Origin of the sequence: Streptacidiphilus sp. ASG 303 (genome assembly GCF_020991365.1) — a bacterium.
Taxonomy (GTDB): domain Bacteria; phylum Actinomycetota; class Actinomycetes; order Streptomycetales; family Streptomycetaceae; genus Peterkaempfera.
On record NZ_JAJLRA010000012.1, the window covers coordinates 1 to 57,671 of the forward strand.

At 75.6% G+C, this 57,671-nt stretch carries 47 protein-coding genes and 1 pseudogene (1 of these 48 running past the window's edge); 28 read left to right on the top strand and 20 right to left on the bottom strand.

The genetic code is table 11. The features are described 5' to 3' along the window. Positions 1-352: 352 nt before the first annotated feature. Together LO771_RS16985 and LO771_RS16990 are read right to left on the bottom strand one after the other, a co-directional pair. On the bottom strand, positions 353-1,135 hold the full coding sequence (locus LO771_RS16985) for a DUF4232 domain-containing protein (protein ID WP_230653289.1): 783 nt from the start codon (positions 1,133-1,135) through the stop codon (positions 353-355). A gap of 167 nt (positions 1,136-1,302) precedes the next feature. Continuing rightward, positions 1,303-2,697, bottom strand: coding sequence for a serine/threonine-protein kinase (locus LO771_RS16990; RefSeq protein WP_230653290.1), 1,395 nt, complete (start codon positions 2,695-2,697; stop codon positions 1,303-1,305). 44 nt (positions 2,698-2,741) lie between these two features. On the opposite strand from LO771_RS16990, the gene LO771_RS16995 reads away from it, so the two are divergent. From LO771_RS16995 to LO771_RS17010, 4 genes and pseudogenes are all read left to right on the top strand, one after another. Then, positions 2,742-3,326, top strand: a complete 585-nt coding sequence (locus tag LO771_RS16995; protein WP_230653292.1) for an RNA polymerase sigma factor — start codon at positions 2,742-2,744, stop codon at positions 3,324-3,326. A 343-nt stretch (positions 3,327-3,669) separates the two neighbouring features. Continuing rightward, on the top strand, positions 3,670-4,338 hold the full coding sequence (locus LO771_RS17000) for a DUF6518 family protein (protein WP_230653294.1): 669 nt from the start codon (positions 3,670-3,672) through the stop codon (positions 4,336-4,338). A gap of 152 nt (positions 4,339-4,490) precedes the next feature. Next, positions 4,491-4,694: pseudogene (locus LO771_RS30720) on the top strand (NAD(P)H-binding protein); the annotation flags it as partial. A gap of 232 nt (positions 4,695-4,926) precedes the next feature. Further along, positions 4,927-5,331 (top strand): hypothetical protein, encoded by a 405-nt coding sequence (locus tag LO771_RS17010; RefSeq protein WP_230653508.1) that lies wholly within the window; start codon positions 4,927-4,929, stop codon positions 5,329-5,331. A gap of 719 nt (positions 5,332-6,050) precedes the next feature. On the opposite strand, the gene LO771_RS31365 is transcribed toward LO771_RS17010, so the two are convergent. Beyond that, positions 6,051-6,725: a hypothetical protein gene (locus LO771_RS31365; protein WP_230653296.1), complete on the bottom strand. Its 675-nt coding sequence runs from the start codon at positions 6,723-6,725 to the stop codon at positions 6,051-6,053. A gap of 174 nt (positions 6,726-6,899) precedes the next feature. Between LO771_RS31365 and LO771_RS17020 the strand changes: the two genes are divergently transcribed. Both LO771_RS17020 and LO771_RS17025 read left to right on the top strand, forming a co-directional pair. Further along, complete coding sequence (locus LO771_RS17020; RefSeq protein ID WP_230653298.1) at positions 6,900-7,196, top strand: hypothetical protein; 297 nt, start codon at positions 6,900-6,902, stop codon at positions 7,194-7,196. Beyond that, positions 7,193-7,822: a hypothetical protein gene (locus tag LO771_RS17025; RefSeq protein ID WP_230653300.1), complete on the top strand. Its 630-nt coding sequence runs from the start codon at positions 7,193-7,195 to the stop codon at positions 7,820-7,822. The genes LO771_RS17020 and LO771_RS17025 overlap by 4 nt, the downstream gene beginning before the upstream one ends. 132 nt (positions 7,823-7,954) lie before the next feature. Here LO771_RS17025 and LO771_RS17030 read toward each other — a convergent pair whose 3' ends face one another. From LO771_RS17030 to LO771_RS17040, 3 genes are all read right to left on the bottom strand, one after another. Next, positions 7,955-12,361 carry an FtsK/SpoIIIE domain-containing protein gene (locus LO771_RS17030; protein ID WP_374228189.1) on the bottom strand — a complete coding sequence of 1,469 codons (4,407 nt, stop codon included), beginning with the start codon at positions 12,359-12,361 and terminating at the stop codon, positions 7,955-7,957. An 83-nt stretch (positions 12,362-12,444) separates the two neighbouring features. Next, positions 12,445-12,738, bottom strand: a complete 294-nt coding sequence (locus LO771_RS17035; RefSeq protein ID WP_230653303.1) for a WXG100 family type VII secretion target — start codon at positions 12,736-12,738, stop codon at positions 12,445-12,447. A 100-nt stretch (positions 12,739-12,838) separates the two neighbouring features. Beyond that, a complete protein-coding gene (locus LO771_RS17040; RefSeq protein ID WP_230653305.1) occupies positions 12,839-14,617 on the bottom strand; it encodes a hypothetical protein in 1,779 nt (592 codons plus the stop codon). Positions 14,618-14,829: 212 nt separating this feature from the next. On the opposite strand from LO771_RS17040, the gene LO771_RS17045 reads away from it, so the two are divergent. The 3 genes from LO771_RS17045 (at position 14,830) to LO771_RS17055 (ending at position 20,455) form a co-directional block, all read left to right on the top strand. Next, positions 14,830-16,257, top strand: a complete 1,428-nt coding sequence (locus LO771_RS17045; protein ID WP_230653307.1) for a hypothetical protein — start codon at positions 14,830-14,832, stop codon at positions 16,255-16,257. Between the two features lie 311 nt (positions 16,258-16,568). Continuing rightward, positions 16,569-17,792, top strand: coding sequence for a cation:proton antiporter (locus tag LO771_RS17050; protein WP_230653309.1), 1,224 nt, complete (start codon positions 16,569-16,571; stop codon positions 17,790-17,792). Positions 17,793-18,238: 446 nt separating this feature from the next. Continuing rightward, on the top strand, positions 18,239-20,455 hold the full coding sequence (locus LO771_RS17055) for a SpoIIE family protein phosphatase (RefSeq protein ID WP_230653311.1): 2,217 nt from the start codon (positions 18,239-18,241) through the stop codon (positions 20,453-20,455). 57 nt (positions 20,456-20,512) lie between these two features. Here LO771_RS17055 and LO771_RS17060 read toward each other — a convergent pair whose 3' ends face one another. Beyond that, the gene (locus LO771_RS17060; protein WP_230653313.1) at positions 20,513-21,715 is read right to left on the bottom strand and encodes a cytochrome P450; all 1,203 of its coding nucleotides are present in this window, start codon (positions 21,713-21,715) and stop codon (positions 20,513-20,515) included. Positions 21,716-22,387: 672 nt separating this feature from the next. Here LO771_RS17060 and LO771_RS17065 point away from each other — a divergent pair. The 4 genes from LO771_RS17065 (at position 22,388) to LO771_RS17080 (ending at position 25,424) form a co-directional block, all read left to right on the top strand. Beyond that, complete coding sequence (locus LO771_RS17065) at positions 22,388-22,615, top strand: hexameric tyrosine-coordinated heme protein (RefSeq protein WP_230653315.1); 228 nt, start codon at positions 22,388-22,390, stop codon at positions 22,613-22,615. Positions 22,616-22,911: 296 nt separating this feature from the next. Beyond that, positions 22,912-23,319: a cupin domain-containing protein gene (locus LO771_RS17070; RefSeq protein WP_230653317.1), complete on the top strand. Its 408-nt coding sequence runs from the start codon at positions 22,912-22,914 to the stop codon at positions 23,317-23,319. Between the two features lie 55 nt (positions 23,320-23,374). Further along, positions 23,375-24,409 (top strand): DUF4331 family protein, encoded by a 1,035-nt coding sequence (locus LO771_RS17075; protein WP_230653319.1) that lies wholly within the window; start codon positions 23,375-23,377, stop codon positions 24,407-24,409. Positions 24,410-25,001: 592 nt separating this feature from the next. Further along, complete coding sequence (locus tag LO771_RS17080) at positions 25,002-25,424, top strand: nuclear transport factor 2 family protein (protein ID WP_230653321.1); 423 nt, start codon at positions 25,002-25,004, stop codon at positions 25,422-25,424. Positions 25,425-25,496: 72 nt separating this feature from the next. Here LO771_RS17080 and LO771_RS17085 read toward each other — a convergent pair whose 3' ends face one another. Then, a complete protein-coding gene (locus LO771_RS17085; protein ID WP_230653323.1) occupies positions 25,497-26,363 on the bottom strand; it encodes an NAD(P)-dependent oxidoreductase in 867 nt (288 codons plus the stop codon). 74 nt (positions 26,364-26,437) lie between these two features. Further along, a complete protein-coding gene (locus LO771_RS17090; protein ID WP_230653325.1) occupies positions 26,438-27,361 on the bottom strand; it encodes an SDR family NAD(P)-dependent oxidoreductase in 924 nt (307 codons plus the stop codon). A 133-nt stretch (positions 27,362-27,494) separates the two neighbouring features. Here LO771_RS17090 and LO771_RS17095 point away from each other — a divergent pair, with 133 nt between their 5' ends. After that, positions 27,495-28,385, top strand: coding sequence for a helix-turn-helix domain-containing protein (locus LO771_RS17095; RefSeq protein ID WP_230653327.1), 891 nt, complete (start codon positions 27,495-27,497; stop codon positions 28,383-28,385). 284 nt (positions 28,386-28,669) lie between these two features. Here the strand turns inward: LO771_RS17095 and gap are convergent, their stop codons facing one another. From gap to LO771_RS17115, 3 genes are all read right to left on the bottom strand, one after another. Then, a complete protein-coding gene (gap, locus tag LO771_RS17100) occupies positions 28,670-29,668 on the bottom strand; it encodes a type I glyceraldehyde-3-phosphate dehydrogenase (protein ID WP_230653329.1) in 999 nt (332 codons plus the stop codon). 103 nt (positions 29,669-29,771) lie between these two features. Beyond that, positions 29,772-30,728 (bottom strand): GlxA family transcriptional regulator, encoded by a 957-nt coding sequence (locus LO771_RS17105; RefSeq protein ID WP_230653331.1) that lies wholly within the window; start codon positions 30,726-30,728, stop codon positions 29,772-29,774. Positions 30,729-31,164: 436 nt separating this feature from the next. After that, positions 31,165-31,905, bottom strand: a complete 741-nt coding sequence (locus LO771_RS17115) for an SDR family oxidoreductase (RefSeq protein WP_230653333.1) — start codon at positions 31,903-31,905, stop codon at positions 31,165-31,167. 451 nt (positions 31,906-32,356) lie between these two features. On the opposite strand from LO771_RS17115, the gene LO771_RS17120 reads away from it, so the two are divergent. The 5 genes from LO771_RS17120 (at position 32,357) to cpt (ending at position 36,941) form a co-directional block, all read left to right on the top strand. After that, positions 32,357-33,184, top strand: coding sequence for a helix-turn-helix transcriptional regulator (locus LO771_RS17120; RefSeq protein WP_230653335.1), 828 nt, complete (start codon positions 32,357-32,359; stop codon positions 33,182-33,184). 206 nt (positions 33,185-33,390) lie between these two features. Beyond that, entirely contained in the window at positions 33,391-33,705 is a 315-nt protein-coding gene (locus LO771_RS17125) for a hypothetical protein (RefSeq protein WP_230653337.1), read from the top strand. Positions 33,706-34,040: 335 nt separating this feature from the next. Continuing rightward, the gene (locus LO771_RS17130) at positions 34,041-35,027 is read left to right on the top strand and encodes a zinc-dependent alcohol dehydrogenase family protein (protein ID WP_230653339.1); all 987 of its coding nucleotides are present in this window, start codon (positions 34,041-34,043) and stop codon (positions 35,025-35,027) included. Between the two features lie 400 nt (positions 35,028-35,427). After that, positions 35,428-36,024 carry a TetR/AcrR family transcriptional regulator gene (locus LO771_RS17135; RefSeq protein ID WP_230653341.1) on the top strand — a complete coding sequence of 199 codons (597 nt, stop codon included), beginning with the start codon at positions 35,428-35,430 and terminating at the stop codon, positions 36,022-36,024. Positions 36,025-36,407: 383 nt separating this feature from the next. Next, entirely contained in the window at positions 36,408-36,941 is a 534-nt protein-coding gene (gene cpt / locus LO771_RS17140; RefSeq protein ID WP_230653343.1) for a chloramphenicol phosphotransferase CPT, read from the top strand. Positions 36,942-37,388: 447 nt separating this feature from the next. Here cpt and LO771_RS17145 read toward each other — a convergent pair whose 3' ends face one another. Further along, complete coding sequence (locus tag LO771_RS17145) at positions 37,389-37,553, bottom strand: hypothetical protein (RefSeq protein WP_230653345.1); 165 nt, start codon at positions 37,551-37,553, stop codon at positions 37,389-37,391. A gap of 357 nt (positions 37,554-37,910) precedes the next feature. Here LO771_RS17145 and LO771_RS17150 point away from each other — a divergent pair, with 357 nt between their 5' ends. Continuing rightward, a complete protein-coding gene (locus LO771_RS17150; RefSeq protein ID WP_230653346.1) occupies positions 37,911-38,264 on the top strand; it encodes a hypothetical protein in 354 nt (117 codons plus the stop codon). A gap of 454 nt (positions 38,265-38,718) precedes the next feature. Then, positions 38,719-39,630, top strand: a complete 912-nt coding sequence (locus LO771_RS17155; RefSeq protein WP_230653347.1) for a 2-dehydropantoate 2-reductase — start codon at positions 38,719-38,721, stop codon at positions 39,628-39,630. A gap of 136 nt (positions 39,631-39,766) precedes the next feature. Here the strand turns inward: LO771_RS17155 and LO771_RS17160 are convergent, their stop codons facing one another. Both LO771_RS17160 and LO771_RS17165 read right to left on the bottom strand, forming a co-directional pair. After that, a complete protein-coding gene (locus LO771_RS17160) occupies positions 39,767-41,704 on the bottom strand; it encodes an FHA domain-containing protein (RefSeq protein ID WP_230653349.1) in 1,938 nt (645 codons plus the stop codon). Between the two features lie 212 nt (positions 41,705-41,916). Continuing rightward, entirely contained in the window at positions 41,917-43,953 is a 2,037-nt protein-coding gene (locus LO771_RS17165; protein ID WP_230653351.1) for a serine/threonine-protein kinase, read from the bottom strand. Positions 43,954-44,542: 589 nt separating this feature from the next. Between LO771_RS17165 and LO771_RS17170 the strand changes: the two genes are divergently transcribed. The 3 genes from LO771_RS17170 (at position 44,543) to LO771_RS17180 (ending at position 47,502) form a co-directional block, all read left to right on the top strand. Then, entirely contained in the window at positions 44,543-45,334 is a 792-nt protein-coding gene (locus LO771_RS17170) for an inositol monophosphatase family protein (RefSeq protein WP_230653353.1), read from the top strand. A gap of 21 nt (positions 45,335-45,355) precedes the next feature. Beyond that, positions 45,356-46,336, top strand: a complete 981-nt coding sequence (locus tag LO771_RS17175) for an Lrp/AsnC family transcriptional regulator (RefSeq protein WP_230653355.1) — start codon at positions 45,356-45,358, stop codon at positions 46,334-46,336. Positions 46,337-46,515: 179 nt separating this feature from the next. Continuing rightward, on the top strand, positions 46,516-47,502 hold the full coding sequence (locus LO771_RS17180; protein ID WP_230653357.1) for a zinc-dependent alcohol dehydrogenase family protein: 987 nt from the start codon (positions 46,516-46,518) through the stop codon (positions 47,500-47,502). A 274-nt stretch (positions 47,503-47,776) separates the two neighbouring features. Here LO771_RS17180 and LO771_RS17185 read toward each other — a convergent pair whose 3' ends face one another. Continuing rightward, positions 47,777-48,418, bottom strand: coding sequence for a TetR/AcrR family transcriptional regulator (locus tag LO771_RS17185; protein WP_230653359.1), 642 nt, complete (start codon positions 48,416-48,418; stop codon positions 47,777-47,779). A 319-nt stretch (positions 48,419-48,737) separates the two neighbouring features. On the opposite strand from LO771_RS17185, the gene LO771_RS17190 reads away from it, so the two are divergent. The 3 genes from LO771_RS17190 (at position 48,738) to LO771_RS17200 (ending at position 50,955) form a co-directional block, all read left to right on the top strand. Beyond that, positions 48,738-49,427, top strand: a complete 690-nt coding sequence (locus tag LO771_RS17190) for an alpha/beta fold hydrolase (protein ID WP_230653361.1) — start codon at positions 48,738-48,740, stop codon at positions 49,425-49,427. A gap of 121 nt (positions 49,428-49,548) precedes the next feature. Then, positions 49,549-49,731: a hypothetical protein gene (locus LO771_RS17195; protein ID WP_230653363.1), complete on the top strand. Its 183-nt coding sequence runs from the start codon at positions 49,549-49,551 to the stop codon at positions 49,729-49,731. Positions 49,732-49,968: 237 nt separating this feature from the next. Continuing rightward, a complete protein-coding gene (locus tag LO771_RS17200; protein ID WP_230653364.1) occupies positions 49,969-50,955 on the top strand; it encodes an NADPH:quinone oxidoreductase family protein in 987 nt (328 codons plus the stop codon). A gap of 191 nt (positions 50,956-51,146) precedes the next feature. Here the strand turns inward: LO771_RS17200 and LO771_RS31370 are convergent, their stop codons facing one another. Together LO771_RS31370 and LO771_RS17210 are read right to left on the bottom strand one after the other, a co-directional pair. Then, on the bottom strand, positions 51,147-53,312 hold the full coding sequence (locus LO771_RS31370) for a SpoIIE family protein phosphatase (protein ID WP_230653366.1): 2,166 nt from the start codon (positions 53,310-53,312) through the stop codon (positions 51,147-51,149). 395 nt (positions 53,313-53,707) lie between these two features. Then, on the bottom strand, positions 53,708-54,286 hold the full coding sequence (locus tag LO771_RS17210; protein WP_230653368.1) for a TetR/AcrR family transcriptional regulator: 579 nt from the start codon (positions 54,284-54,286) through the stop codon (positions 53,708-53,710). Between the two features lie 169 nt (positions 54,287-54,455). Between LO771_RS17210 and LO771_RS17215 the strand changes: the two genes are divergently transcribed. Further along, positions 54,456-55,838 (top strand): NAD(P)/FAD-dependent oxidoreductase, encoded by a 1,383-nt coding sequence (locus LO771_RS17215; protein ID WP_230653370.1) that lies wholly within the window; start codon positions 54,456-54,458, stop codon positions 55,836-55,838. A 420-nt stretch (positions 55,839-56,258) separates the two neighbouring features. On the opposite strand, the gene LO771_RS17220 is transcribed toward LO771_RS17215, so the two are convergent. Both LO771_RS17220 and LO771_RS17225 read right to left on the bottom strand, forming a co-directional pair. After that, positions 56,259-57,323, bottom strand: a complete 1,065-nt coding sequence (locus LO771_RS17220) for a trans-acting enoyl reductase family protein (protein WP_230653372.1) — start codon at positions 57,321-57,323, stop codon at positions 56,259-56,261. Further along, on the bottom strand, positions 57,320-57,671 hold the 3' portion of the coding sequence (locus LO771_RS17225) for an SRPBCC domain-containing protein (protein WP_230653374.1). 122 nt of this gene lie beyond the right edge of the window; only the last 352 of its 474 coding nucleotides appear in the window; its start codon lies off the right edge, out of view; it ends in the stop codon at positions 57,320-57,322. The genes LO771_RS17220 and LO771_RS17225 overlap by 4 nt, the downstream gene beginning before the upstream one ends.

A 57,671-nucleotide genomic window follows, 5' to 3' on the forward strand; every position in this document is an offset into this window, starting at 1 on the left:
CATGGCCCACCGCGCCCACGCCCACACCGTCGCGGTCAACGCCTCCCACTCCGTGACCGTCTCCCACCCCGGCGCCGTCACCCGCCTCATCGAGCAGGCCGCCCACGCCACCACCCGCTGACCCCCCCGGCCCCACCCCCACCCCGGAAGGACACCGCGGCCCCCGCCCTCTGACCTCCCCGGCCCGCCGCACGGCCCCCGCACACCGCGCGGCGGACGGCCCCGGACCGCAGGCGCACCCCGCGCCCGCGGCCGGGGCCGCGGTGTTCGCGGGCCGTCCCCCGCCCGACCACCGCCCACCGTCGCCCGCCGCGCGGGTCCCGGCCCCGGGACCCGCGCGGCGGGCGCGGGCTCAGGCCCCGGTGCCGGGCCGCAGGACGCCGAGCCGCGGTACCGAGGCCTTGCCGGTGTTGGACACCGCTCCTCCCGGCCACCGCGCCGTGAGCGGAGCGGTCTCGTCGGGCGGGGTGACGTGCACGGCCGCGGGCACCACGGTGGTGACCCCCGTGAGGGCCGGGTTCGCGAACGTCATGGGCGCCCAGGCGCTCTGCCCGGGCCGCAGCCGGACGGTCACCGGCGTGGTGCCCGCCGCGCGCTCGGGATCCGGTGCCACCTGCTGTCCGGCGCCGTCCACGAACGCCGCGCCGGGGAAGCCGCGGACCGTGCAGGTCCGCCCTGAGGCGTTGGTCAGCACCAGGGCGAAGTTCTCCTGGCCGGCCCCCGGGCTGCCGGGCGTGACGGACGCCCTGAGGTCCTGCGTGCGGCAGCGCCCGTCCCCCGTGGGCGCGGAGGCGGCCGGGGACGCGCCCGGGGCCGTGGACGCGGCGGACGGTCCGCCGGCCGGGGACGAGGCCCGGCCGTCCCCGGGCCGGGCGGACCCCCGGACCGACGGGGCGTCCGACGGCGTACCGGCCGGTCCGGCCGTGCCCGTGCCCACCCCTGCGGGCGCCGCGGAGCCGGGGAGGGTGCGCGGGGCGGACGCCTCCGTGCCGGTGCCGCCGGTGCAGCCGGCCAGGGCCGCCAGGAGGGCGGCCGCACCGCCGCACGCGGCGCCCCTCCGCAGCGCCGTGCCCCTCCGCCGGCGGCCGCCGGCCTCCGCGCCCCGTCCGCCGGCCGTGTGCTCCTGGTGTTCCATGGTGCCTTGTGCCTTCCTGGTCCGTGCCCGCCCTCCTGCCGGAGGGGCGGGGTCGTCGGCGGGGCGCGCCCGTCGTCTGCGGGACCGCCGCCCGGTGGGACGGACGGTCCAGTCACGTGTCCGCCACTTGGTGGGACGGGGCCCGCCGCCGAAAGGTTCGCGAGGGCTCAGGAGGAGCCGGCGACCCGGAGGCCCTCCAGGATCCGGCCGGTCGCGTCCGGACCGCCGTCCCGCCGGATCTGCACGTAGACGAGCGGGGAGGCGCCGCCGTCCCGCCGCGCCAGGGTGATCTCCTCGACCGGGCCGCCCCCGCAGCCCGTCCACGTCCGGATGCGCCCCTCCCACACCGCGCCCCGGTACGGGCGGCTGCCGGCCGGGACGCAGCCCGGGTGCGCCAGCCGGTCCACCGCGGCGGGCAGCGCGTCCTTCTCGCTGAGGCCGACGAACACGCCCGCGGCCCCCGACCGCAGGTCGGGCCAGCTCCCGAGGTCGGTGGCGACGGTGAGGCCCGGCTCGGCGTCCTCGTCCAGACCCAGTGCCCGGGGCGCCCACCCCGAGCCGACCGTCTCGCGGGCCCACCGCGCGGGCAGCTCCAGCCGGATCCGTCCCGTGGCGTCGCCCACGCCCGCCAGGGCCGACGCGTGCCGGGTGTCCGGGAGGGACCGCGCCGTGGCCACGGTGCCCCCCGCGGCCGCCAGCGTCACGGCGGCACCCGCGGCGAGGAGCCGCCCGCGGCGCGCGCGGAGGCGCGGCGCGGACCGCTCCCCGTCGGCCTCCGCGACCAGCCGTCCCACCTCCCGGGCGAAGCCGTCGGCGGTCGGCCAGCGCCGCCCGCGGTCGGGCTCCAGGGCGCGCAGGACCGCGCGCTCGACGCCGCGGGGCAGGTCCGGGCGCAGCCTGCGTGGGGGGACCACCTGTCCCGGCGGCCCCGGCACCGCCCCGGTCACCAGGTGGTACAGCAGTGCGCCGAGGCCGTACACGTCGGCCCGCTCGTCGATGCCGCCCTCGGGGCGGGCCTGCTCGGGGGCCGTGTAGCCGGGGGAGCCGACGGCCTGGGTGAGGCCCGACGCGTGCGCCAGGCTCTTGGCCAGGCCCAGGTCGGCCACCAGGATCCGCTCCCCGCCGCCGGGCGTGCTCGCGACCAGGACGTTGGAGGGCTTGACGTCCCGGTGGAGGATGCCCGCCCGGTGGAGGTCGGCGACCCCGCGTGCGGCCCCGGCCGCCATCCCCAGCGCCTCCGCGACGGGCAGGGGGCCGGGGGTGATCCGGTCCTCCAGCGTTCCCCGGTCGGTGTACTCCATGACGAAGTACGGGCGCCGGTCGGGAAGCTCCCCCACGTCGAACACCCGGACCACGGAGTCCGACGAGACGCGGCGCAGGAAGCGGGCCTCGGCCAGGAAGCGTTCCCGGAAGTCCATCCGGTGGGCCCAGTTGTCGGCCATGACCTTGACCGCCACCCGGGCGTCGAGGGCGTCGTCGTGCGCGAGCCACACGGTGGCGAAGGCCCCCGAGCCCAGGCGCCCGTCCAAGCGGTACCTGCCGATCTGCCGGACTGGGAGCATGGGACCATGATGCCCCAGCCGAGGAAGGGGAGAGGAGCCCGCCCGTGCCCGCCGATCCCGAGACGGAGTCGCTCGCCGCGAGGGCTGCCGCCGGCGACTCAGCCGCCCTCGACGCCCTGCTGGAGCGGATACGGCCCGAGGCCCTGCGCCGCTGCGGCCGCTTCCTGCCCTGCCGGGAGGACGCCGAGGAGGCGGCCCAGGACGTCCTGATCCAGGTGGCCCGCGGGATCCGGTCGTTCGAGGGGCGCAGCCTGTTCAGCACCTGGCTCTACACGGTCGTCGCCAACTGCGCCCGGCAGAAGTACCGGGACCTGAGGCGGCGCGCGTCCGAGACGCCCCTGGACGGCGAGGAGCTCCACCGGCCCGACCCCCGCACCACCAGCGTCGTCGCGGGCTCCCGCATCGACCTGCTGGAGGCCCTGGAACGCCTGGAGCGCCAGAGCCCGCACCTCGTCGCGCCGCTGGTCTACCGGGACGTGTGCCAGATGGACTACGCCGAGGTCGCCGAGCGGACGGGGCTGCCCCTGGGGACCGTCAAGTCCCGGCTGCACGCCGCCCGGCGCACGGTCCGGCCCTGGCTGGCGGAGTCCTCCGGGCCTGCGGGAGGGGCTCCGCCGGTTTCGGGCTGACGCCGTCCGGTCTGCGGCGCCCGGGTTCCGCGGACCGTCCCCGCGGGCACGGATCGAACCCGGAAGTGCAGCCGGCCACCACGCCTGCGGCCGCCGGGCGGTACGGTCCTGCCCAGCCGCGACCGCGGGCTGTCGGGGCTGCGTGGACACCACCCCGCCCGCGGCCACCGCTTTCCGGTGCCTCCCGGGTCCGGGGCCGAGGCCGACGGAGCCGGACGGGTCCGTGCGCTCCGGGAACCGCCGGTGCGGCGCCGCTCCGCCGTCACAACACGTGCGGCGTGCCTTCCGTGGACCATCTCCGGTCGACGGCTCCGTGCAGCCTGATCAGTGAGGGCCAGATCCCATGACACGCACCGCACCCCCGCCCGTCGCCGCTGCCGACGGCGCGGGAAAGTCCTCCGCCGGCATGGCGGCGTGGGCTTCCGCGACAGCGGCCGCGCTCACCGGAGGAATCCTCCTCGGCATCCTCACCAACCTCGCTCAGGGCTGGCTGCCGAACCCCTGGAACCAGCTCGCGAACTCCGGTGCCGTGTGGACTGCAGTGGCTTTCGCCTCCGGAGCCCTCGCGGCCCGCCGGATGCCGTTCTCCGCGTCCGTCGTGGCCGGCCTCTGCTCCGAGGTGTGCCTCGTCGTGGGCTACTACGGCTATGCGGAGCTCGGGCGCGACGGGATGGGCGATCTGAGCTACCCGTTTCTCTGGCTGGGCATGGCCTTCCTCGTCGGACCGCTCTTCGGGGCCGCGGGTTCCTGGTGGCGCCGCGGGAGCACCGGGTCCCGCCGCGTCACGGGACCGCTGCTCCTCGCGGGCGTCTTCGGTGCTGAGGGACTGGACTACGTGTTCGACCTCCACTACGCCGCCCAGGCATGGGCGTGCCTGGCGGTCGTCCTCCTCGTGCCCGTACTCATGCTCCGTACCGCAAGAGAGCGTCTGACCATGCTCCTGGGCGCCGTCCTCCTCTCCCTCCTCACCTACGCCACCGTCTTCATCGGACTGCAGCACCTCGTCCTCTGAGCCTGATCGGCCTGCACGGCCCGGCGGCGCCCGGTCGGCCGTGATCCTTCGCCTGTCGGGGCTTCTAGGGCGGGCGTGGCATCATCGCGGGACATCCGTTCTCCCTGGCTCGGTCCGTACGTTGCGGAGCGTGACCAGGAGTCATCGCGCGCGTGTTCCTCGCAGGTGCGACCGGCGCCGTCGGCCGCATGCGCGTACCGCGGCTCCTGGAAACCGGGCACCAGGTGACGGGTACCACCCGCTCGGCGCCCGGCGCAGCCCGGCTGGAAGCCCGGAGGGCCGAGGCCGCGGCGGTCGACGTGCCCCGTGCGCACCCCGTCCGGCAGGCGAGGGCCGAGGCCGCCCCGGACGCGGTGATCCACCGGCTGACAGACCTCTCGAACGCCGACGGGGGACGCCGGCAACCGCATCCGCCGCGAGGGCATCCGCAACCTGGTGGATGCGGCCCGCTCCTGTGGCGCGGGCAGGACCGTCGTCCAGTCCATCGCCTGGGTGCACGGACCCGGAGACCGCCCCGCGGACGAGCCGGCAGCCCTCGACACCGGCGCGCCGGAGCCTCGGGCCGCTCTCGTCGACGGTGTCCGGTGCATGGAGGAGGCGGCCGCGGAGCTGGGGACGGTGGTCCTGCTGCGCCACGGGGTCCTGTACGGCCCCGACACCTGGTACGCGCCCGGCGTGCCCGTGGTGGCGACCCTCGCAGGCGCCCCGGCCGTGGACCTCCCGGGTAGCGTTGAGGCGAACGACGCCGTGACCTCCTTCCTCCACGTGTCCGACGCGGCGCGGGCGGCCGTCGCCGCACTCGGCCGGCCGGCCGGCCCGGTCAACGTCGTGGACGACGAGCCCTCCCCCTCCCGTGCCCGGCTGCCGGTCCTCGCCCAGGCGGTCGGTGCATTGCCCCGCCGGTCACCGCAGGCCGCAAGGGCTGGGAGTGCGGCGCGCTCAACGCCCTGGCCTGTTCTCGCGGCTGGCGTCCGGACCGTCCGACCTGGCTGACCGGCTTCGCCGACCAGGAGGTCGCCGCCCCCAGGCGTCCCCACCACGCCTGACGGCGGCGCCGCGGGGCCCCGCCCGGGCCGGCCGCCGACGGGCCTCCGGTTCACGGGAGGGACGGAGTCCGCCCATGAGGGCAGAGACCGTGCCCTCGACGGTCGGGGGTGCGGAATCCGCGGGACGGCTCCCCGACAATGGACGTGTCCGCACTTGTTGCCACCCGTCCAGGCCCTGTCCATGGCCGACGGGCGCGCCGTGCGGTAGGCGGACCGTGCCGAAGGGTCCACGGTCCGCCGCGACCCGTGCGGGGGACGCCGCACGGGTCGGCCCGGGGCCCGCCGTTCCCCCCGTACCGGCGGGTCCCGGTGCCGCGGGCCCCCGCCCCACCCCGAGGGCGGGGGCCCGCACGCCGTTCACCGACCTGCGCGCTGCGACGGGAAGCGGTGCAGCCGCCCCGCCCCGGCGGCCCGTGAGGCCGGGGTGTCGCACCGTTCCTGTCGGCTCCGCCCCCCTACGACCTCGTCCGCCGGACCGCACGGCGTGCACCGGCCCGCCCGCGCCGCCCGGCGGTTCCGCGCCCCGGCCTGCTGCGTTCCCGGCTGCGGTCGGCCGGTGTCCCGTCCCCCCTCGCGGCCGCTCCGGGCGCCGGCCCGGGCGGCGGGTCCCGCCCGCCGCCCGGATGCCGGTGTTCCGCTGCCGCGCCCCCCGGCCCCGGCGGCTCCTCAGCCCCCGGCCCTGCCCCCCGCCGGTCCGACGGCGAACCACGTGCCGCCCAGCCCCTGGCCGTTCAGGTCGCCGGGCCGGCTGTCGCCCGCGTACCGGTAGACGGGCCGCCCGCCCACGGTCACCTGCACGCCGCCGTCCTGACGGCGGATCGCCCCGACCTGCCGCGGGTCCACCCCCGACAGGTAGACGTTGCCGCCCTGCCGGACGGTCACGGGGGGCCACTGCACGGCGCAGGCGTCGTTGCACTGCGACCTGCCCGGGGTGGCGGCGTCCCCCTCGAAGCGGTACAGCGTCGAGCCGTTGACGTCCACGAGGTGGGCGGACGGGAGCGCGCGCGAGGTCACCGCCGTCAGCTGGGCCCATCGCGGCGGATCCACCTGGAGGGCGGCTCCGACGACGGTGCCTCCGGTCCCCGTGAGACCGGCCGCGGCCGCGGTGGTGTCGACGATCTGGAGGCCCGTGTTGCCCGCCGGCGCGGCGCTTCCCGGGGCGGCGCCCCCGGGCGGCAGTGCCGACGCCGCGGTGGCGGCGGGCGGAGCGGCCGCCTGGCGCGGTCCGTCGCTGATCGTGATGGTCCTGCCGCAGGAGGCCAGGGCCGCGGTGCCGCAGACCGCGAGGACGAGGGCGGCGGCGGCACGGCGCGCCCGCCCGCCCGCAGGAACGGTGCGCACGCGAGTGCGAGGGAGAACAGCTGTCACTCCTGGCACACGGACCGGGGAGCCCGGCGGTTCAACGCACCCGGGGATCCGTCCACCGCCGCACCCGCCGGTCCGCCGGACTGAACGCCGCGGACGGTCCGTCCGTGTGACGGGAGGGGGAGTGGGAGCACAGCACGAGGAGGCGGCATGGCCGAGGACATCCAGATACCCGGGGACGAGTTGCAGGAGGCCCAGCGCACGCTGGGCTTCGTCCACGACTTCATCGACATCGGGCACCACACGTTCGACTTCGACGCGGCGTTCGGCCGCGAACTGTCCCGGGGTGCGGCCCAGCACTTCGAGAACAGGTGGGAGGACGGCAGGCACCAGCTCCAGAAGCAGGTGAAGGGCGTCTCGGACGCCATCGGCAGCATCCTCGACGCGTTCGACCGCACGGACCGGGACGCCGTCAGCAACCTCAGTGACGGGAAGGGGGGCCGGTGAACACCGCGGAGCGCTTCCTGCTCGACGTCCCCGACCTGTGGCGCGAGGTCGACCTGAGCGGGGAGGAGCTGGCCGCCGTCCGCGCGAAGGCGCTGGCCGCCACCTCCGACCCGCGCGAGAAGGCCCGGATCAACGACATGGTCCGCCAGGGCCGCGAGGTGGCCCGCGCCGCCCGCAGGCACGGGGCGCTGCTCGCCACGGGCACGGCGACCCTGTACGACGACGGGCTCTTCCTGGCGTACGGCATGGTCTTCGCCGTGAGCACGCCGCAGGGCTCGGAGCTGACGCTGCCGGTGCTGTCCGCGCAGCTCGGCGCCGGGGGCGACGCCACGCCGAAGGATCGGGTCGTGACCTCGGTGGAGCTGCCCCATGCGGGGACGGCCGCGCGCGTCACCGGCACCGAGACCGCCCGGCTGACCGGCGACGTCGAGGTCCGGCTGCTGACGATGCACACGATGGTGCCCGTGCCGGAGAGGCCCGGCGACTTCCTGGCCGTGACCCTCGCCAGCCCCAACCTGCCGCTCCGGGCCGAGGTGTACGACCTCTTCGACGCGATCACCTCCACGTTCCGCTTCGTGTCCGCCGACGGCGAGGCGGCACCGGAGGGCACCGCCCCCGGCCGCTGAGGCCGGTCGGGGGCAGGTCGGGGGCAGGAAGGGCTCGCAGGCCGCGACAGCTGCGACAGCCGCGGCGGCTGCGGCGGACAGCACGGAGGGCGGCACCGGGACGAGGAGTCCCGGTGCCGCCCTCCGCCGTTGTCAGAACCCGGTCCCGGTCAGCGGCACCTGGACCGACAGCAGCGTCCCGTCGCCCAGGTGCAGCAGCCCCCGGCCCGGCTGGGGGGCCTGTCCGACGACCCCGCGCGTCAGCCGCACCCCGATGACCTCGCCGTCGCCCAGGCCCTGCGGCGAGAGCAGCATGCCGGTGCGGTTGCGCTTGACCTGGCCCATCCACCCGGCCAGCGACAGCGACAGCGACTCCGCGTTGCCGGCCGCCAGCACCCCCCAGCCGTTGCCGGCGCCGCCCCGGGCGAGCAGGGCGAGGTCGGCGTCGATCTCGGCGCCCATGAACAGCTCGGCGTCGTCCACCACGACGACCGCGTTCGCCTCGGGGACGTTCCCCAGCACCTCCCGGAACTCGGCCACCGGGACCTGCGGGTCGGTGAGGACGGCGGCCACACCGGGCCGCCCCTCCAGCTCGCGCAGCGGCGACCGCCGCGGCGCGAGCACCACCAGGCCCGTCCCGGCGGCGAGCAGCGAACGGGCCGCCGTGAGCAGCGCCGTGCTCCGGCCGGTCCGCGGCGGTCCCGCGACCACGAACGTCGGGACGTCCGCGAGGTCCGGGCCGAGCGAGGCGAGGGTGTCGCCGCCGACCGCGACCAGCGGCCGCATCGGCCCGCCCTGCGTGTGCAGGGCGGCGGCGTCGTCGTAGGCGATCCGGTCGGGCAGCACGTCCAGCCGCAGCGCCCGGCGCTCCGCCGGGACGCCGGCCTCGCGCTCCGCCAGCCGCGCGCCCAGCTCGGTGAGGGCCTGCGCCTGGGCCGTGCCGGACAGGTCGGCGCCGAGCACCGCGATCTGGACCTCGCTGAGGTCCTGCGTCCGCACACCGCGCCCCGGGGCGGGGTCGGCGGGCGCGGACCTGCTCGGGATGCCCACGGAGGAGTAGTCCTGGCGGTCGTTCAGCCGCAGGACGACCTTGTCCTCGGTGGTGCCGGAGAACCGGCTGCCGCCCAGCACCCGGTCGCCCGCCGGCACGACGTGGATGCCGACGCCGGCCCCGTCCCGCAGCAGCCGGACCATCCGCTCCATGAAGCTGCCGTTGTCGTAGGAGGTGAACTCCCGCTCGAAGACCTCGAAGCGGTCCACCATCAGCACGATGTGGGGCAGGCGCTCCCCCGGGGCCTGGGCCCTCCGCAGTTCGGCGAGGTCCGCGGTGCCCCGGGTGCCCAGGGCGGCCTGACGGGAGGTCAGCTCCGTGTTGAGCCGGTCCAGCAGCCGGCCCAGCCGCTCCACCTGGTTGCGGTCGACCACCGCGCCGCAGTGCGGCAGCGAGGCGAGGGCGTTGAGCGCGCCGTTGCCGCAGTCGATCCCGTACAGGTGGACGTCGTCGGCGCCGTGCGCCTGCGCCAGGGCGGCGGCCAGGGTGCGCAGCGTCTGCGAGCGCCCGCTGCGGGGCGAGCCGACGACGTGCAGGTGGCCGGCGCGGTCGAGGTCGAACAGCAGGGGGGACCGGCTCTGCTGCGCCGGCAGGTCGACCATGCCGTACGCGACGGCCGGCAGGGCCGCCCCGCGCACCTCGGCGGGCGCGGGCGCCGGGGGCGCGGTCCACTCCAGCAGGTCCGGCAGCGGCGGCAGCCACGGGCTCGGCTGCGGAGGGACGCCGGCGGACCGGGCCGCCTCCGCGACGGCCGCGGCGAGGACCGCGAGGTCGGTGACGGCCTCCGTCGGGGCGCCCGCCGGACCGCCGCGGGACCGGCCGGCCGGCAGCGGGCCGCCGAGGTCCCGCCAGGACACGGCCTCGGCGCGGACCGGCGCCTCCGTGCCCGCCGCCGGGGCGCCGCCGGGACGGCGGCCGCCGACCCGCCCGGCCTGGAAGGGCAGCAGGGCCGACGGACCGAGCCGCGCGTGGGCGCGGCCCGGCGTGGCCGGGGAGATGTCGCCCGAGTCGGGCGCGTCGATGATGTCGCGGCTCTCGGCGGTGTCGGTGGTGCGCAGGGCGATCCGCAGGTTGGTGTTGGCGCGGATGTCCGGGGTGACCGCCCCGCCCGGCCGCTGGGTCGCCAGCACCAGGTGGATGCCGAGCGACCGGCCGCGCTGCGCGATGTTGACCAGGCCCGGGACGAAGTCGGGCAGCTCGCGCACCATGGACGCGAACTCGTCGACGACCAGCAGCAGCCGCGGCAGCGGCGGCAGTGCGTCCCCGCCGCGCGAGCGCTTGTCCAGGTAGTCCTCGATGTCCTTCGCGCCGGCCTCCGCGAGCAGCGTCTCGCGGCGGCGCAGCTCCGCGCCGAGGGAGACCAGGGCGCGTTCCACGAGGTGCGTGTCGAGGTCGGTGACCAGGCCGACGGTGTGCGGCAGGTCGGCGCACTCGGCGAAGGCGCTGCCGCCCTTGTAGTCGACGAGCACGAAGGTCATCTCGTCGGGGCGGTTGACCACCGCGAGCGAGGCGACCAGCGTCTGCAGCAGCTCGGACTTGCCGGAGCCCGTGGTGCCCGCGACCAGCGCGTGCGGGCCGTCGCGGACCAGGTCGACCGCGAACTCCCCGTCGTAGCCGCTGCCCAGGACGGCCCTGGTGCTGCGGCCCCCGAGCGCCCAGCTGCCCGCCACGGCCTCCGCGGTGGGCGGCTCCACGCCCAGCAGGTCCAGCAGCCGCACGGAGCCGGGCAGGGCGCCCTCGTCGCCGTCCCCGACGCCCCGCAGCGGCGCCAGCGCCCGCGCGAGGTGCTCGTACCAGCCGGACTCCGGCGCGTCGGTCCGCACGCCCTCCAGGGGCGCGCCGCCCCCGGTGCGGACCCGGCAGGAGCCCCCGGCCGGCGACGGGCCGGTGACGACGACGGCGCCGCACTCCTCCGGCAGCAGCCGCTCCTCGCGGTCGATGCAAATGGTGTGCACGCCCACCGAGGGCCCGTCGCGCAGCAGCCCGATCACGCCGGGCAGCGAACGGGCCCGGCGGGCCTGCTCCAGGACGACCAGGACGTCCGGGTAGCCGTGGACGCCGCCCCGGACCAGGTCCGGTCCGGCGGCCAGCCGGGACGCCACGAGCTGGCCGAGCTCCCCGATGCGCCGCGCCAGCGAGTCGGTGGTGCTGCCCACCAGCGCGTACGCGTCCTCGCCCTGTGCCTGGGCGTGCGGCAGCCAGCGGGTCCAGGACCAGTCCGCCTCGCCGTCGGGGCCCGCGAGCACCACCAGGCGCAGGTCGGCGGGACTGTGGAGGGAGACGGCCTGGGCCGCCATCCACCCGGCGAGGCGGCTCGCCCCTGGTCCGGCGACGCCCGCGACGCCGACCTTGCGCAGGGGCAGCGCGACGGGCGCCTGGTGCAGCTGCGGCACCGTGGTGCGCCGGTGCTCGTCCCGGGTGGGGTCGTCGACGCTCAGCGACGACGGCAGGTCGGCGGTGCCGACCCGGACCGTCAGGAAGTCGGGGTCCTGCCAGCGGCGCTCCCACAGCCTCTCGGAGGGCTGGACGGCCGTCAGGAGGAGCGAGGCGGGGTCCGGCAGCGACAGCCGCAGGTTCACCTGCTCCTCGCGCAGGGCGGCGTCGACGTCGGCGCCGACCCGCGCCACCGTCTCCTCGTACTCGGCCTTCTTCTCCAGGTACTTCGCCATGCCCTGCTTCCGGCTGCCGAACTGGCTCACCAGGGCGGCGATCGGCGAGAGCAGGGCGAGGAAGACGAAGGTCCAGTTCTTGGTGACGAAGATCGCGATGGCCGCGCTGCCCGCGGGCAGGAGCAGCAGCGGCAGGAGGGGGACGGGCCGCTTGTCCGGCCTGATCGGCGGCGTGGGCAGCCGGAACCGGGGGGTGCCCGTCTGCGGCAGGAAGCGCGGGGGGCGGTTGAACTCCAGTCCGAGGCCGTCCGGGGACGGCGTCAGGGGCGCCCTGGCCGATACGGCGGACGCCAGCTCCAGCAGCGAGTCCCCCACGGCGAGCCGGCTGCCCTCGTGCCAGGGGGAGGTCCCCTCCAGCTCCCGGCCGTCGAGCGCCGCCCGTCCGGTCGCCAGCAGATCCGCGCCGCCGTCGAGCCGTACCCGCACCCGCGCCGCGGACGGCGGCACGTCTTCCCCCTCGGGGAGCCGCACACGGCAGGCCGCGGCACTGCCGATGTCGTACTCGCCGGGCAGCAGGCGGAAGACCGTCCCCGCGCCGGGCCCGGACACGACCCGGACCTCCGTGCGGCCCTCGGCCTCGGGCACCCCCGGTACGGGGGAGCCGAGCCCGAGGGCCATGCCGTCCCTCACCCCGGCCGCCTGGAGGGTGTCCTCGGGGTCGACCGGCCGCTGGCCGACGTACAGGGCCGGCCCGGGGCCCTCCGCCCCGCCCGCTCCCGGGGAGCCGACGGCGCGCGCGAGTTCCGCCGCGAGCCTGCCCGCCCGTGCGGAGGGCTCCGTGTCGACCACGACGGCCGTGGACACCCCCTCGGCATGCGGGTCGGGAACGCTGACGTTCAGTCGCACGGCTTGTCGTCCTTCTCGTGGGTCGGGAGTGGGGAGGGCGGGGCGGGGCGGGCCCGCCCGGGGCGGGCCCGCGGGGGTCAGCCGAGGTTGGAGCCCAGCTGGTCGTCGGTCTGGGAGAAGGCGTCGCCGACGGACTTCACGTACTGGCCGATGCCCTGCAGGCCCTGGTTGACCTGGTCGAAGCCCTTGGCGAACTCGTCGAAGAACGGCTGGAACTTCTGCTGGGCGGCGGGCGTGCTGTAGCCGTTGGCGAGCAGGTTGCTGATCTTCCCCCTGACCTCGGTCAGCTTGTCCTGCAGCTGGGAGAAGTCGTTGAGGAGGGCCTGCGAGGTGGAGGCGGTCTCCTCGGAGTTGACCTTGTAGTCGGGCATGTCGGTGCTCCTTGCTGGTGATTCACGGTGTCCGTCCGTGTGCGGACGGAGGTCTGAGGGTCGGCGCGGTTCCCGGGCCGACCGTCCCGGGAGGGGGGGCCTACCGGGCGGTGCCGCCGCCGCGGCCGGACGTCTCCCGGCTCTGGGGCCCGGAGTCCTGGCCGCCGGGTCCGCCGCCGTGGGTGTGGTCGACCTGGGGGGCGGCGGGGGACGGCTGGCCGCCCCCGCCGCCCGACGGATCGGGCAGCGACCCGCCCCCGCCGGCCGGGAGCTCCGTACCCGCTCCTCCGGTGGAGGTGGTGGGGGAGGGCGGCAGGGGGATGTCCGCGGGGTGGGTGGAGGTGGTGGGGGAGGGCGGCAGGGGGATGTCCGCGGGGTGGGTGGAGGTGGTGGGGGACGGCGGCAGCGGGATGTCCGCGGGGCTTGTGGGATGTGCGCCCCCGGCCGTGCCGGATCCGACGGACCCCTTGATCGGGATGCGGCCCGCGAGGCCGTCGACCTGCCTGCCTAGCCCGCCCTTGCCCACCGGGCCGGAGCCGAGCTTCGAGGCCGAGTTGGCGATCTCGCCGGCCGCCACCTCGTTCGGGTCGCCGCCCTGGGCGACCCCCACGCCGATCTTGGTCCCGAGCGTCGCGCCCTCCTCCACGAAGTTGCCGGCCTGGTCGGACGCGCGCTTGCCGAGGCTGTCGTTCGCCGCGCTCGGCGTGGTGTCGCCGAACCGGCCGCCGGCGCCGTTCCCGGGCTTCGCGTTGCCGCGGGCGGAGCCGATCTTCCCCACACCCCCGCGGAAGGCGGCCCCGGCGACCGCGCCCGCGGCGGCCCCGCCGAACACCCCGGCGGCGGTCAGCTTGTCGTGGTTGGCCGCCTTGGCGGCCGCCTCCAGCGCCGAGTTGGCCGCGAACTTCCCCGTGACCTCGACGGCCGTTTTGCCGACCGGGTTGGAGAGCACGGCGCCGACGGGCCTGGACGAGAGGGCGGACTCGCCGATCTTCGTCAGGCTCGCACCGCCCTTGGTGACCAGGGCCGAGTTCTTGACCGCGGCCACGGCCGCGGGGGCGATCGCCTTGACCGCCTTGCCGCCCAGCCCCAGCAGCGCGGCACCGGGGACGATGCCGAGCAGTCCGGTGATGAAGTCGCCCGCCTTGATGCCGCCCGTGCGGCCGGCCACGACTTGGTTGAACACGAAGAGCGCCCCGGCGAGCAGGCCGCCGACGACCGGGAAGAACACCGCCGTGATGGCGATCGCGATCGCGAGGAGGATCTGAACGAACGGGAACTCCTTGAAGAAGTCCGCGATCTTCTGGAAGACGTTCCGCGGCGGGATGGCCTCGCCTGCCGCCTTGTCGAGGACATCCGAGCAGGACCGCTGAGCCGACTCCCGCATGCTCTTCGCCTGTTCGGCGAGGCTCCGGGCCGCGCCGAGCTCGGCCCGGCCGGCGTCGACCGCCTCCTGGGCCTTCTTCGCGTCCGCCTTCTCCTGGTCGGTGGGGTTGTCGCTCAGCGGCTCGGGGGTCTGGCCGGCCTTGGCCGACGCGCTCCGGGCCTGCTCGACCGCCTTGTCGAAGGTGTCCTGTGCCTCCCGCAGCTTCGGGATGTAGTCGGCATAGGCCTGCGCGGCGTCGTGGTAGGAGTTCACGGTCTTGGCGAGCTTGTCGGGAAGATCGCTGCCGATCTTCTCCTTCAGCTTCTCCATGGCCGAACCCCGGCCGCGGGAGACCGCGCCGTCTTTCTTGAGGACGTTCAGCGCCTTCTCCGCGGCGTCCCCGATCTCCCTGTACCGCTGGACGACGCCCTGGATCAGGTCCGGGTCGCCCGGCGTCGGGTCCTGGTCCATCCCGACCAGGTGGAAGTCCGCCGGACTTGAGTGCTGCCGTGCCATCCGGTCCTCTGCTGTCGTCGCTCCGATGGGGTCCGCCTCCTACACGGAGCCGCGCGCTCCGAGGTTCAGACCGTCCCCGCACTCGAACCGCTTCCCGCGCGCGGCCGTGTAGGGGGTGGGGCGCGGGGGATCCGGACGCCCCTCCCTTCCACGCAGGGGCCGCCCGCACCCCCGGCAGACGGGGCGCGCGGCGGACGACACGGACGGAGAACATGAGCAAGCCTTCCACCGCCACGGCCCGGTCCGGGCCGGGAGGGGCACCGGCGCACCGGACCGCGCGGGCCGCCGCCCGCGCCCTCGCCGCCGTCCTGCTGGCGCTCTGCGCGGCGTTCATCGGGGCCGCGACCGCGGAAGCGGCCGACGGCGGCCTCGTCAAGGTGTTCGTGGTCCAGGACCCGGCGCGGACCGGCGGCCGGCTCGCCACCCTGGAGTCCGTCGCCGCCGCCACGCTCGGCGACCCGGCCCGCGCCGGCGAGGTCTTCGCCCTCAACCGCGGCCAGGCGCAGCGGGACGGCGGCGCGCTGAACAGCCCGGCGGACCCGCTGCACCCCGGCTGGATCCTGCGCCTGCCGCAGGACGCCTCCGGAGCCGCCGTGCAGCTGGCGCGGGACACCGCCGCCCAGGGGCAGTCCTCCGGCGGCGCTGCAGGAGCGGGTGCGGCCGCAGGCGGCACGCCGGCCGCACGCACGACCGTCCTGACCGTCCCGCTCCCCGCGGCCGCCGCCGCGCTCGGTGCGCTCCTCCTCGCCCTGGTGACGGCCGGCATCGTCGCCAGGCGGCGGCTGGGCCGGATGCTCGGCGCCGGGGCCCGCCTCGTCCACCGCCTGGGCGCGGCGGGCAGGCGGCGGCGTACCCTCCGTGCGAGGCGGTCGGCAGGGAGCGCCTTCGCGTCCGACACCTCGCCCCTCCTGCACGCCCACTCCGTCCTCGCCCGGTTCGAGGCCGCGCCGCACGCCCCCGCGACGCCTGTGCACGCGCTCACGGCCGACCGGACGGGGGTGACGGTGTGGCTGGACGCCCCCGACCTCCCCGACCCCTCCTGGCAGCACCTGGGCGGACCTCGCTGGCACCGCCCCGCCGGCGCGCCGGAGCAGGGGGCCGCGGACCCCGGCGCCCTCAGGGCCGCCGCCGAGGCCTGCCCGGTGCGGGTCGGCACCGGACCCGGCGGCGGGCCGCTCGTCGTGGACCTCAGCCGCCTCGACGGGGTCCTCAGCGTGACGGGCGACCGCGCCGTGGCCCTCGACGTGGCGCGCAACCTCCTGGCGGAGGTCGGCCGCAGCAGGCCGGGCACGCCGCTGATCGTCATGGCCGGGACGGAGGGCGGCCCCACGCCCGCGGTCCCGCCCGGCCTCCGGCAGGTCTTCGCGGAGGAGGGGCGGGCCGCTGCGGTCGAGGGGCGCCTCCACGGCCCCGTCCGCGGCGCCGCCTCCCGCCGTCCCGTCAGGGGGCTGGTCCTCGTCGCGGGCACCCCGACCGGGAGCGAGCGCGCTGCGCTCGCCGGGCTCTGCGGCCCGGACGGCAGTGGCTGGACGGGCATCGTCTGCGGCGAGGTGGACGGCGCCCACTGGCGCTGGCACGCGGACGAGGACGGCAGCGCGGACATCCCCGTCCTGGGGGTGAGGACGACGGTTCCGGCGTGAGCCCCGCCGCACGGCGGACCGCCGGGGGCCGCCCCGGGACGGGGGCCCCGGCTGCGAGCGGCCGGGGCCGGCCGCGTGCGGCAACCTGACCGTGGCCGTCCGGGCCGTCCGGGCCGTCCTTCCGCGCTCCTCTCCCTGGTCCGGCCGGACGGCGCGGTATCGGACGACGCGCGGGTGCACGACGGGCGGCACCGGAGGCGGTCCGCTATCGTCACCAACGGGGCTGCGGCTCCGCCCGACCCGCCGTCGGCAGGCGTCCGGGGGCTGCGGCGACCCGACGAGCGGGACGGCTCCCAAGGACGGTGACCGACGTGCCGGATGTCTCCTTCGGCAGCCTCTTCGCGGTCATGGTGATCGGCGTGCTGGTCCCGCTGCTGCTCGGCCTGGCACCCCGTCTGCGGGTTCCGGCCGCCGCACTGGAGATTCTCGCGGGCATCGCCGTGGGACCCCACGGCCTCGGCTGGGTCGCGATCGACCTGCCGGTGCAGATCACGGCCCTGCTCGGGCTCGCCTTCCTGCTGTTCCTGGCCGGTCTGGAGATCGACGTCCGCGGACTGCGCGGCCCCCCGCTGGAGCTCGCCGCCGTGGGTTACGCCGTCTCCGTCGTGCTCGGCCTGCTGGCCGGCTCCTCGCTGCATGCAGCCGGATGGGTCCGCAGCCCCCTGCTGGTGGCCGTCACGCTCTCCGCCACCTCCCTCGGACTCGTCGTGCCGGTGCTCAAGGACGCCGGGCTCACCGCGGGAGCACTAGGCCGCAACGTCCTGGCGTCGTGCTCGGTTGCGGAGTTCGGGTCGGTGGTCCTGCTCTCGCTGTTCTTCTCGACCTCGGGCGGCAGCACGGGGGGCCGCGTCGTGCTGCTGGCCACCTTCGTCGGCCTGGTGTCCGTCACGGCCTCCGTCGTCATGCTCGCCGGACGGTCGACGCGGCTCGGTGAGGTGCTGCAGCGCCTGCAGGACACCACGGCCGAGATCAGGGTGCGCGCGGCCGTGGCCCTGCTGGTCGCTTTCGCCGCACTGGCCGAGAGATTCGGTCTGGAGAGCATCCTCGGAGCCTTCCTCGCAGGCGCGGTCGTCGGCCTGGTGGACCGCGACTCCTCCTCCCACCCGCGCTTCCGCGGGAAGGTGGAGGCCGTGGGGTACGGCTTCGTGATCCCGGTCTTCTTCGTCGCCAGCGGGCTGAGACTGGACCTGGGCGGCCTGTTCGCAAGTCCGGCCGCCCTGCTGAGGATCCCCTTGTTCCTCGCCGCCCTGCTGCTCGTGCGGGGGCTTCCCGCCCTGCTGTACCGGCGCTCGCTCGGCATCCGGGCCTCGCTGGCCGCAGGCATGCTCCAGGCCACCTCCCTCGCCTTCATCGTCACCGTGACCCAGATCGGCCTCGCCCTCGGCCTGATGGGGCCCGTCACCGCCGCGGCCCTGGTCTGCGCGGGAGTGCTGTCCGTGCTGCTCTTCCCCGCCGGAGCACTGACACTGCTGCGGGACCGGCGTGCGGCACCGCGGCCCACGGGTTCGGGGTCCCGCACGGACGCAGGGCTGTAGCGCGGGGGTCGCAAGGGCCCTTCGCCGCCCTCGCGGGACACGGGAAGCCGACCTCTCCACGCGACCCGTCCATGGCCGCCGTGAGACGTCGGCAGGCTGCGCGGACCATGGTCGGAGCTTCCTCGACAGGCGCTCCAAAAGGCTGCCCGAGGACGGGGGGCCTGCGGCCGTCGTGCGTGCCGCGGCAGGCCCGGGCGGCTTTGCGCGGGGCGGTTGCCGGAGGCCGGCGTGGTTGCGGGGCCACCCCTCCCGTGGTTGCCTGAGAGCGGGTCCACCGAGCTCCCCGGATACTCCCTGCCTGTCGGGACGGGGGCCGACCCGGGTCCGGCGGGACTCCCGCTCCCCGGAACCGGAAGGCACCGTCCGGGCATGCGCTGTCAGGACGTACCCGTTCTGGGACCGCCAGGACCCCGGCCGTGCTGGACTGCTCCTGTGGAGGGTCGGCCTTGGACGACAACCGCCGTGCAGACAGCGCACAGCGCCATGCGACCCCGGAGCCGGAGGCCGACGGCTGGAACCTGGCCCTGACCGAGGTCCTGGTCGAGCTGTGCGACGGGCTCGGCGCCCACGCGGCCTCGGTCCACCTTGCCGCGTCCGACGGTCGGGACCTGGTCTCCGTGGCCATTGCCGGCACGCCCCTCACGGTCTTCAGCCTTCCCGAGCGCACGTCCGCCGACGGGTCCCACACGGCGGCGATCGCCTATCGCACCGGCCTGCCGGCCCACCTCGCCTCCAGCCCCTCCGAGGGCCCCGTCCGGCTGCTCCCCTCACCCTGTTCGGCCGTCTCCGTGCCGCTGACCGTCCGCGGGAGGGTCCGTGGCGTGCTGACCGGACTGTGGACGCCCCCCAGACCCGAGGCCGGGCTCGGCGCCCTCCAGTCACTCCTGGGCCTGCTCGCCGACCGGCTCACGGAGTCGTGCGTCCCGTCCGGGCCCCCGGAGCCGGAGGTCCGCACCGCAGGGTTCCCGGCCATCATCCCGACGCGGGGGTCCCGGACCCGGGACCCTTCCTCCGCGGACCCCGGCTGGGGCCTGGCCACGGTGCCCGCGTCGCGCGGGCTCTCCCTCATGTACCAGCTGCACAAGCTCTCCATGTTCCTCAACCTCGCCACATCCTCGGAGAACGTGGTCCGGGCGGCCTTCGACCACATCGCCGCGCCCTTCGGGGCGGACGGCTGCGTGGTGGCGCTCGCCTCGGAGCGCGGGTTGCGGGTGGTCGGCCGCAGCGGAGCGCGGGAACTGGCACGCACCGTCGGCGCCGAGCATCCAGACCGGGGGCTCCCGGGCCTGCTGGCCGCGCACGGCGGGGTGCCCCTCTTCCTGGCCGACCGACCCGCAGTGCTCGACGCGTACCGGGGCGAGGAGGTGGGCTCAGTGCAGGCACTCGCCGTCCTCCCGCTGACAGGGGGCAGGACCGCCGGGGGGTGCCTCATGCTCGCCTTCGGCTCCCCGCGCCTCCTTGAGGACGACGAGCAGGCGACGCTGCTCATGATGGCGCAGCAGGTCTCGACCGCCCTGGACAGGGCCCGGCTGGGTGAGGCGGAGCGTGCGCTCGGCGACGCCCTCCAGCGGAAGCTGCTGCCGAGGGTCCTCCCGGAGTTCCCGGCGGTCACCGTCACCGCCCGGTACGCCTCAGGTCCGGAGACCTCCGGAATGGGCGGCGACTGGTACGACGTCATCCCTCTTCCGGACGGGCACATCGGCCTGGTCGTCGGCGACGTGGAGGGCCACAGCACCGACAGCGCGGCTGTCATGGGTCAGCTCCGGAACGGCCTGCGGGCGTACGCGGCGGAGGGCCACGCACCGTCCGACGTCCTCGCCAGATCGTGTGCGCTTCTGTCGGAGCTCGACACCGACCTGTACACGACCTGCTGCTTCGTGAGCCTGGACGGCGAGTTCGGCACGGCGGAGGTGGTGCTCGCCGGCCACCCGGCCCCCCTGCTGGTCCACCCCGACGGACGGGTGTCGGCCGTCGAGGCGCCCCCGAACGTGCCGTTGGCCGTCCTGGACGGGCAGCGGTACCTGAGCAAGGAGGTCGCCGTCGCACCGGGGACGATCCTGGTGCTGTACACCGACGGGATGTTCGCCCGCACGGACGGTGACCCCGTGGCCAGGGTCCGGGAACTGCTGGCCCGCGACATGCTTCCCGACGGTGCGTCCCTGCACGACGCCGCCGACCGGCTGATGGCCGGCACCGCCGGCGGGAGCGCCCTGCGGAGCGATGACGCCGTGCTGCTGCTGGCCAGGTACGAGGGCTCCCCCACGGGCGCCGTGCCGAGGATCGGGAACATGCTCGTCCACCGGCAGGATCTCCGGAGCGTGGGAAGGGTGCGCCGCTTCGTGCGGGACTTCCTCCACGAGGACGGCCTGGAGAGGCTCGCCGACGACATCGAGGTCATGGCCTCGGAGATCACCACCAACGCGCTGGTGCACGCCGACAGCGATGTGGAGGTCTGGATCAGGGAGTACGCCGACCGGATCCACCTGGAGGTCCGTGACGTCGACCTCAGGCGCCCCGTGATCACTTCCGTGGTGGAGGACGACGATGTCAACGCCACCTCCGAACACGGGCGGGGTCTGAGCATCGTGGACGTCCTGTCCCTGCGCTGGGGGACGTCCCCCAGCGGTCGCGGCAAGGCCGTGTGGATCGATGTGGCCAAGTGACCCCGCGAGCGGCCGTCCTCCGTGGCCGCCCGAGGGCGGCCCCGGAGGACGGACGGCTCACAGGCGCACGGGCAGCCGCATCCTGCCGTTGAAGACGAACGTCGGGAGGGGCTCCAGGGCTTCCAGGGGCTCGGCGGGACCCAGGTCCGGGAAGCGTGCGAACAGGGCCGGAAGCGCGATGCCCGCCTCCAGGCGCCCCAGGGGAGCGCCGATGCAGTGGTGCACGCCGTGGCCGAAGGCCGTGTGGTCCTTGTCGGGCCGGTGGACGTCGAACTCCCCGGCTGTCGCACCGTGCCGGCGGGGGTCGCGGCCGCCCGCGCCGAAGCCCATGAGGATCGGCTCGCCGCGGGGGATCACGACGCCCTCGCCGAGGTCGAGATCCTCGACCGCGTACCTCAGCGGCATGTGCTGCACCGGGGCGTCGGCACGAAGCGTCTCCTCGACGACCTCCGACCAGGGCACGGCGCCGCAGGTCGCGGCCTGCCGCTGCCCGGGGTGCCGGAGCAGGGCGGCCACGGCGTTGGTGATCAGGTCCGTGGTCGAGGGGATCCCGCCCGCGACGGTGACCGCCAGTGCCAGGACACGCTCCTCCTCCGTCATTTCCGCCGCAGCCACGAGGTCGCTCGCCATGTCGTCGCCCGGCGTCCCCCGCTTCACCCCGAGCAGTGCACCCAGGAACTCCAACGCCTCCTCCGTGCGGGCGGCTGCCTCGGCGGGGTCGGGCGAGGGCTCCGCGAAGGCCGCCATCGCGCGGTCCGCATCGCTCCACAGGCCGTCCGGCACCCCGAAGAGGTCGCACAGCGTCTCCCCGGCGACCACACGGGCGTACCGGCTGCGGATGTCGACGACGGTGCCGGAGCCCGGCTCCCCGAGGGAGGACAGGCCGGCGTCGACCCGCGCGCGCAGGTTCGCCGCCAGGGCGGCCGTGCGCTCCGGAGTGAAGGAGCGCTCCATCACCCCGCGCAGCCGGCGGTGGTCGGACCCGTAGGCGTTGAGCACGGTGGGCGAGACCAGGAACGGGGCGAGTGGCCAGTCGGCCGGGAGGCTCTCCAGTCCCGGCCAGTGCCGGTGCGCGTCCCGCGACACGCGGTCGTCGTCCGCGAGACGGCGCAGGACGTCGTGCCGCGTCACCGACCAGGCGGTCACGCCGCCCGGCAGTTCGACGCGTACGGCCGGCCCCAGGGACTGCAGGCGTGCGGCATCCTCCTGGACGCTGCGACCGGTGAGGTCGAAGGGGGCGGTCTCCGGGTGCATGGTCATAGTGGTGTGACTCCGATACTGCGGATGTTCCGGGATGCTGCCGTGTCCGCGCGTGCGGACCTGGACGTCTGCCGACCTCCCGGCCTTCCGGGGCGGCCGTGGACGGGCCTGCGTGCGGCTCGTCCTGCGTCCGGCGGATCGCGGTGCGGACCCGCCCTGTGAGGCGGATGGCCGCCCCGGGGCCCTGCCGACCCCCGGCGGTCGCCGGGTTCCCGGAGGAGCGACCCCCTGGGAGGGTGCGGCGGTCTTCTCCGCCACGGTTGCGGCGGCTCTGCCGGGGTGGCGGACGGGCACGGTCCCGGGAGAGGGCCGTACGGGTGTTCCGGGGGATCGAGTGGCGGTTCCCGTGCCTGTCGGCGGCGCTGACGGCAGGTTCGGGGACTAAGAAAAACGTACACCATAAAATCGCACGCAAGTAAAATGGTCGATGTGATGTTCGCCCCCTGTCGCGGCCCCGGGTGGTCCGGGCTGCGGTGAGGAGCGGGCGGCTCCAAGGGTGCCGTGCCCTTGAGGGGCGGCGGGCGAAACCCCGCGTGCGCACGGTTGTTGCCCGATCGGGCTTGTCGGCAGGCCGTGAGGGCGAGGACCGGCCTAGGATTTCAAGGGCGTCATTCATGCCATATGCACGCCAAAAATCCACATGGGATCAGACTTCGCCGATCGGAGAGTGCAATGAGTGGTTTCTGGATGGAGAGCCTCCTCGCCGAGAACCCGGAGGCGGGGTGGAACCTCGCTGTCAAGCTGTCCCGGATGGGCGTCAAGGCCACGCAGCCCTCGGACGAGGTCCGGGGCCGGCTGCGCGCGATCTACGCAGAGGACGCCGACAGCCTCATCGCCTCGTCCCATGTGGTGGCCGTCAACTTCCAGACGGTCGCCGCCGCCAACAACTACTGGCGGTGAGTGGGGGCGGCCAGGCGTCATCCCGCCTGGCCGCCGCCCTGCGGCTCCGCTGCTTCTCGGTGCATCACCCGGGAGCGGGCCCCGCGGACCGCCGGACGGCTCGCCCGCGGCGCTCCCCGTCCCCTTCCGTGCTCTGCTCCGAGGGGATCGCTCGGAGGAGTCTCCCAGGACATCCGGTCGATGTGTGCCTAATATCCCCTTATGGCATTGCCTGCCCGAATGCCGTGGCCCGAGCCGTCGAAGCGAGATGCTCCGACCGGTCCCGCCCGTCGAGTTCGCCTGTCGGAGGAAGAGCAGTGGACACGTTCGACACCGTCGCCGAGAGCAGTGGAAACCCCGTTCCCGACCACCTGCGGAACCTCTTCAACCACCCGGACGACGTCCGTGTCCAGAAACTGCCGTGCGAGCTGCCCGAGAAGGGCTCCATGGTGGTGTTCTTCGGTGCGGGTGCGCGCACGGTGCCCCACACCCACCACAACGGCCAGCACCTGTTCATCGTCGACGGCGTGGGCGTGGTCGGTGACGAGAACGGGGTGCACGTGGTCCGTGCCGGCGACGTCGTCAGCAGTCCGCCCGGCGGATGGCACTGGCACGGGGCGTCCCAGGAGCACGCGATGACGCACCTGACGGTCGAGCAGCCCGGCGACTTCGACCTGGACGTCGACCGCCGAGACTGGGACAGCAGTTACGGCCCCACGGCCTGATCGAGGTCCTCCGATCCGCCCTGCCACGAGAGTGCACAACCCAGGAGACGCCGCCATGTCCCACCACCTCGACTCCCCCCTGGCCCGGTCCGATGTCCGCCTGGACATCACTGATTTCTACGTCTTCCGCGGCGAGACGGGGACGGTGTTCGCCATCAACGTCTCCCCCTCCATCGCGGGGGAGGACGCACCCCGGGGATTCCACCCCGAGGGCCGCTACGAGTTCCGCATCGACGGCAACAGCGACCTGGTTCCGGAGCTCACCTACCGCATCTCCTTCGGGGATGAGGACGGCTCGGGCGGCCAAGGCGTGGAACTGCGGCGCCTGCGAGGGGCCGACGCAGTGGACGCCGCGGCCGACGGCACGGTGCTGGCCACCGGGACGACGGGGACCATGATTCCCGGAGAAGGAGGACTGAGACTGTGGGCCGGCAGGGCCCACGACCCTTTCTTCCTCGACGGCGTCGTCCTGGGGGCCGTCGGCAACGCCTTCGCGCAGGGCACCGTCGTCGACCTGTCCGGATGGAGCCCGGCCACCGCCACGAACGCTCCCTTCGGCAGCAACGACGTCTACGCCCTCGTGCTGGAGGTGCCCGACCCGGACCTGCTCGAGGTGGCCTCCGACCGCCGTATCGGCACCTGGGCTCTCAGCATGCTGGCCACCGATGCCGGCGGGTGGCGCCCCATCAATCGTGTCGGCCTCCCCATGATTCCGCCGATCTTCGCGCAGCACGACGAACACCTCGGCGACCACCTGAACACTGCCGACCCTGCCGAGGACCGCAGCCTGTTCGCGGACCGGATCGCCTCGGCGGTGGCCGCCGTGGTGAAGTCCTACGGGACCGCCGACGATCCCCGCGACTACGGCCGCACTGTGGCGGACAGGATCTTTCCGAACGTCCTGCCGTACACCGTCGGCACCCCTGCCGTCTTCGGCTTCGGCGGGTGGAACGGCCGCTCCCTGACCGACAGCGCACCCGACGTGATGTTCTCCCTGGCCACCAACACCGCCTTCACGACGGGAGTGACCAAGGACTCGGTTCCGGTCAAGCCCACCGCGACCTTCCCCTACGTCCCGGTGTTCTCCTGACCTCGTCGCGCAAGGGGCCGGACGGTCGGCGACCCTTCCGTCGGTAGCGCGGGCCCGGGCTTACCGTTCCTGCGGCCGCAACGCCGTCAGACCGGTTCTTTCGGCTCTGCCCTGGAGTGAGGATTTTCCCGGACGCAAAGGCGGACGGCCCGCCTCATCCTTGCCTGCGGCCCTCATGGAGGTTCCGCTGAAGGAATGTGTGCCAGCCGGCCGCTTCGTTGGCCGGCCGGTCCGACCGGGGCTGAAGGCTCCGGTCGTCCCTGACCGTGCGGTAGCAGGCCTGACAGGGCGGCCTCCTTGTCGGCCCGGTGCAGCCGCCCCGTTCGGGAGGCGGAGGCATCGGGCCCTCCGTGCGGGTGCGCCGCCTGCACGGAGGGCCCCCCGCCCGAGCGCCCGGCGCCGACCGTCACGGGGGTCCCGTCCACGCCGGACGGGTGACGTCCGCCTGCCGGTGCGACGCCCCTGTGCGTGCGGTGTGACGGCCGTGGGCCGGACCCCGCCCGTCCCGTCGGCGCGGGCGGTGCGACGGGCGCCGCGCGACGGGTGCGCACGACGGGGAACAGCCGACTGCCCGACCGTATGAGGAGTATCCATGTCCCAGCCCTCGATCTCCGGGAGCATGAGCCCGCGGGAGACCGTCATGGCTATGTACAACGGCCTGCTCACCTCCGACCGCGAGGTGCTGCAGGCCATCACCCATCCCGACATCGAGATCCACGTGACCGAGGAGCTGCCCTACGGCGGTGACTACCGCGGGCTCGCCGGCTTCCAGGACCTGTTCAGGAACACCTTCGGGCTGATCAGGAGCACGATCGAGATCGAGAACGTCTTCGACGCGGGGAGCCGGGTCGTCGCGGTCGGCCGCACCCGCGGCAACGGCAACGCCACCGGGCAATACTTCGACTCCGCGATCGTCCATGTGCTCACGGTGGAGAACGGCATGATCGTGCGCTTCGACGCCTTCGTGGAAGACGCCCCCATCGCCGCGGCGATCCACGGGACCCCGGAGGGGTAGGGCCCGGTACGGACCCCGCCGCCCGGCGGGACGGGCGGGTCCCGGCCGCGGCTCCCGCCGGGAGCAGGCCGCTCACACGCCGGCGGCCTCCTGCCCGGCACGGGCCACCAGCCTGGCCGCTGCGACCAGGCCGTCGGCGCCGGCCAGGCCGCGTTCCAGCACCTGGGAAGGGTCGCCCCCGCCCGCGGCACGCACCGCGTCGGCGAAGTGGTGCATGTCCTTGCGCATGAGGGTGTGGACGTGCCCGGCCAGTTCGGGGGTGATGTCACCGCCGAGGGCGCGCAGCGCCGCGCTGCCGCCGCTGCTCGCGGAGACGACCTCGACGAGGGCCGGGACGTCCAGACCGACCTGTGCGGCCAGCGTGAGGACGTCCTCCGCGTTCTTCATGTTGGTGATGGTCAGGGCGTTGTTGAACAGCTTGGTGAACTGTCCCGCGCCGGCCGGTCCCATCAGCCGGACCGTGTCGCTGAACGTGTCGAACACCGGCCGCGCCGCCTCGAACGTGTCCTGCGGCCCGCCGGCGAAGGTGGTGAGGGTGCGGGCGCGGGCACCGGGGCTGCCGCCGCTGACGGGGGCGTCGAGGTAGACACCTCCGGCTTCAGCCAGGCGTGCGGCGATGCGCACGGCCTCGCCGGGGTCGCCGGTGCCGTGGTTGACGACGACCGTTCCGGGGGCGATGGCGGCCAGGAGGCCCTGGCCGTCCAGGACGTCCCAGATGTCCGCGTCGTCCCGCAGGCACAGCCCGACCAGCTCGACGGCCGCCCCGAGCTCCGCCACGGTGCCGTGGACGGTGTGCGGGACCTTGTCCACCGCCGCCAGGGAGGCGGGGCGCCGGGCCCACACGTGCAGGTCGAAGCCGTGCTCGCCGACGGCTTCCGCCATGGGGCCGCCCTGGTCGCCCAGGCCGATGAAGCCGACCTTCTTGATGATCGCCGTCATGGCGACGTCCTTTCGTCTGCCCGGCCGAGAGAATCGGCCGGGAAAAGAGGGGGAAGCGGAGGTCTGTCCGCCGGTCAGCGGACGATTTCGGCGGCCAGCTCCCACAGGCGCTCCGCGTTCGCGGGGTCCAGCGCGTAGGGCGCCACGCCGGGGACGCCGAGCTCGGTGGGCCGGGCATCGACGAGGGGCGCCTCGTTGACATCCTCGAAGTAGCGGCCGCCCACCCCTTCGACCAGCGGGGAGCCTGCGAGGAACACGGTGGTCGCGGCGCCCTGCTCGACCGTCTTGCGGTACGGCTCCGGGGTCCTCAGCCCGCCGGTGTGCCGCTGCAGGCCGGTCGCGATCGCCCCGGGGTGCAGGGCGTTGGCCGTGATGCCGTCGCCGGACCAGCGGCGCTGCGCCTCGACGGCCAGGAGGACCTCGGCGGTCTTGGACTGGCCGTAGGCGGTGAGGGCGTCGTACGGGCGGAAGCGGAAGTCGATGTCGTCGAAGACGACGGGGGAGAACAGGTGGCCGCTGGAGGAGACCGAGACCAGGCGGGCGCCGTCGGCCTCCGCGAGGGCGCGGTGCAGCCCCAGGCTCAGGGCGAAGTGCCCCAGGTAGTTCGTGGCGAACTGCTGCTCGTGGCCACCGATGCCGCGCCCGAGCTCCGGCGGCATCATGATCCCGGCGTTGTTGACCAGGATGTGCAGCGGCCCCTGCCAGGCGGCGGTGAACGCGTGGACCGACTCCAGGTCGGCCACGTCCAGGCGCGCGACACGGACGGCGTCGTTCCCGGTGGCCTTGCGCAGGTCGGCCGCGACCTGCTCACCGGCGTCGGGGCGGCGGACGGCCAGCGTGACCTCGGCACCGTGGGCCGCCAGGGCGCGGGCCGTCTCGACGCCGATGCCCGAGTTGGCCCCCGTGACGACCGCCCGCCTGCCGGACAGGTCGACGCCGGCGATCACCTCCGAGGCGGTGCTGTCGCGGTCGAACGGAGTGGTGAAGAGCTGGGACATGTGGTGCATTCCTCCTGCTTTCGCGGACTGTGCCGCCAGACTGCACCGAACGCCGCCCGGCGGACCAGGACAGGCTGAGACTGGGACTGGCAGGGCCACCCAGGAAACCGGAATGCCTTCGTACGCTGGGAGCATGACCGCCACCGGAGACGCCAACGCACTGGGCCGCTACCTGCGCGCCCGCAGGGAGCTGGTCCTGCCCGAGGAGGCCGGCGTTCCCGACCACGGCAACCGGCGTGTTCCGGGGCTGCGCCGCGAGGAGGTCGCCTTCCTCGCGGGGATCAGCTCCGACTACTACAACCGTCTGGAGCAGGGCCGGGACCGCAGCCCCTCGGAGCAGGTCCTGCGCAGCATCGCCCGCGCCCTGCAGCTGGACGAGGAGGCGACGGCGTACCTGCTGGAGATCGCCGCGCCGAAGGGCCCCCGGCGCCGGCGGCCGCACAGTCCGGAGAGGGTCGGCGACGGCCTCCGCGCCCTCATCGCCTCCTGGCCGCTCACCCCGGCGTACGTCCACGGCCGGTACATGGACGTCCTCGCCGCCAACAGCCTCGCCGTCGCGCTCTCGCCGTTCAACGCGCCCGGGAACAACGTCGTCCTCGCCGCCTTCCTGGAGCCGGAGATGCGGGAACTCCACCGCGACTGGGAGGAGACGACCGCCCGGGTGGTCCCCTACCTGCGCTCCGTCGCCGGCGCCGACACCGACCACCCGCGGCTCGTCGAGATCGTCGGGGAGCTCTCCCTGCGCAGCGAGCGCTTCCGGAAGCTGTGGGCCCGGCAGGACGTGAAGCACAAGACCACGGGCACCAGCCTGCTCCACCACCCCCAGGTGGGCCCGCTGGACCTGCACTACGAGAAACTGCTGGTCCCGGGCACCGGCGGGCAGACGCTGGTCACCTACCTCGCGCAGCCGGGCAGCTCCTCCGAGGAACGTCTGCGCCTGCTCGCCAGCATGAACGCCCCCGCTGCCGCCGACGGTGCACGGGCCGCGGCGGACCGGCCCGCTCCCGGCCGGGGCATGCCGTAGGCGGGATGCCCTCCCCGTGCCGCCGGCGGCACGGCGAGGACCGGCTCCACCCCCGGGACGCGGAACAGCCCCCGGCATCCGCTCCCCGCCCCCGGTCCGCACCGCCCGCCCCGGTGCGGAACCCCTCGGCCACGGACCTGCCCGCGTCCGGGCCCCTGCGGCGGCCGAGCCCTCCGGACGGCGCACCGGTGCGCCCTGCGTGAGGAGGCCGTCGCCCTCGCGGCAGCCCGCTGCCCCCGACCGGTCGGCGGGCGGGGGCGGGGGCCGGCGGGAGGTGCGCCGGGTCAGCCGGCGGCGAGGAGCTCCAGCGTGTCGACCACGCGGTTCGAGAAGCCCCACTCGTTGTCGTACCAGGCGACCACCTTGACGTGGCGTCCGTCGACGCGGGTGAGGGCCGAGTCGAAGATCGACGAGGCCGGGTTGCCCGTGATGTCGGACGACACGAGCGGGTCGTCCGAGTACTCGAGGATGCCGGCCAGCGGCCCGTCCGCCGCGGCCCGGTACGCCGCCAGCACCTCGTCACGCGTCACCTCGCGGGCGACCGTCGTGTTGAGCTCGACGATCGAGCCCACCGGGACCGGCACGCGGATCGAGTCGCCCGACAGCCTGCCGTCGAGGTTCGGCAGCACGAGGCCGATCGCCTTGGCGGCGCCCGTCGTGGTCGGCACGATGTTGACGGCGGCGGCGCGGGCGCGGCGGGGGTCGCGGTGCGGGCCGTCCTGCAGGTTCTGCTCCTGCGTGTAGGCGTGGACCGTCGTCATGAAGCCGTGCTCGATGCCGGCGAGCCCGTCGAGCACCGCGGCCAGCGGTGCGAGCGCGTTGGTCGTGCACGAGGCGTTCGAGACGACCGTGTGCACGGCCGGGTCGTACGCGTCGGTGTTGACCCCGAACGCGAGCGTGACGTCGGCGCCGTCCGACGGCGCCCCGACGAGCACCTTCCCCGCTCCCGCGTCGAGGTGGGCGCGGGCGGCCTTCGCCGAGGTGAAGCGGCCGGTCGCCTCGAGCACGATGTCGACGCCGAGCTCCGCCCACGGGAGCCGCGCCGGTTCGCGCTCGGCGAGCACCCTGATGCGGCGGCCGTCGACGACGAGGGCGTCCCCGTCCGCGGCCACCGGGCGGCCGAGCCGGCCGGCCGTCGTGTCGTAGGCGAGCAGCCGCGCGAGGGTGGCGGGCTCCGCGAGGTCGTTGACGGCGACGACCTCCAGGTCGCTGCCGCGTTCGAGCAGTGCGCGCAGCACGTTGCGTCCGATGCGGCCGAATCCGTTGACGGCGATGCGGGTCATGAGCGGTCTCCTTCCGGTTCACCTCCAGGTTCGCGCGCGGCCTCCGCCCGTGACAGCGGCGTGGGCGCCCCGGTCCGCAAGGATCGCGCCACGCGGCGGCGGGCTACTCGCCCCGGGTGAAGGTGCGCCGGTACTCGCTGGGCGTGGTGCCCAGGATGCGCTGGAAGTGCAGCCGCAGGTTCGCGCCGGTACCGAGGCCGGCGTCGGCGGCGATCTGCTCGACGCTCCGCCCCGAACGCTCCAGCAGCTCGCGGGCCATGTCGATGCGGGCGCGCAGGACCCACTGCATCGGCGTGTACCCGGTGTCCTCAACGAAGCGCCGAGAGAACGTGCGCGGCGACACCGCCGCGTGCCGGGCGAGCACCTCCAGGGTGAGGGGCTCGCCGAGCCGGTGCAGCGCCCAGGCGCGGGTGGCGGCGAACCGCTCGCCGAGCGGCTCGGGCACGCTGCGCGGCACGTACTGCGCCTGGCCGCCGCTGCGGTAGGGGGCCGCGACCAGGCGCCGGGCGGCGTGGTTCGACGCGGCCACCCCGAGGTCCCCGCGCAGGATGTGCAGGCACAGGTCGATGCCGGAGGCGGCGCCGGCCGACGTCAGGACGCTGCCCTCGTCGACGAACAGGACGTTCTCGTCCACCCGGACGAGCGGGTGCCTCGCCGCGAGCGTCCGCGCGTAGTGCCAGTGCGTCGTGGCGCGCCTGCCGTCGAGCAGGCCCGTGGCGGCGAGCGCGAAGGCCCCCGTGGAGATGGCGGCGAGCCGCGCGCCCCGGCGGTGGGCGGCGGTCAGCGCGTCGACGACGGACTGCGGCGGGTCCTCGCGGTCCGGGAACCGGTAGCCGGGGACGAAGACGATGTCGGCCCACGCCAGTGCGTCCAGGCCATGGGCGACGTGGTACGACAGGCCGTCGCCGCCGGTCACGAGGCCGGGCGCCGCGCCGCACAGCCGCACCTCGTACGGCATGCTCGCGCGGGTCGTGAACACCTGCGCGGGGATGCCGACGTCGAGCGGCTTCGCCCCCTCGAGCACGAGGACGGCGACGCGGTGCAGGCGGGAGGGCGGCACGGTGAACAGCCTACGCAGGGGTGCGGGGGCGCGGTTCCGGCAGGCCGGGTGCCGCGGCGGCCACGGCCGGCCGCCACCGGCCCGCCCGTACGGGGAACCCCGGCACCGGCCCCGCACGCCGGACCGCCCGCACGCACGGACAGCCCCGCCCGCACGGGCCGGAGCCCCCGTCCGGGGGCCAGCCCGTGCGGGCGGCGCCCCCCGGCCGGGGGGCTCCCGGGTCAGCGCGTGGCGAGGACGCCGTCGCGGATGACGCCCGCGACGGCCTCCGGCCGGGAGAGGGCGACGGCGTGCGAGGCGCCGTCGACCTCGACGGTGGTGGCGCCGGCCCGCTTCGCCGCGAAGCGCTCGACCTCGGGGCTGATGGCCCGCCCCGCCCCGCCCGGCCCTGCACGGCACCGAGTCGTGCCGCGTCGGCCCCGCCCCGCCCCGGCCGTCAGCCCTGGGCGGTGGGACGCACGATCAGCTCGTTGACGTCGACGTCCGCCGGCTGGTCGACCGCGAAGGCGATGGCGTCGGCGATGGCCGAGGCCGGGATCGCCAGCTGCTCGGCCGCCGCGCGGGCGGCGGCCTGGGCCTCTGCGGAGCCCCCGCGGTGGGTCAGCTCGCTCCGGGTGAAGCCGGGGCTGACGACGGTGACACGGATGTCCCGGCTCTCCTGCCGCAGCCCCTCCGACACCGCCGCCACGGCGAACTTGGTGGCGCTGTACACCGCGGCCGTCGGATCCACCCGATGCCCGGACACCGAGGACACGTTGACGATGTGCCCGCCCCCCTGGCGCTGCATCTGCGGCAGCACGGCGGCGATGCCGTAGAGCACGCCGCGCAGGTTGACGTCGATCATCTGCTCCCACTCGGCGACGTGCAGGTCGGCCATCGGCGACAGCGGCATCACCCCGGCGTTGTTGACCAGCACGTCGATGCGGCCGTACTCCTCCAGGGCGGCGGCGGCGAAGGCGCGCACGGAGTCGAGGCTGGTCACGTCCAGCTCGCGGTGGGTGGCCGTCGCCCCGCTGCCGCGCAACTCCCCGACCAGCGAGGCCAGGCGTTCGGTCCGGCGGGCGCCCAGGAGCACGCGGTGGCCGAGCCCGGCCAGACGGCGGACGGTGGCCTCGCCGATGCCGCTGCTGGCGCCTGTGACGAGGACGGTCTTCGATTCTGCTGCGGACGTGGTCATGCGTGCTCCTTCGGAGTCTCCGGCGGCGGTCGCCGCCTCCTGCAACTCCAGTGCGCCGGGACGGATCCGGGAAGGGAGCGGGTACCTGGGTGTGCGGCACCCAGGTACCCGCCCCTCCCTCGTCGCAGGAGGCGGGCGGACGCCGGCACGGCCGGCGGACGCCCGTGGTGCCGGCGGCCCGAGGGCGCCCCGCCCCACCGCCCGCACAGCCCCACAGCCGCACCGCCGCACCGCCCGCGGCGGTCCCGACGCGGCGGACCGTGCCGGGCCGGCGGACCCGCGGCCGTCCGCGGACGGGGCCGGCCTCGCATGCCGGCCGGACAGGGCGACGACCGACGGCCCGGCCTGCCCACAGCTGCGACGCGCCGGGCGGGGGAGCAGCGCGACCACGCACCCGGCCGCCCCGGACCACCGGACGGCGCAGCCCGCGAGCGCGACTAGCATCGGTGCCATGACAGCACGCGACAACGAGCTCGGCGCGTTCCTCCGCGCGAGCCGCGCCCGTGTGCAGCCCGCCGACGCCGGGCTCGCAGGCGGTGTCTCGGGGCGGCGCGTCCGAGGCCTCCGCCGCGAGGAGGTCGCCGTGCTCTCCGGGGTCAGCGCCGACTACTACGCCCGCCTCGAGCAGGGGCGCGAGCGCAATCCCTCCGCCCAGGTGATCGGTGCGATCGGGCGTGCGCTCCGCCTTGCGCCCGATGCGCGCGAGCACCTGTACCGGCTGGCGGGGCTGAACCCCGGGCTCGGGCCGGACCGCTCGCGGGACCTCGTGCACCCGTCGCTCCTGCACCTGCTGGAGGCCTTTCCCCGGGCGGCGGCCTACGTGCTCGGCCCGGCCTTCGACGTGCTCGCGGCCAACCCGGTCGCCGACGCACTGCTGTCGCCGTTCGGGGACGAGCGGAACATGCCGCGCATCCTGTTCACCCACCCCCGGGGGAAGGCGGTGTTCGCGGAGTGGGAGCTGCTGCAGCGCAGCACCGCGTCCGCGCTGCGCCTGAACGCCGGGCGGTTCCCCGACGACAGGTCCATCACCGCTCTCGTCGCGGAGCTCGGGGAGGCCTCACCGGAGTTCCGCGCGCTGTGGGACGCCCACGACGTCGGAAGCCTGACCCGGGCCTTCAAGGTGTTCGTCCACCCCGGGGCCGGGCGCATCGAGCTGACCTACCAGACCTTCGACGTGGTGGATGCCCCGGGGCAGCTGCTGCTCGTCGGCACCCCGGAGCCCGGCAGCCGCAGCGAGGAGGCCGTCGCCCAGCTGGCCTCCGGCGCGGAACCGGCCTGACCTGCCCCGTCCTGCCCGGCCCTGCTCCGTTCCGTTCCGCCCCGTCCCGTCCCGCTCCGTCCTGGGCGGACCACGGCCGCTTCCCGGGTGCCGTACACCCAGGAAGACGCTGCCTTCCCGCCCGCCGGCCCGCGCCGCACGCTGGAGGGGCCGCCGGAGGGTGAGACCCGGCCGGCCACGACCACCCACCATCGGAAAGGGCCCCCATGGGCGAGATCCTGGAAGTGACCAGCCTCCGACCCGCGCCCGGCCTCACGCCGGAGGACTTCGTCGCGGCGAACGCGGACATCAACGAGTACCTCAGGCGCCGGCCCGGCTTCGCGTGGCGCCGCATCGTCGTGCGGGACGACGGCACGATCCTCGACATCGTCGCCTACGACAGCATCGAGCACGCCCGCTCCGGCGCCGCCGGGATCACCGGCGAGATGGCCGGCTCGCCGGTGCACGACGCGATCGACCACAGCACCGTCGACTGGCAGTTCACCACCGTGCTCCAGCACGTCGAGCGACACGACCCCTGACCAGCGGGAGGAGGCGGTCGCGCCCTTCGCCGGCCACCTCGCCGACGCCCGCACCGCACGGCGCCCGGCCCGGGCATCCGCACCGCGCCTCCCGGAGCGGAACCCGTCCGCTGCGGGATTCCGCGGTGCGTCCGGTGCCGCGCCGGCGGCCGCCGCGCATCCGGGGCCGCCTCCCCGGGAGCGGCGGCGGGTCCGGTTGCCCACCTTAATCGAACGTACTAGTCTGTTTTTTTAGTGAGGGTGCCCGTCCCGCGACCCCTCCCCTCACCGGCCCGGAGGCCGTTCGGGACGGGCCCGCCGACCAGGAGACGACGACCCGAGATCGAGGTGGCGCCATGCGTGCGGTGATTCTGGAGGAGTTCGGGAGGCCCTTGGTCCTGGGGGAGCTGGACAGGCCCGTCGCCGGCCCCGGGCAGGTGCTGGTGAGGGTCGAGGCCAGCGGTGTGAACCCGCTGGACATCAAGATCGCCGCCGGGCAGGCGGCGCACGCCCGGCGCGGGCTTCCCGCCGTGCCGGGTCTGGACATGGCCGGTGTGGTCGAGGAGGTCGGGCCGGGGGTGGCCGGCTTCGCCCCGGGTGACGAGGTGTACGGGATGACCGGCGGTGTCGGCGACCTGCAGGGGTCACTCGCGCAGTACGCCGCGGTGGACGCCCGGCTGCTGGCGCGCAAGCCGGAGTCGCTGGGCATGCGTGAGGCCGCGGCGCTGCCGCTGGTCGTCATCACGGCCTGGGAGGGCCTGGTGGACCGGGCGGGGGTCCGTGCCGGGCAGAAGGTGCTGGTCCACGGCGGTGCCGGCGGCATCGGCCACGTCGCCGTCCAGATCGCGCGCGCCCGCGGCGCCGAGGTCTTCGCCACCGCCTCGCGCGGGCGCATGGACGTCGTCGAGAGCCTCGGTGCGACCCCGATCGACCGCGCCGCGACGTCGGTGGAGGAGTACGTCGCCCGGCACACCGGCGGCGAGGGCTTCGACGTCGTCTTCGACACCGTCGGCGGCGCGGTCCTGGACGCCTCCTTCACCGCGGTGCGCACGTACACCGGCCACGTGGTCAGCGCCCTGGGCTGGGGCACCCACAGCATCGCGCCGCTCTCCTTCCGCGGCGCCACCTACTCCGGCGTCTTCACCCTGCTGCCGATGCTGACCGGCCGCGGCCGTGAGCACCACGGCGAGATCCTGCGCGACGTGGCCGCGCTCGCCGACGCCGGGGCCCTCAGGCCCCTGCTCGACCCCCGGCGCTTCACCCTGGCCACCGTCGCGGACGCCTACGCGGCGGTCGAGAGCGGCACCGCCGTCGGCAAGGTCGTCGTCGACGTCGAGCACTGACCCCGGCGGCGGCCCGGCCGCCGCCCGCGACAGCGACACCCGGGGCGACCGGTCCCTCCCCGCCGTGCGGAGACCCGGGAGGGGTGCCCTGCCGAAGGGTGAGGGGATAGGGTCACACCTCCGGTCCGTGCCTGGCCGGGAAGGCAACCCCCTGCGGAGAGGGGGGTGCGCCGCGGCCGCGGGGCCCGCCGGCGCGACGGTCCGTTCCGCAGGGCCGAGGTGTTCCGCGGGGCCGTCCGGGATCCGGTCGGGGAGCCCCGCGCCGGCGGTCGGCGCACCGGAGGCCGCTCCTGCCCGGTTCGGCCCCTCCGGGTGGGGGCGGCGGACGGGGGCGGCCTGTCGGTCAGGATTGCCCTCCCTAATCAGACATACTAGTCTGTCTGATTAGGGAGGTGCGGTGATGGCGACGAAGATCCGCAAGACCAGGTCCGAGGAGAGGATCCTCGCGGCCGCGGCCGAGCTCTTCTACGCCCACGGTCTGCGCGGCGTGGGGATCGACCAGGTCATCGAGGCGTCGGGCGTGGCGAAGTCCACGCTCTACGTGCACTTCCGCACCAAGGAGCAGCTCGTCGGGGAGTACCTGCGCAGGACCGACGACTCCTGGATGGCGCAGCTGTCGGACGCCGCCGAGCGGGCCGGGGACGACCCCCGCGACCGGCTCGTGGGCCTCTTCGACGCCCTGACCGGCGCCTTCGACCGCCACGGGTTCTTCGGGTGCCCGTTCGTGAGTGCCGCGGTGGAGGCCGAGACCGGCTCCGAGGCGCGGGCCGTGACCGAGGAGCACACCCGGCGGCGGCAGGCCTGGCTGACCGAGCTGAGCGCCCGTGCCGGAGCGGCCGACGCCGCAGCCCTGGCCCAGCACATCGGACTCCTGATCGACGGGGCCCTTGCGTCGGGGCGTCTGCTGCAGGACCGGGCCGTCGTCGACCAGGCGAAGGCCGCGGCGGCGCTGCTGGTCCGCGCCCACACCGGCGACCGCGCCCCCAGCGGCGGCTGACGCCGCCCGCGCCGCCGGGCGGGCCCGTCGCCTTCTCCTGCGTCCTGACCCGGACCTCCTCCGTCGTGCCTCCCGGGGCGGGCTGCTGCAGCAGCCCGCCCCGGTCCGTCTCCCGGCGCCCCCTCGCCTGCCCGGCCCGACCGGGTCCGCCGTCCGCTGCGGAGCCCCGGCCGACGGTCCGGCCCGACCGTCTTCCCGCCGGTCCCGGACGTGTCCTCCGTGGCCGGGGGCGGTGCTCGGCGCCGCACCCTGCGGCCGGACCGCAGCCCGACCTGCCTGTCGCCCAGGGCTCCGGCCGGGAGGGCTCACCGGGCTGCGGCAGGCGGTGCGGCATGAGCGGAAATCCGTTCCGAGTGGTGCTGCGCCGCCCCTATGGTGGCGCGGTGACGACTGACGTGATCGTTCTCAACGGCGGCTCCAGCTCGGGCAAGTCCGGGATCGCCCGGTGTCTGCAGGCGGTCCTGCCGGATCCGTGGCTGGCTCTCGGGGTCGACACGCTGGTTGAGGCGATGCCCGCGTCCATGCGGGCATCGGGTGCCGGGATCGAGTTCGCTCCGGACGGACAGGTGGCCGTCGGACCGGAGTTCCGGATGCTGGAGGCGGCATGGATCGAGGGGGTCGCCGCGATGGCCCGTGCGGGTGCCCGGATCATCGTCGACGAGGTGTTCCTCGGTGGAGCGGACTCGCAGGAGCGATGGCGGAAGGCTCTGGGCGACCTGCGGGTGCTGTGGGTCGGCGTCCGGTGTGACGGTGCGGTTGCCGCAGGCCGTGAGGTCGCACGGGGTGATCGGGTCATCGGAATGGCGGCGTCCCAGGCGGATGTGGTGCACCGGGGGATGGTCTACGACCTGGAGGTGGACACCGCGCATGCCGAGTCGATGGAGTGCGCACGGGCCATCGCCGCACATGCCGGCTGATCGGCGGTCCGGCTGCCCGCCCCTGTGACCGCGGCGCCGGGACGGTCGGGCCGCTGCGGCCGGGGACCGCCCTCCCCGGCGGATGCCCTTCCCGCTGCGGATGCGGGCGCGCCCTCGACGGGCGCGACCCGGTCCTCGCCCGGCGACGCCGGGATCTCCGTGAGCGGAGCCCCTCCCGGGGCGGTGGGCGGACGTGGACCGTTCCGCGCGCGACGGACGGTACCCGTCCCGTCCGGCCCGTGAGTCCGTGCGGCCGTCGCGTCGGCCGGCCGGCCCTGTGGGGACCGGTGAGGTCCACGCCGCGCGGGCACCGCACCCACCACGGCGCGGGCCTGGTCCCGGGACCCCTGGCCTGTGGGCCCGCCCTGCGGGGCGGGCGGGTCACGCCGGCCCGCGGCCGCACGGCGGTGTCCCGCCTCGCGTGCAGGAGCGGCGCCCCGCCTGCTGTCACGCGCAGGTCGGACAGTGCACGAGGCCCTCCGTCGACGACGGGTGGAAGGCCGGCTCGCCGCAGATCCCGCAGTCCGCCGTCGGCCCCTCGTCCACCGGGGCGCGCAGTGCGTCGGGGGCGCCCGGGGTGCACGTCACCTCGCGGGTCGGCCGGCCGGACATCCCGCCCTCCTCCGCGTCCGGGGCTTCCGAGGTGCGGCCTCGGCGGCCTCGGGATCCGTGCCCCCGTCGGCCGGTCGGCTGCGGCCTTCCCTTCCCCGCGCCCGGTGGGCCGGCGCCCGCGGGGCGCCGGGTGTCCCGCCCGGCCTCCCCGCGCCCCGAGAGGTGATGTCCGACTCCCGGGGAACGGCTTCCGGCGGGAGTGCCCCGGCGGGTCGCGGCACGGTCGACCCCATCCCCGTTGCAGGCAATTTGCTTGTGTGAAATTTTTATGTGCACAGTGGTGCCTGACCGGCTCCCGGCCGACGTGCTCAGACCACGGCCGGGAGCCGGAACCAGCGCCTGCCTCCGGGAGGAACGATGAACCGCACGTCCTCGCGCCGTGCCGCCTCGACGGCCGCCGCGGTCCTCGGCGTGGCCGCCGTCGCCGCCGCCGTGGTCAAGACCGCGTCCGCCTCCCCGGCCCGCCCCGCCGCCGCGCCCGAGCCCACCGTGGTCCCGGTCCACGGCGCGTCCGCCGGCTCCTCCAGCCGGAACGCCGCCACCGCCCGCCTGCAGCACGACCACCGGGTCATCCACGCCGCCCAGCGCTTCATGGCCCGCCGCGCCCACGCCCGCACCGTCGAGGCCGACGCCTCGCACGCGGCCACCGTCTCCCGGCCCGCCACTGTCACCCGCCTCGGCGAGCAGGCCGCACGGACCACCACCCGCTGACCCCCGTCCCCACCCGACCGGGAGGGGCCGTGCGGACATCCGTACGGCCCCTCCGCCCGGGGTACGGCGGACGGCGTACGGCAGACGGCGGACCGGGACGGCGCCGCGCCCGGCGGCCCGCCCCGCGCACGAAAACCCATGTGAACCGGTTCGGGCCGGTGTCCGTGCGGTGAGTGACCGGACCTGGCCGTCAGGACCGGCCGACGCTGGAGAACCCGAGGCCCTGCACCCCGTACCTCCCGGCACCCCGACGGTGGTCGGCTGCGCCGTCGGGGCGGTCCGCCGCCCGCGGCCCCCGGCTCGCCGTGGACACCGGGTCCGGTGCCGCCTTCATCCGGTGAGCCGACAGGACGGGCGCGGCGTCACTCCGCAACGGGGGAGCACGGGTACCACCGGGGCCGCCCGCCGTCGGCGCCCCGGGAACGACCGCAACCGTATGCACGAAGGAACACGCATGAAGTCCGATACCGTCCGCCCCTCCTCCCCGCTCCGCGTCGCCGTGATCGGCGGCGGGGCCATCGGCGGGGTCCTGGCCTCCTCCCTCCACCGGGCGGGCCACGAGGTGCTGCAGTGCGTCAGGTCGCCCTTCGACGAGCTGGTCGTCGAGGAGCGGGCCGGGGAGCACCGGGTGCCGGCACGGATCGTCATGAGCCCGGAGGGGCTGGCCCCCGTGGCGTGGGTCCTCCTCACCGTCAAGGCGCACGACACGGGGAGCACCGAGCCGTGGCTCCGCGCCCTCGCCGGCAGCGGCACGACCGTCGTGGTGGCGCAGAACGGCATCGACCACGTGGAGCGGGTCCAGCCCCTCGCCCCGGAGGCCGAGATCCTGCCCGCCCTCGCCCTGATCGCCGCCGAGCGGGTGGCGCCCGGACGGGTCAGGCGCCACTTCGGCGGCGCCCTCGTCGTCCCGTCCGGCCGCGCCGGCTCGGCCCTGGCGGCCGTCCTCGACGGCGGCGGCCTGGACGTCCGGCTCGCGTCCGACTTCACCACCGAGGCGTGGCGGAAGCTCCTGAGCAACGTCGCCGCGAACCCGATCACCGCCCTCACCCTCCGCCGCATGGACGTCTTCGACGATCCCGAGGTCAGGAGCCTCGCGCAGGCCCTGGTACGGGAGGCGGCGGCCGTCGGCGCCGCCGCCGGCGCGGACGTCGGGGAGCAGGACGTCCGGGACGTCTTCGCCCTCAGCGGGCTCTTCACCGCCGACAACGGGACCTCCATGCTGTACGACCGCCTCGCCGGGCTCCCGCTCGAGCACGACCTGATCAACGGGGCGGTCGTCCGGACGGCGGAGCGGCTCGGGGTCCCGGCGCCGCTCAACCGGACCATGCTCACCCTGGCGCGGGCGGTCCGGGCGGACGCGGCCTGAGCCCCGCCACCCGGCTCACCCCCGGACGCGGCCGCCCGCCCGGGCCGCCCCTCCCCCCGCCACCGCGCCCCCCTTCCCCACGGCCGCGACAGCCGTGGGGAAGGGGGGCGCGGTCGCGGGACGGACCGCGCACGCCTCACACCGGGTCCAGCGCGCCCGTCCGCGGCGGTTCCGCCGTCCGGCCGGCCAGGCGCGGATCGACGGGCTGGGGGATGTGCACGGGGACCTCCGGCTGGTAGAAGATGTCGATGTCGGCCTCCTCGCCCCCGACGACGAGCGTGTCCCACGCGCCGCTCTCCTGCAGGGTCCGCAGGGTCGACGGGGCCAGGGCGGACAGGTGGTTGCGCAGTTCCCCGTCGTCCGGCATGCCGGGCAGGCGGGGGGCGAGGCGCTCACGGATCGCCCGCATGCGGTCCAACAGGACGTCCAGGTCGGACTGCCCGGTGCCGGGTCCGGACACCCGGTCCTCCTCCGTGCTCCGGGCGATGACGTCCTTGACGGCGCGGGTCACGCCCTGTTCGTCGGTGGTGACCATGGCGTTCCAGGCCCGGCTCTTGTGCCGGTACTGGAGCATGGACATCGCCGCCTCGTGGCGGATGAAGTCGGCGTCGCGCAGCGGACGGCCCCGCCAGGTGCGGCCGAGCGAGCGGGCCAGGGAGATCGCCGAGGCGAGACCGCTGTTGAGGCCGCGTCCGGGCCAGAAGTGGATGGCGTTGGCCGCGTCGCCCAGCAGGAAGCCGTACGTTCCGGGGCTGGTGGCGGTGGGGCGGGTGAGCTGCGCCGTGAACCGGGGGCGCTGCACCATGTCCAGCCGGAACGAGGTGACGGCGCTCAGGTCCTCCTCGGCGACGCCGAACAGCCTCAGACCGTCCTGGATCCGCTTCCACAGCGGCGAGCTGCGCAGCAGGGCGGGCAGGAAGAGGGTTCCGTGGGTCGGGCAGACGAACTCGTTGTCCTCCTGGCGGCTCATCACGCAGGGCCGGGCGGCGATGCACTCCTCGAAGACGTGCCGGACGGGGTCGATGCCGATGACGTCGCGCGCCTCGTCGCGGGTCAGCCGCATGTTGAGGAAGCCCTCGCCGTTCAGCGAGTTGAGCAGGAAGCGGTTCTGCGCCACGGTGAGCAGGACGCTCATCGGATCCGGGAGCCGGGACTTCACCCGCAGTCCCAGCACGACGTCCTGCAGGTGCTCCCCGTCGAGGGAGTAGATCGAGGCGTCGGACGCGCCGAAGCGGTCGACGAAGTGCTCGCGGGTCCGCGACCGGCCGCCTTCGCAGATCGCCAGGACGTGCTCCCGGGACAGCCGGTGCCGGTGCTCCGCCGCATCGAAACGCTCCGGCACCAGGCGGATGGCGGGACTGGCGTTGGCCAGTTCCAGCAGCTTGTCCTCGATGTAGGCGATCCGGATGTTGCGGGGCGGCCGGCCGTCCACGGAGTCCGGCCCCACCGGCCACATCTCGGAGTACTCGCCCGCGTCGAACAGGGCCGCCCGCATGGCGTCGGTGAGGGCGAGGTACTGCCGGCTCTGGACGGTGACCACCTGCTGGCGGCGGACGTTGCCGTGGGTCTCGTCCTTCCAGACCACGGTCGGGCCGTTCCTGGTCCACCGGCCGTCGTGGACGGTGACGGCCACCCTTCCGGGCAGTGCGTCCTCCAGCAGCAGGGCGAAGGCGAGCCCGACCGGGCCTCCTCCGCTCACCGTGACCCGCAGCTCGTCCGGGTTCTCCGGGGCGTCGGCGCCGGGCAGGTCGAGCTGGGAGAGGGCCATGGCCGTCTCCATGGCCTCCTGCGTCTCGAACAGGAACGTCTCGTCGCCGATGCTGATGCGGTCGCCGGGCACGAGCACGTGGCGGGTGACGCGGCGGTCGTTGACCCGGGTCCCGTTCCGGCTGTCCCGGTCGTAGAGGACGGACGCGCCGTCCTCCGTGACGATCTCGGCGTGCAGGCGGGACGCGCTGGCGCTGACGAGGACCACGTCGTTGTCGCTCTTGCGTCCGAAGCGGATCGGAGCGCCACCCACGACGAGGCTCTGACCGGCGAAGGGACCGGTGTGTCCCACGATGACCGACGACAAAGGAACTCCTTGCGAAAGTCCGGGTGTGCGGGGGAGGGGACCGCACGCTGAAGGTGAACCACTGAGGGGGACGGGCCCGCGTCGCCGCGGAGCGGCCCGTCATCGGCGCCCGCGGCGCCGGTCGGGGCCGGATCCGGCCGGAAGCAGCCCGCTCGGCGTACGACGGACACGCGGGGACGGCCCGGGCGGACGGGGCGACCCCGCCGAACCGTCTAGCCGCCCGCCGTCAGGCACGTGACCGAGAACGGCACCGGGTCGGACACGGCGTGGAACGGCGACCGGATCTCCACGGCCATCGCGCTCCGGAGCGTTCCGGCCTGCGCGTACGTCGACAGCCGCACCGTCTCCCGATGGGTGCGGGGCCCGCCCTCCGGGAACGACAGCGTCCGCCACTGCCGGTCGACCACGGAGCCGTTCGCCGAGACCCACCGGTACGAGAACCGGACGGGCACCTCGGACACCGTGAACGTCGCCGTGAAGACGGGTCCCGCGGAGTCGGCCGGGGGGCACTCCCCGACGTACGCGGTCGCGTCACCCGTCACGGTGACGGCGACACGCTGCGCGGCGGTTCCGTCCTGCCCGCTTCCCACCGCACCGGCGGCAGCGCTCTGCGTCCGTCCCGCGGGCTGGTCGCCACCCGTCCGGTCCTCGCGGTCGCCCCCGACGAGGGCATGGCTCAGGCCGCCGGCGAGCAGCGCGGTGACGACCACCGCCGCGGAGACCAGGTAACCGGTCCGCCGGCTCCGCCGCGCGGAGCCGGAACCGGACGCCCCGGTGTCCGGGGGCTCGGACGCTGCGGCAGCGGTCGGCGGCGCGGCGACGGGCGCGGGCCCCGCCGGGTCCGCCCCCACGGCGGGCGACCCGGCGGCACGCGCGGCCGGTGCCGCCGTCGGCGCTCGGCGTGGCGCGGCGGAAGGCGGCGCGGCGGAAGGTGCCACGGCGGAAGGCGGCACGGCGGAGGAGGGAGGCGCACCGGGCACGACCGGGCTGTCCACGGTGGGTGCGGAAGCGGCGTCACCAGGCAGGCGGGGTGCCGGGACGGCGGTCCCGGCGGCGGCTGCCGCCTGCCCGTCGGCGGACGCCTGCTCCGCCGTGGCGGTGGGACCGCCGAGGGGGGCGTCGACCGTGGGTGTGCCGACCGTCGCCGTCGTCATCGTCGTCGCCGCCGTCCGTGCTGCGGAGGGGCCGGGGACGTCGGCGGTGGTCCTCCCGTCCCCCGGAGCGCCGTGCCCCTGCACCGTGGGGGCGTCGACCGTGGCCGCCGTGGTCCCGGCGTCCGTACCGCCCCCCGGGACCGGCGACGGCGCCGTGGCGTCCGGTGCGGCCCTCCCGGCCGGGAACTCGACGGTGGCCGTCCCGTCGGTGACCGCTGCGTGCGGCGCGGCCGGACCGGCCCCCTCACGTCCGGCGGCCGCGGCCAGGCGCAGCTCCCGCCCGGCCTGTCCGGCCGTCATCCGCTCGGCGGGATCCTTGCGCATCAGGCTCTCGATGACGGGCGCGAGGGGGCCGGCCCGGTCCGGCGGGGGCACGTCCTCGTCGACGACGGCGCGCAGGGTGGCCAGGGGGGTGGTCCTCCGGAAGGGCGAACGTCCCTGGACGGCCGTGTAGAGCAGTGCGCCGAGGGACCACAGGTCCGATGCGGGACCGGGGGTCCGGCCCAGTGCCCGCTCCGGTGCCACGTACTCGGGGGAGCCGACGAGCTCCCCGGCCATCGTCAGCCCGGGGTCGCCCTCGACGCTGGCGATGCCGAAGTCGGTGAGCACCACCCTGCCGTCGTCGGCGAGCAGGACGTTGGCCGGCTTCACGTCGCGGTGCAGCACCCCGGCGTCGTGGGCCGCGCCCAGCGCGGCCAGCACCTCGGCGCCCACGTGCGCGGCCTCCCGCGGCGGGAGTGCCCCCCGGGCGGCGAGCACATCGGCCAGCGACCGGCCGCGGACGAACTCCATGACGATCCACGGCCGGCCGTCGTGGGTGGCCACGTCGTGGACGGTCACCACCCCCCGGGCGCTGATGCGCGCCGCCGCCCAGGCCTCCCGCTCCAGGCGGGCGTACATCTGCGCGACCCGGTCGGCTGCCAGCCCGGCGGGGGTGCGCACCTCCTTGACGGCGACCTCGCGGTGCAGCACCTCGTCGCGGGCGCGCCATACGGTACCCATGCCGCCCGCACCGAGAACGGCCAGCAGACGGTAACGCCCTGCGACGAGCCGTTCGGCGCCCGCGTCCGCCGACGCCGTGTCATGGTCGTGCATCGAGGCCCTACTCCCTGTCTTCTGCGGACGGCCGCGGAGCGGCGGCCCGACCCTCCGGTCGGCGGCCTTCCGCGCCGTCCTCCGGGCCCTTCGCGGATGGGCCGGTCCGGCGCCTGCCGGTCCGCCGGACCGTCAAGTGCTGTGACGGGACGTGCGGCGCGCGCACATCCTTCACGGACGGGACGCCCCTCCGGTTCGACCGCGGACGGACGCGTGCCGCCGGACCGCCCCGTCCCGGAGGAGGGCGCGGACCGGCGACGGTCCCGCTCCGCGGCCGCGGAGGGAACACACCTCCGACAGTATGATCAAAAACTCGTTGAATCGTGAAATGCAGTACCGGGCCGCGTGGGCGGCGGCCTTCGGCACCCGGGCCCGATCGTCCCCGTGCGGGCACCGGGCCCCGCACGGACCGCCACCGAGGCCGGCCGGGACGGCAGGAACGCTCACCGCACCGGCCGTGAGCGCGGGATCCGACCGCGAACGGGGCCGCAGGCGGCCGACACGGCCCGGGCGGCGGCAGGCTCGTTCCGCAACCCCGCAGTGCACCGGCAACCCCGCAGTGCACCGACCCGGACCGGAGGACCCCGCCATGCCACCCACGGACCACCAGCTGCTCGGCACGATGACCGAAGCCGTCCACGCCGTCGGCGCGCTGCTGCGCGCGCTCGACCTCCCTCCCGAGCCGGCCCGGGACCGCGACGAGTTCATGCTCCGCTTCTCGGCCGTCGACGAGCCCGCGCTGGCCCTGATGCGCGAGCGCCTCGGCCCGCTGCTGCCCGCAGCCGTGTGGGCCGACGAGCTGGACACCCGGCTGCCCGAGCACGGAGAGGTGTGGCTCGCCGACGCCGTGGACGGCGCGGTGCAGCTCCTCCAGGGGCTGCCGCAGTGGTGCGTCTCGCTCACCCTGGTGCGCGAGCGCCGGGCGGTGGCCACGGTCCTGCACAGCCCGTTGCTCGGCGAGACCTGCACCGCGACGTCCGGCGGCGGCGCCCGGCGCGACGGGAGGCCGATGCGCCCCTCCGTCAAGCGCACGCTCGACGCCGCCCTGCTCGGCACCAGCCAGCCGCCGGGGATCGCCCGCGAGCCCGAGGCGGTACGGGGCGCGGGCCGGTCGCTGAGCGCGCTGCTCCCGAAGGCAGGTGCGATCCGCAACCTCGGCGCCACCTCCTGGCAGATCGCCGACACCGCGGCCGGCCGGCTGGACGGCTTCTGGCAGTACGGCACCGACGACGCCAACCTGACCGGTCCCGCCCTGATCGCCGCGGAGGCCGGCCTCGCCGTCACCGACCTCGTCGGACAGCCGTGGCTGGTCGGCGCCGACGGCTTCCTCGCGGCCCCGCAGCCACTGCACTCGCTGATGCTCGCCGCGATCCGCGACTGACCCTGCGCCACACTGCACGGTGTGAAACACAGCGAAACCGGCCGCGGCGGCGTCCCCGGTCCCGGTGGCACAGCCGTCCTGTCGGCCGCCGACCAGCGCCTGGTCGCCGCCCTGCAGTGCGACGGCCGGGCGGCCGTGGAACGGCTGGCGCACGTACTCGGCATGAGCACGCACGAGGTGCACCGGCGGCTGCGGGCGCTGACCCGTGACGGCACCGTCCGCATCCGCGGCCGCCTGGAGCAGCCCGGGGACCTGGGAGCGGTGCAGCTCCGCATCCGCGTGCTGCGCGGCAGGCTCGAGCAGATCGCCGCGGTGCTCGCCGCCCGCGAGGACATCCCGTTCCTGGACGTGTCCGCCGCGGGCGACGAGATCCACGCCGTCCAGTTCACCCGCGGCGCCACCCCGCACAACCGCCTCCTCCTCCAGCAGCTGCCCGCCACCAGCGCCGTCACCTCGGTGGAGGCGCAGACGGTGCTGCACGTCTTCCGGGAGTCCGGCCGGTGGCGGCTGGACGTGCTCGACCCGGCCGAGCGGCAGGCCCTCACCCCGGCTCCCGCCGCCGCGGCGCGGCGGGAGCCGGACGAGGCCGACCGGGCCATCGCGGCCGCCCTGGCCGAGGACGGCCGGCTGTCCGCGGCGGGCGTCGCCGAACGCACCGGCCATCCGGCCTCGACGGTCCGCCGGCGGCTTGCCGCCCTGCTCGCCGAGGGCCTGCTGCGCACGGAGGTCGTGGTCGATCCCCGGCGCCTGGGTCTGCACGTCGACGCCAACGTGTGGCTGCAGCTCCCGCCCGACCGGCTGGACGCGGTGGGCCGCACCCTCGCCGCGCACCCGGCCGTGCACGGCGCACTGGCCGGCACCGGGCGCAACAACCTCTTCCTCGCACTGTGGCTGCCGGACACCGCGGCCCTGTACCGCTTCCTCAGCGAGGACCTCACCGGCCTGGGCATCACCGCCGCCGAGACCTTCCTGGTCGGCCGCGCCGTCAAGCGCCCCGACTGAGGGCCGCGCCGCCCGTGCGCCCCGGCCGCCCCGAACCCGCCCGGCTCTCCCGGGCGGTCCGTTCGGCGGCCGCTTGCCCTCCTTAATCGAACGAACTAGTCTGTTTGATTAGTGAGGGTCCAGCGGTGCTGGACGCCCCCGACACGTGTTTTCGGCAACGCACATCCGAAGGTGGCACCATGCGTGCAGCAGTCCTGGAAGAGTTCGGCACCCCGATGGTGCTCAAGGAGATCGAGAAGCCCGTGGCCGGTCCCGGCCAGGTGCTGGTGCGGATCGAGGCGAGCGGGGTCAACCCGCTCGACCTCAAGATCAGCGCGGGTCAGGCCGCGCACGCCGAGCGCACGCTCCCCGCGGTGCTCGGCCTCGACCTGGCCGGCGTGGTCGAGCAGGTGGGCGAAGGGGTCACCGGGTTCGCCCCGGGCGACGAGGTCTACGGCATGACCGGCGGCGTCGGCGACCTGCAGGGCTCCCTCGCCCAGTACGCGGCGGTCGACGCCCGGCTGCTGGCGCCCAAGCCGGCGTCCCTGGACATGCGCGAGGCGGCCGCGCTGCCGCTGGTGGCCATCACCGCCTGGGAGGGCCTGGTCGACCGGGCGCAGGTGCGCGCGGGGCACAAGGTCCTCATACACGGCGGCGCCGGCGGCGTCGGCCACGTGGGCATCCAGATCGCCCGTGCCCGCGGCGCCGAGGTCTTCGGCACCGATGCCCCCCACCGCCTGAAGGCCGTCGAGGAGTTCGGGGCCACGGCGATCGACTTCACCGCCGAGACGCCGCAGGAGTACACCGAGCGCCTCACCGGCGGCGAGGGCTTCGACGTCGTCTACGACACCGTCGGCGGGCCGGTCCTGGACGCGTCCTTCGCCATCGCCCGGACCTACACCGGACACGTCCTCAGCTCCCTCGGCTGGGGGACGCACAGCATCGCTCCGCTGTCCTTCCGGGGCGCCACCTACTCCGGGGTCTTCACCCTGGCGCCCATGCTGACCGGCCGCGGCCGTGAGCACCACGGCGAGATCCTGCGCGAGATCACCGCCCTGGCCGACTCGGGCCGCCTCGGGCCGCTGCTGGACCCCCGCCGGTTCGGCCTCGCCGACGTCGCGCACGCGCACGCCGCGGTGGCGGACGGCACCGCCACGGGCAAGGTCGTCGTCGGCATCGACCACTAGCCGTGACCGGCCGGTCGCGCAAGGACCCCTCCTGCCCGTCGACGGACGGGAGGGGCCGGCGCGGTGCACCGCACGGCGGAGGACCGGCCCCGTGCCGGACGGACCCGGCCGACTCCGACAGCACGGCGGGGTGGCGTGCCCGGGGGCACCTCCCGGACGGGGGCCGGGGGCGCCTGCGCCCCCCGTCGGCCGGCCCGCCGCCTCCCGGCGCGCCGGGATCATCCGCGGGAGGCGGCTCCTCGCCCGGTGCCGCACCCGCCGGTGCCGCCGGGCGTCAGCCGGCGTCCGGGCCGGACGGGCGCCGGTACACGCCGTACCAGTAGCAGGCGGCCAGTTCGCGGGCGACCGCCGCATCCCCGGCGGTGTCGCCGTCGAGCACCTGCCGGGCGATGACCTGGGCGCCCCCGGTGACGATCAGCCGGGCGGCGAGCAGGGGGTCGACGTCCGCCGGGGTCCGGCCGGCCTGCCGCTCCTCCGCCAGCAGCGCCTCGGTCTTCCGGGTGAAGTGGTCCTGGTGGGCCGTCCACGCCTCGCGCACGGCCGGGTCGTACGCGGCCACCTCGTTGATGGCCGCCAGCAGCGCCGCGTGCCGGCGGTAGTGCGTGATGATGCGCAGGTAGACGCGTGCCAGGCCGTCGGCCCCGCCGTCCGGACCCGAGGGGTGCCAGGCGTCGACGATCGCGTAGCTCTCCGTCTTCAGGGCGTTGCTGAGCCGCAGGAGCACGTCCACCTTGTCGCGGAAGTACAGGTAGAAGGTCGAGCGGGAGATCCCCGCCGCGTTGGCGATCTGCTCCACGCTCAGTTCCGTGTAGCCGGCGCCGCTGCCCAGCAGGTCCCCGATGACGCCCAGGATCCGCTTCTCGAGCGCGGCCCGCCGGTCCGCCGCGGCTGAGGGGCGTCGGGTGGTCGAAGGCATCGCGTCGTCCTCGGGGGTGGGGCGGGGGTCCCGGCCGAGGGGCGTGCCGGGGCTCCGGCCGCGGGCGGGGGAGGGCGGCGGTGCGGACCGCCACTGCCAGGAGGTTAGGGGGGCGTGGACGTGATGTCCAACCATGCGCCCGGCGCCCGGCGCGCCGCCGGGGGCCTGGTCCGGAGCCGTCCGCCGGTGTCCGCCGTCCCGCACGGCGCGCTGCTGGACAGTGTGTCGGACGTTACGTTGGACAGTATGTCCAAACCGTCCTAGGCTTCTGGCACGGCGTCTCGGACGCCTCTGCCCCATCACGATCAAGGACACTGCCGTGACTGCTGACAACCCCCGCCCCACCCTGCTGCTGGTGCACGGTGCGTGGCACGGCTCCTGGTGCTGGGACCGGGTGAGGCCGCTGCTCGAGGACGACGGCTGGGCCACCCGCACCGTCGATCTGCCCAGTGCCGGCGGGCCCGATGCTGGCCTCCACGACGACTCCCGGGCGGTGCTCGCGGAGATGGAGCGCATCGACGGCCCGGTCGTCGTCGTCGCGCACTCCTACGGCGGCGCCCCGGTCAGCCAGGCCCTCGCCTCCGCCCCCGGCGTCGCGCACGCGGTCTACGTGGCGGCGTTCCAGCTCGACGCCGGGGAGAGCCTCCTGGGCCAGTACGGCGCGCCCCTCCCGGAGGAGCCGCACGGCGTCCAGCCCGTGCCGGACGACCCGGTCCACCTGTTCTACGGCGGCGTGCCCGCGGCCGAGGCGGAGGAGGCCGCACGGCGGCTGGTGCCGCAGAGCACGAGGTCCTTCGCCGAGACGCTCACCGGGGCGGGATGGCACACCGTCCCCTCCACGTACGTCGTCTGCGAGCAGGACCGGGCCCTCCCGCTGCAGAACCAGGAGGCGATGGCGGCCCGGGCCGGGGCCGTCCACCGGCTTGCGAGCCACCACTCGCCCTTCCTGTCCGCCCCCGGGGAGTTCGCCGCCCTCCTCGCGAAGATCGCTCTCGAAGCGGCCGGCTGACCACCGCCGGCCCGACCCCGCCGGACGGCGGTCCGCCGTCCGCGCACACGCGTCCGGCCCGACCGTGCGCCTCCGTGACCGCGGGACCCCGCCCGGAGCACCGAACCGCACAAGGAGAACCGTGGACATCACCCTCAGCGACGACGCGCCCGGAACGCCGGCCGGCGGCGACCTCAGGAGGGAGCTGGTGGCGCGTGCGGTCGCGCTGCAGCCCCTGCTGCGGAAGCACGCCACGCCGGCCTGGTCCCGGCGGTCGGCCTGGAGGTGTACGGCAAGTCGCTCCTCGGCGTCGACGAGCGGGTGAGCCTCATGGTGTGACGCCCACGGTGTGACGCCCGTGGTGCGACGCCGCCGGCCACGTCCCCGAGGGGGCCGGCGCGGCGGTGAGGCGTCCTGCGGGCCGGTCCGGGCGGGGGAGGGCAGTCCTCCCCGGCCGGACCGGCCCGCGATTCCGACGGCACGCGCGTGCCGGAGCAGGGAGCGCTCCCGCCGGCGGCACGCCCGCGGCGGGGGCGCGACGAACAGGAGAGGAGGGCCGGCTGTGTTCTCCGGTCGTGCATGGCGGTTGGTGGCGTTCGGCGACCCCGAGGAGGGGATCGAACTCCAGGAGACGGTCTGGGCCGAGCCGCCCCCCGGACAGCTGCTGATCCGGGTGCGGACCGCGGGTGCCGGGTTCCCGGACGTGCTGATGGCGGCAGGCCGCTTCCCCCTGCTCGGCGCCCCTCCGTTCGGCCTGGGGGAGGAGGCGGCCGGGGAGGTCGTCGCCGTGCCGCCCGGCTCGCGGTTCGCGGTCGGCGACCGGGTGGCCGGCATCACCGCGTTCCTGGAGGGGTGGGGCGGGTACGCCGAGTACGCCTACCTGCGCGAGCACTCCACCGTCCGCATCCCGTCGGGCATGACGGACGAGCAGGCCGGTGGCTTCCCGATCGGCTTCCGCACGGCGTACGCCGCACTCGTCGAGCGGGCCCCGGTCGAGCCCGGGCAGACGCTGCTCGTTTTGGGCGCGGCCGGCAGCACCGGCGCTGCCGCCCTGCAGCTGGGCAGGGCGCTGGGTGCGACGACGATCGCGGTCGCGGGCGGCCCGGAGAAGCTCGCGTTCTGCGCACGGCACGGCGCGGACCACGTGGTGGACCACCGCGCCGGCGACATGACCGCCCGGATCGACGCGATCACCCGCGGGCGCGGCGTGGACCTGGTCTACGACCCGGTGGGCGGGTCCACCGCGGCGACGGCGCTCAGGAGCATCGCGCCGCGGGGGCGCATCGCCGTCGTGGGCCTGGCGAGCGGGAGCCCCGTCCCCCTCGACCCGATGGACATGCTGCTGCGCAACTACACCGCCGTCGGCGTCCTCGCGAGCCCCGGGGAGCCGGCGGCCGAGGCCGCCGTGTGGGACCGCCTGGCGGACCTGGCGGGGCGGGGGGAGATCGCGACGCCGGTGGGCGCCGTGCACGGCTTCGGCGACGTGCCGCGGATGATCGCCGCGCAGGCCGCCCCGGGGCCGGGCAAGTCGGTGGTGCGGGTGGCGTAGGGGTGCGGAGGGGGCACGGCCGTGCCGCGCGTCCGGCCGCCTGCCCTGGGCGTGCCGCGGCCCGTCGCCGTCCGTGGCCGAGAGGCCCCCGGTGCCGCTCGCGCGCCCCCGCGCACAGCCGCTCCCTCACGGGTCCCCCGGGCCCGCCGGGAGGGCCGGCCGCCGCGCCGCGCGACGTGTGCCGGGCGTGCTCATTTGGCGAGGTCGGCCCAGACCGTCTTGCCGCGTCCGTTGGGGGAGCTGCCCCAGGTGGTGGAGAGGTACTCCACGATGCCCATGCCCCTGCCGTGCTCGGCGACGGCGTTCGTCTCGTCGGAGTCGGTGACGGAGGTGGGGATCGGCGGCTTGGCGTCGGTGTCGCGGACCTCCAGGTGGATCCGGTCGGGGTACTCCCGGAGCCGGATCTCCACCTCGCTGTCGGCGTGGATGAGGGCGTTGGTGACCGCTTCGGACGCGATGACCTCCAGGGCGTCGGTGAGACGGGACAGACCCCGCTTCGTCAGGTAGCCGCGGACGAAGCGCCGTGCCGCCCGGACGCCCTGAATGTCGTGGCGGGGCACGGACATCCGGTCCACCCGCTGCACCGGCCCGAGGGGGCTCCCCTCGAAGAGCGCGAAGAGCAGGGCGGTGTCGTCGGCGTGGGGCCGGGAGCGTCCCGCGGTGCCGGCGGCGATGATGTCGGCGAACCTGTCCAGTGAGCAGCGCTGCGCGCCGTCCGCCGACTCCAGCAGGGCGCCGGCGTCGGCGACCGGGTCGCAGCCGATGCCGTTGGTGTAGAGCATCAGCAGGGTTCCCGGGGGGACCGGGACCTCGGCGGTGGTGTAGGTGTGCCCGTGCGTCACGCCGAGGGGCAGGTTGGGCGGAGCGTCCGGGACGACGACGCCCCCGACGGGTCCGCGCAGCAGGGGTGGCGGGTGCCCGGCGAGGGCGATCTCGGCGACGCCGAACTCGAGGTCGATCCGCACGAGGCAGCAGGTGGCGTACAGGTCGGTGTCGAGCTCGGCGAGCAGGGCGTTCGACCGCGCCAGGACGGCCGCGGGATCGTGGCCCTCGGCGGCGTACGCGTGCAGGCCGCTGCGGAGCTGGCCCATGATCACCGCGCTGTCCGCGTGGTGGCCCTCCACGTCGCCCACCACCAGGCCGACCTGGCGCCCGGGGAGCGGGATGACGTCGTACCAGTCGCCCCCCATCCCCGAGGCGCTCGGCGGGGACAGGTACCGGGCGGTCGTGGCCATCTCGGACCACTCGGGCAGGATGCGGGGGAGGAGCTTCTTCTGCAGGGCGCCGGTCAGGGCGTGCTCCGTCTCGCTCAGCTGCTCGCGCTCCAGTGCGCCGCCCAGGCGTTCGGCCATCATGAGCAGCAGGGTCCGCTCCTCGGCCCCGAAGTCCCGCTCGGTGCCGAAGCCCAGCATGAGGCTCCCGACGACCTGGCCGCTTCCGGTGGCGGGCAGCACCGCCATGGCCCTGAGGTCGCCGACGTCGTCCTCGGAGTAGGACCCGAGCAGGGCGTCGCGGTCCGGGAGGAACAAGGGCTCGCCGCTGCGCTGGACGTCGGACGCCGGGATCCTCCGGTCGAGGGGGGCGCCGTGGATGCCGCCCACGAGGCCGGACGCGCCGCTGTGCCCCACCACGCGCAGCCTGCCCGCCGCCGCGACCGTCACGACGAGCGTGTCGGCGCCGAAGGACTTCGTGATCCACTCGTTCGCCGTCCTGACCACGTTGCCGGTGCCGGACGCCCGGTTGAGCGCCGCGGACAGCTGGTGGAGCTGGAACATCTGGGAGAGCGCCGAGGAGCCGGGGAGGTCGGGCAGCCCCCAGCGGTGCGCGGACGCGCCGACCGGCCGGGGGCGGACGCCCGGGCCGGGGTCGAGCACCGGGACGATCATGGGGGAGGGCCTCGTCCCGACCCCGGTCGGGGACCGGCCCAGCCGCGCCAGCCCTGCCGTCAGGGCCTCCCCCGCCCCCGTGAGGCGTTCCACCAGCCGCGGCAGCTCGGACGGCCGCGGCGGCATCCACACGGCGGTGAGCACCCCGAAGCAGTCCTTCCCCAGGGGCAGCGGCACCGAGGCTACGGAGTACGGGTGCGGGATGAGGCTCACCGGAGCCTCCTCGACCGGCGTCACGAGGGGAAGCCCGGAGCTGACCGGACGGCCGGTGCGCCAGGCGGCCGCGGAGGCGTACGGGCTGTCCCGCGGAATGCAGTTCGGCGTGGTGAAGATCTGGGGCGGTGTTCCGCCGATGGCCTCCACCGTCAGGCACGTCCCGTCGGGTCCGGCCCGGTAGACCACGGCGAACAGGGCGCCGGTGCTGCGCACGACGCGGCGGAGCGCCTCGGCGAGGAGTCGGTCCTGTCGCACGTCGACCGGCTCCTGGGCGCCGTCGACACGCTCTCGGTCTGCGATCGTGCGCTGCTTTTCCACGCCTCCCCCTGCCATGAGGGCCACCGTGTCCGGGTGGGTCGAGGATGTGACCCCAGCATTTCCCATTCCGGCATATCGGGCAAATCCCCTCGCCTTCCGGCACGTCCCCTCCTGGCCGGCCACCTTCCCCGGGGGCCCTGCGCGCCGGTCGGCGGGGGCGCGGCCGCCCTGCCGGAGCAGGGAGCGGGGGGCGGGAAGGCGGCGCAGGGGCCTGCGGCACCGGGACGCCGACCGGACCCGCCGGGGAGCGCGGCGGCCGGCGCCCCGGCCGGGAGGGCCGCCGGTCCGTCCGGCCTGTGCGCACCGCCGACCGCTCCGGCAGTCCCGCCGGTTCAGTCCCGGAGTGCCTGTGCCACCAGATCGGCGGCCATCCGCCGCGCCTCCCGGATCGGCTGCGCCGAGCGGGTGATCTTGGAACCGGCGAGGCCGCCGTCGTACAGCACCGCCAGCCGGTTCGCGGTGGCGGCGGGATCCTCCACGCCCAGGGCGCCCAGCTCGGCCGTCCAGGTGCGGACCAGCCACTCGCGGTGCCGCTCCACCGCAGTGTGCACGGGGTGGCCCTCGTCGGGGAACTCGGTCACGGCGTTGAGGTAGAGGCAGCCCCGGAAGTCCCTCCCCGGCGCCGCGCGGGCGGCCAGGTCGAAGGCGAGCAGGATGCGGTCGCGCGGGTCGTCCGTATCCGCCGCCTCGTGCTCGTAGGCCGTGCTGTCCTGCTCGTGGCAGCGCTCGACGTAGGCGACCACCAGGGCGTCCTTGGAGCCGTAGGTCTGGTACAGGCTCGCCCGCGCCGCGCCCGCCTCGGACAGGATGCGGTCGATGCCCACCGCCCGGATCCCCTGGCGCAGGAACAGTTCCGTGGCCGCCTGCAGGAGGCGCTCGGCGGGCAGCTGGTCGCTTCGTGTGGCGGTCATGCCCCCATGGTAGACGAGCAGACCGACCGGTCTGTCTGTTAGCGTGGGGAGGCGGGCTGCGGTGGAGGAGTGCACGCGGGTGCCCCCCGGGGCGTACACGCGCACACGCGCGGCACCGCGGCGCCGGCCCGTCCGGGCGGGGCGCCCTCGACGTGCAGGGAGGCCGGTCATGACGGGCAGTACTGAGGACTTCGACCTGCTGGTCGTCGGCGGAGGCAAGGCGGGCAAGACGCTCGCCATGGACTGGGCCAGGAGCGGCAGGAGCGTCGCCATGGTCGAGCGGGGCATGATCGGCGGCACCTGCATCAACGTCGCCTGCATCCCCACCAAGGCCCTCGTGGCCAGTGCCCGCGCCGTGCGCCGCCTGCGCCGGGCCGACGAGCTCGGACTGGCGTCCCCGCCCCCGCAGGTGTCCGCCGAGTCGCTGCTCCGGCACAAGGCCGGGGTGGTCGACGGCATGGTGGCCCTCAACCACAAGCAGTTCCTCGACTCCGGCATGGACTTCGTGCTGGGGCAGGCGCGGTTCACCGCCCCCCGCACGGTCGAGGTCGCGCTCGACGGCGGCGGGACCCGGGTGCTGCGCGGTGCACAGACCGTCGTCAACACCGGCACCCGCCCCTTCGTCCCCCCCATCCCCGGCCTGGCCGACGCCGGCGCCCTCACCAGCAACTCCCTCCTCGACCTGGAGCGCCTGCCCCGGCGGCTGGTCGTCGTCGGCGGCGGCGTCGTCGGGCTGGAGTTCGCCCAGATGTTCGCCTCCTTCGGCAGCGAGGTGTCCCTCGTGGAGGCCGGACCGCGGCTCCTGCCGCGTGAGGACGAGGACATCGCCCGGGCCGTGGCCGGGTTCCTGGCCGCCGACGGGATCCGGGTCCTCACCGGGGCCTCGGTCGCATCGGTACGGCGCGACGCGGGCGGCGAGGTCACCGTGGCGCTCTCCGACGGCACCGCCCTCACCGGGGACGACGTCCTGGTCGCCACCGGGCGCGAGCCCGTCACCGCGGACCTCGGCCTGGAGGCCGCGGGCGTCCGCACCGACCGTGCCGGGTTCGTCGTCGTCGACGAGCACCTCGCCACCACGGCGCCGGGCACCTGGGCCGCAGGGGACGTCGCGGGGAGCCCGCAGTTCACCCACGTCTCCCTGGACGACTACCGCATCCTCAAGCAGAACCTCGCCGGCGGCTCCCGCAGCACCCGGGACCGCCTGATCCCCTACACGATCTTCCTCACCCCCGAGCTCGCCCGTGTCGGCCTGACCGAGGCCCAGGCGCGCGAGGCCGGACACCAGGTGCGCGTCGCCAGCCTCCCGGTCGCCGCCATCCCCCGGGCCCGCACCATGCGGGAGACCGAGGGCCTGTGGAAGGCCGTCGTCGACGCCCGGACCGACCGCATCCTGGGCGTGTCCCTGCTCGGACCGGAGGCGGGCGAGGCCGTCACCACCGTCCAGACCGCCATGCTCGCGGGACTCCCCTCCACCGCCCTCCGCGACATGATCATCAACCACCCCACCATGACGGAGGGGCTCAACCTCCTCTTCGGCGCCCTGCAGGACTGATCCGCCGGTCCCGCCCCCGTCCGCCCTCCGGGGAGCCTGCGGACGGGAGGCGGGTGCGGCGGCAGGCCCCACCCGCGGGCCGACAGGACCCGCCCCGGGCCGCGCCCGTCCCGGCCCTGAGGGCGCCGGTCTGGTCCTCCGGCGCGCCCTGCGGCGTGCGTCCGCGCCCGGCCGCGTCCCCGGGGCGGCTTCAGGACGGCCCGTGCGGACGGCCCGCCGTGGCGGACCGGTGCGGGGGAGGGGCCCGAGGCCGTCCCACGGTGTGGTGGCCGGCCGCCCCCGTTCCGCGCCATGCCCCGCCGACCGCCGTGCCGTGTTCCGCTGCGCCGCCGCCGTCCGGGGTGCAGCCCCTCCGTCAGCGGGGCCCGGCCCGCGCGGACGCAGGGCGAGGGGAGGCGGTTCGGGCACCGCGGCGCCCGGTCAGGCCGCCACGTCGGTGCGCCGGACGCCCGCGACCTCCAGGACCAGATCCGGGCCGTAGGCGGTGGCCGGGGTCCGGAAGCCCGCCCCGGCCCGGCCGGCCAGGACCCGTTCCATCAGCAGCCGTGCGGTCCGCGCCGAGAACTCGTAGGCCTCCGGTCCGTGCAGCGTCGCGACCGCCTCGGCGCCGGAGGCGTCCACTGCCCGTGCCCACACGCGGCTGTACCCCGCCGCGAGCTGCTCGTCGGTCGGACCGGCGGGGAGCCGCCGCACCAGTGCGCCGGTGGCGCTGCGCCACGGACGGGAGGCGAAGGGGCCCGGCAGCCGTCCGGCCAGGCGCATCAGCGCGCCCATCGGTGCGGGTACCGCCGTGTAGGCGTCGACGGCGGCGATCCCGGTCGACAGGCCGGCGGTGAACAGGTCGGCCCGCCAGGGGTTGGCCGTCACCGTGACCGGCCCGGCGCCGAAGTCGACCCGGAGCCGCCGCTCCGCCGCCCGCTGCGGCACCAGACGGCCGCCGCTGCGCCGGACACCGCGCTGCGGCAGTCCGTCGAGCAGGGTCCCGGCGGTGCCCCGGGACAGCCCTCCGACGGCCTGGAAGGCGATCTCCAGGTGCACGGCTCCCGGGAGGCGCCCGTGCAGGTGGGCGGCGAGGCAGTCGGTGGGGACGACGCCGAACCCGGCGCCCGGCAGCAGGACGATCCCGGCGCGGACGGCCTCCTCGTGCCGGTCGTGGAGCTGCCGGAATGCGGGCACCTCCCCCGCCAGGTCCAGGTAGTGGGTGCCCGTGCGCAGGCAGGCGTCGACCAGCGGACCGGCGGTGCGCTCGAAGGGGCCCGCGCAGTTGAGCACGACGGCCGTGTCCGTGAGCGCCGCCTCGACGGCGCGGGCGTCGTCCAGGCCGAACGCCCGTGCGGGCAGCCCGAGCCCGGCGGCGACGGCCGCCAGCGCCTCCGCGTCGCGGGCCGCGAGGACGGGGCGGAGTCCGGCCTCCACGGCCCGGCGGGCGCACAGGCGGCCCATGTATCCGGTCGCGCCGTAGATCAGGGCGGTGCGGGGCGTCACGTCTCCTCCTGGGCGGTGCGGACCAGCCCCTCCAGCCAGTGCTGGTGCTGGACGAGCAGGCCCCGCCGCATCAGCGGGGCGGCCAGACGGGCGGCCGGGCCGCGCTGCGTCTCCTGGGTGACGACGCGGCAGCCGCCGCCGGGTGCGGGGTGCAGCTCCCAGCGGTGGTAGCCGGTCGAGCCGAGCGCGGAGCCGTCCCAGGCGAGCAGCCGGGCCGGGACGAACTCCCGGACGGTGCTGGAGACGCGCAGTCCGAACGTGGTCCACCGGAACGCGGTGCCCTCGGCGAGGCCGGCGCACCCGTCGGGCAGGCTGACCCGGCGGGCGTTGGCGTACCAGCGCGGCCAG

Coding starts and splice junctions, on each gene's coding strand:
- LO771_RS16985 (WP_230653289.1), bottom strand. CDS start 1,135: ATGGAACACCAGGAGCACACGGCCGGCGGACGGGGCGCGGAGGCCGGC.
- LO771_RS16990 (WP_230653290.1), bottom strand. CDS start 2,697: ATGCTCCCAGTCCGGCAGATCGGCAGGTACCGCTTGGACGGGCGCCTG.
- LO771_RS17000 (WP_230653294.1), top strand. CDS start 3,670: ATGACACGCACCGCACCCCCGCCCGTCGCCGCTGCCGACGGCGCGGGA.
- LO771_RS17010 (WP_230653508.1), top strand. CDS start 4,927: ATGGAGGAGGCGGCCGCGGAGCTGGGGACGGTGGTCCTGCTGCGCCAC.
- LO771_RS17020 (WP_230653298.1), top strand. CDS start 6,900: ATGGCCGAGGACATCCAGATACCCGGGGACGAGTTGCAGGAGGCCCAG.
- LO771_RS17035 (WP_230653303.1), bottom strand. CDS start 12,738: ATGCCCGACTACAAGGTCAACTCCGAGGAGACCGCCTCCACCTCGCAG.
- LO771_RS17040 (WP_230653305.1), bottom strand. CDS start 14,617: ATGGCACGGCAGCACTCAAGTCCGGCGGACTTCCACCTGGTCGGGATG.
- LO771_RS17045 (WP_230653307.1), top strand. CDS start 14,830: ATGAGCAAGCCTTCCACCGCCACGGCCCGGTCCGGGCCGGGAGGGGCA.
- LO771_RS17060 (WP_230653313.1), bottom strand. CDS start 21,715: ATGACCATGCACCCGGAGACCGCCCCCTTCGACCTCACCGGTCGCAGC.
- LO771_RS17065 (WP_230653315.1), top strand. CDS start 22,388: ATGAGTGGTTTCTGGATGGAGAGCCTCCTCGCCGAGAACCCGGAGGCG.
- LO771_RS17075 (WP_230653319.1), top strand. CDS start 23,375: ATGTCCCACCACCTCGACTCCCCCCTGGCCCGGTCCGATGTCCGCCTG.
- LO771_RS17080 (WP_230653321.1), top strand. CDS start 25,002: ATGTCCCAGCCCTCGATCTCCGGGAGCATGAGCCCGCGGGAGACCGTC.
- LO771_RS17085 (WP_230653323.1), bottom strand. CDS start 26,363: ATGACGGCGATCATCAAGAAGGTCGGCTTCATCGGCCTGGGCGACCAG.
- LO771_RS17090 (WP_230653325.1), bottom strand. CDS start 27,361: ATGTCCCAGCTCTTCACCACTCCGTTCGACCGCGACAGCACCGCCTCG.
- LO771_RS17095 (WP_230653327.1), top strand. CDS start 27,495: ATGACCGCCACCGGAGACGCCAACGCACTGGGCCGCTACCTGCGCGCC.
- gap (WP_230653329.1), bottom strand. CDS start 29,668: ATGACCCGCATCGCCGTCAACGGATTCGGCCGCATCGGACGCAACGTG.
- LO771_RS17115 (WP_230653333.1), bottom strand. CDS start 31,905: ATGACCACGTCCGCAGCAGAATCGAAGACCGTCCTCGTCACAGGCGCC.
- LO771_RS17120 (WP_230653335.1), top strand. CDS start 32,357: ATGACAGCACGCGACAACGAGCTCGGCGCGTTCCTCCGCGCGAGCCGC.
- LO771_RS17125 (WP_230653337.1), top strand. CDS start 33,391: ATGGGCGAGATCCTGGAAGTGACCAGCCTCCGACCCGCGCCCGGCCTC.
- LO771_RS17130 (WP_230653339.1), top strand. CDS start 34,041: ATGCGTGCGGTGATTCTGGAGGAGTTCGGGAGGCCCTTGGTCCTGGGG.
- LO771_RS17135 (WP_230653341.1), top strand. CDS start 35,428: ATGGCGACGAAGATCCGCAAGACCAGGTCCGAGGAGAGGATCCTCGCG.
- LO771_RS17145 (WP_230653345.1), bottom strand. CDS start 37,553: ATGTCCGGCCGGCCGACCCGCGAGGTGACGTGCACCCCGGGCGCCCCC.
- LO771_RS17150 (WP_230653346.1), top strand. CDS start 37,911: ATGAACCGCACGTCCTCGCGCCGTGCCGCCTCGACGGCCGCCGCGGTC.
- LO771_RS17155 (WP_230653347.1), top strand. CDS start 38,719: ATGAAGTCCGATACCGTCCGCCCCTCCTCCCCGCTCCGCGTCGCCGTG.
- LO771_RS17165 (WP_230653351.1), bottom strand. CDS start 43,953: ATGCACGACCATGACACGGCGTCGGCGGACGCGGGCGCCGAACGGCTC.
- LO771_RS17170 (WP_230653353.1), top strand. CDS start 44,543: ATGCCACCCACGGACCACCAGCTGCTCGGCACGATGACCGAAGCCGTC.
- LO771_RS17180 (WP_230653357.1), top strand. CDS start 46,516: ATGCGTGCAGCAGTCCTGGAAGAGTTCGGCACCCCGATGGTGCTCAAG.
- LO771_RS17185 (WP_230653359.1), bottom strand. CDS start 48,418: ATGCCTTCGACCACCCGACGCCCCTCAGCCGCGGCGGACCGGCGGGCC.
- LO771_RS17210 (WP_230653368.1), bottom strand. CDS start 54,286: ATGACCGCCACACGAAGCGACCAGCTGCCCGCCGAGCGCCTCCTGCAG.
- LO771_RS17215 (WP_230653370.1), top strand. CDS start 54,456: ATGACGGGCAGTACTGAGGACTTCGACCTGCTGGTCGTCGGCGGAGGC.